Here is a 56,727-nt window from a genome sequence, read left to right on the forward strand (position 1 = left end):
TGGCTGACACGGAATTACCGCAGCATGGATGGCCACGTGGTGATCCGCGTCCAGCCTGGCGGCGGAGCATATGACGTCTATATTCTCGATGATCGCAGTACCGACCGAAAGGTGAAGGCGCACTTTGGCCCTTATCAAAGTCGACAGTGACGCTTGGTTGCCGGTGGCGAGCTGAGCAGCAGGCGCATCATTTTCTTTCGTAGGTCGCGTTGAGCGCTCAGGGCGCGCCAAGCGCGGTGGAGATTTCCCGCCCGGCAGCAAGCAGGGCTGTTCGGGCTTCCTTCATATGAACCGAATCATCCTTGTGAAGGCGGTGCAGGAACGGGATGATGAGGGCGGCGGCGACCTCGCCATTATGATCGTAAACCGGCGTGCCGATATCGGTGATGCCCTCCACTTGTTCACTGGCGACTTCGAGACAGCCCTTGGCTTTGATGTCTGCTGCGAGAGCCGCGACCTGTTTGGCACAAGAAATGTCATCGCCATCAAGCGCGATGTTCGAGAGCAGCGTTTCACGCGTAAAGTCGTCGGCAAGGGCAAAGAATATCCGCCCCGAACATGATGTCAGGATTGGAGACTCGGCGCCGATCCGCATGCTGAAATTCCGATCTCGAAAGCTATCGTGCTTGGCAAGCACCACTGCCTGGGACCCCGATAGCATCGTCAGGTGACAGGATTGGCCGCATGCAAGAGCAAGCCGTCGCATCGGCCCGCTCGCGGCGCTGGTGAGGCGATTCACCGGCAGATGCCAGTGTGCGAGCCGAAAGAGCCGCATGCTGAGCCGATAGCGTTCCGACCCCGCTTCAAGCCGGACGAATCCGCGCTGTTCCAGCACCGCCAGCATGCGGAAAATCTCTCCGACCGACCGGCCCAACCGGTCGGCAATGCCCTTCAGGCCGATGCTTTCCGGCTCGCGCGCGAGCAATTCAAGAATATCCAGCCCTTTTTCGAGGGCTGGAGCGCTGTAAGCCTTGCGATGAGCAACCTTTCCCTGAGCCACTTCGCGTGCGCCTTTTGCTGTCATGCTACTCTCACTTCAATCAAAATCCTGCCGTAGGCGTGTGGCGGTCTTAGCAGGCTTCGCATGCATTGCCGTGAGCAAATTTGCTGTTGCATATATAAAAGATAATTTTATATACATAGAAATGAAAGAGGGAGGAGGATCATGAAAGCGTACGCTGACAGTCTGTCCACGCGCCCTCTGGGCCTTGGCTGTGCCTCGCTTGGAAACCTATACCGTGCGATCAGCGACGATCTCGCCCGGGAAACAGTCGAAGCGGCCTGGGATGCCGGCATTCGCTATTTCGATACCGCGCCTTATTACGGGCTTGGCCTGTCGGAGCGCCGCCTTGGCGACGCGTTGCGTGGCCGGGCGCGGGCGAACTATCGGCTTTCGACGAAGGTGGGACGGTTGCTTGATCCGGACGGACGGCCCGACTTGCCTTCTGAGCGGCACGGCTTTCACACGTCGATGCCGTTCAGCGTGCGCTACGACTATAGTTATGATGGCATCATGCGTTCGCATGAAGCGAGCCTTCAGCGGTTGGGTCTTGCCGGCGTTGATATTCTGCTGGTCCACGACATCGGGCGTACCACGCATGGCGATGGCCACGCCGCGCACTTTCGCGCTCTCGCAGAAAGCGGTTATCGCGCGCTCGATGAGCTGCGTTCCGCCGGCGACGTGTCGGGCATTGGCCTTGGTGTCAATGAATGGGAAGTCTGCGGCGAGGCTATGGCCATCGGCCAGTTCGACTATTTCCTGCTGGCCGGCCGATATACGCTACTTGAGCAGGAGCCGCTGCACGGATTTCTTGATGACTGTGCCGCGCATGGTGCGAAGATTATCCTGGGGGGCGCATATAATAGCGGCATCCTCGCCACCGGGACGCGGCGATCGCCGACGCCGTTCTACAACTACGAACCCGCCCCGAAGTCGATCATAGATCGCGTGGTACGTATAGAACGGTTGGCGGACACGCATGGGGTCACGCTTGCCGCCGCGGCGCTGCAATTTCCGTTGGCCCATCCGGTCATCGATATCGTGATCCCCGGTCTCGGCGATCCGGCGCGAGTCAAGCAGACGATAGCGCTTCATTCCGAACGCATTCCAGCCCAGTTCTGGGCCGACATGAAGGCAGAGGGCCTCATCGATCCACAGGCGCCGGTCCCTTGGGCGGTCGAACGATGATTCTCGATTGCCATCAGCATTTCTGGTCGATCGAGCGGGGCGATTATGGGTGGCTGACACCGCAAGACAGTGCGCTTTATCGTGATTTCAGCCCGGACGATTTCCGACAGGCAGCGCATCGGAGCGACGTAGCCGCGACCATCCTCGTGCAGGCCGCGGCGAGTGTGGCGGAAAGCCATTACCTGCTTCAGATCGCTGAAGCGGAGGCCTTTGTGCGGGGCGTTGTCGGCTGGATCGACTTCGAAGCGGCCGACGTGCTGGATCAACTGGAGCAATTGGCGCGTAGCCCCTGGCTCAAGGGTTTACGCCCGATGGTGCAGGACATCGAGGACCCGGAGTGGTTATTGCGCCCTGAATTCGCGCCGATCTTCGAGGCTATGCTGGCCCGCCAGTTGCGTCTGGATGGTCTGATGCGTTCTGGTCAGCTTTCTCAACTGATCGCGCTTGCGCGTCGCTATCCCACGCTGCCGATCGTGCTCGACCATGCGGGCAAACCGCCGATCGAGAGCGGTGACTCCGGCGCGTGGGCAATAGCCATTGCCGCGCTCGCAGCCTGCCCTTCGGTGTATTGCAAGCTTTCGGGCCTCTGGTCGGAAGCAGGCGATGACCGGTCCCTCGCGCGCCTCCAGCCCTATGTCGATCATCTCGTCACCTGCTTCGGGACCAGCCGGCTGATGTGGGGGAGTGACTGGCCGGTTCTGACGGCGGTGGGTGGCTATGGGGGCTGGCTCGATCAGTCCCGTCAACTTGTCTCGCGGTTATCCGGTCTGGAGCAGCGGGCAATTTTCTTTGGTACGGGGTTTCGATTTTATGGTGTTGAGTGACGGGCGGAAGACGGCAGGCGCGTATACACCTGCAAGTTCATTTCTACTGCTGCATCCCAGCGATAATGTCCTAATCTGCGCCAATGGTAGCGGCGCTGGGCAAGTCGTCGTGATCGACGGCAAGCAGCACCGGCTGAAGACCGACATTGCCCTGGGTCACAAGATCGCTCGCATCGCCATGAAGCCGGGCGACAAGGTGCTTCGCTATGGCGTGCCGATCGGTTCGACAACGCGGAGCGTCGCGGCGGCGGAGCACGTCCACACCCAAAATCTGCAAAGCGACTATATTTCCGCCCACGGTCGGGACGCCGCGCGATCCCAAGAGATCCGGTCATGACCTCCGGCGGCCCGAAATTCGAAGGCTTTCTGCGTCCAGACGGTCGCAAGGGCATCCGGAACGCAATCCTTGTCATCTACCTGGTCGAATGCGCCCACCATGTTGCACGGACGATCGTGACGAAAGTCGATCATGCCGTCGTCCAGTTGGTGGGTTTCCCCGGCTGCTATCCGAACAGCTATGCGCTCAACATGATGAAGCGGCTGGCGACCCATCCCAATGTGGGTGGCGCCTTGATCGTGTCGCTGGGTTGCGAGGGGTTTGACCGTGAGGGTCTGACCACGGCGATCGCCGCCAGCGGCCGCCCGGTGGAGACGTTGATCATCCAGGAGGCGGGCGGAACCCGATCGACGATCGAAGCCGGAATCGCCGCGTCGATTCGCCTTCTGGAAGAAGTGGAACGATCGGCGTGCCGGGTGCCCATGGGCATCTATGACCTTGTAGTCGGTACGATCTGCGGCGGCAGCGACGGGACGAGCGGCATCACCGCGAACCCGGCGGTCGGCCGTTGTTTCGACCGTCTGACCGCCCGGGGCGCGACCTGCATCTTCGAGGAGACAGGCGAACTGATCGGCTGCGAGGGCGTCATGGCCGAACGTGCCGCCACCCCTGAACTGGGCGAGGCGATCAGGGCGGCCGTCGCCAAGGCGGAGCATTATTACGCCACTTTGGGCTATGGCTCCTTCGCGCCCGGCAATGCCGATGGCGGGCTGACGACGCAGGAGGAAAAATCCTTCGGCGCCTATGCCAAATCCGGAGACTCCACCATTTCAGGCCTGATCAAGCCCGGCGACATCCCGCCAGGGCCCGGCCTCTATCTGATGGATGTCATTCCCGATGGCGAGGTGCGCTTCGGCTTTCCCAATATCTCGGACAATGCCGAAATCGTCGAGATGATCGCATCGGGATGTCATTTGATCCTGTTCACCACCGGCCGGGGATCGGTCGTCGGCTCCGCGATCTCGCCGGTGATCAAGGTCTGCGCGAATCCGGAAACCTATGCGCGCATGGCCGGAGACATGGACATCGATGCCGGCCGTATTCTTTCGGGCGCCGCAACCTTCGATGAGGTTGGAGAAGAGATATTCGCGGCGGTTTGCAAGGTCGCCTCGGGCGAGCAGAGCATTTCGGAAGCGCTCGGCCATCAGGAATTCATTCTGACCTACAAGCAGTTCGAGGCGACCGGCCCGGCCTGCCTGCCACATCCGCAGCGGACGCATCAATCATGACGACTTCCTTCATGCTTTCAGACAAGCGCGTCCTGATAACAGGCGCCGGGCAGGGCATCGGCCGCGCCAGTGCGGAGGCGTTTCGAGACGCCGGCGCCTGGGTGCTGGCGACGGATATCAATGCCAAAGCATTGGCCAGCCTGTCGGGATGCGAGACTATGATACTCGACGTCACGGCCCCTGGGGCGCTTGCGCAGCTTGCCGCGGAAGAGGGTTTCGACGTGTTGTTCAATTGTGCCGGCTATGTCCACCATGGATCCATATTGGAGTGCGAGGAGCGGGACTGGGCTTCGTCGTTCGAACTCAACGTGACGGCCATGTACCGGACGATCCGGGTACTGCTGCCGGCGATGATCGCGCGCGGCGGCGGTTCGATCATCAACATGGCCTCGGTTGCAAGCTCGATCATCGGGGTTCCCAACCGGTGCGTCTATGGTGCCAGCAAGGCGGCTGTGATCGGCCTGACCAAGGCGATTGCCGCCGACTTTGTCCAGCAGGGCATCCGATGCAACGCGATCTGCCCGGGGACTGTATCTTCCCCGTCGCTCGAGCAGCGATTGGCGGCGACGGGAGATTTCGACGCGGCGATGGCAGCATTCACGGCGCGGCAGCCGATGGGCCGGATCGGCACGCCGGCGGAGGTCGCGGCGCTGGCGCTCTATCTGGCCAGCGATGCTTCCGCATTCACGACCGGACAAACGCATATCATCGACGGAGGCTGGTCAAACAGCTGAGCATAAAAAGGGGGAGGGGATTTTATGGCGCTGGCGCCGCAATGGACGGACGAACTGTCCGGCTCTGGTCAGGAACTGCTTGTTGCGAGGCGCTATCTTATCGCCTTTGCACTGGTGACGAGCCTGTTTTTCATGTGGGCTGTTGCAAACAATTTCAATGATATCCTCATCAAGCAGTTTCAGAAGGCGCTGGACCTGACCCGGATGCATTCCGGGCTGGTGCAAACGGCCTTCTACCTGGGCTATTTTACGATCGCCCTGCCGGCCGGCTGGGTCATGCTCAGGGTCGGTTACAAAAATGGCATATTGATCGGGCTGCTGCTCTATGCTCTCGGCGCCCTGTTGTTTTTCCCGGCGGCGGAAAGCCGAACCTTCGGCTTTTTTCTGATCGCGCTTTATGTGATCGCCGCGGGCCTGGCCTTTCTGGAGACGGCGGCCAATCCCTTCATCATCGCGATGGGGCCGGCGAGGACTGCCGCCCAGCGCCTGAACCTTGCGCAGAGCTTTAATGGCTTCGGCGGGTTCATCGCGCCTTTCATCGGCGGAGCGCTGATATTTTCCGGCGTGGAACACAGTTCTGCCGAACTCGCCGCGATGTCACCCGCTGCGCTGGATGCTTACCGGGCCAGTGAAGCGCAAGCGGTGCAAATGCCGTATCTGGGCCTCGCCGCGATCGTGCTGACGCTCGCATTCGTTACCTGGCGGGTACGTTTTCCGCAAATCGCCGAAGACGCAGCCCCGACCGCCGACGTGCAGGGGCGCTCGATATGGGCGTTTCGCCATCTGCGCTGGGCCGTGGTCGCGCAATTCTTCTATGTGGGCGCGCAGGTTTCCATCTGGAGCTATTTCATCAACTTCGCCCAGGAAATTGCCGGGGTCGGAGAAAAGAGCGCGGCCCATTATCTGGGCTTCAGCCTGATGGCTTTCATGATCGGCCGTTTCGCGGGAACAGCGTTGATGCGCCTGATCGCGCCGGCGCGGATGCTTGCGATCTACGGCGCGGTCGCGGCGGCGCTCTGCGCGGTGAGTATCGGCGCGGAGGGGTGGAGTGCGCTTATCGCGCTGGGCGTGACCAGCTTCTTCATGTCGATCATGTTCCCGACGATCTTCGCGCTGGGCGTCGCGGATCTGGGGAGCAAGACCAAGCTGGGCTCTTCCCTCATCATCATGGCCATTATCGGCGGCGCGCTGTTTCCGCCGCTCGCCGGGCTGATCGCGGATCGGGCTGACTCTATTCAGGCCGGCATGGTCGTGCCGCTGACCAGCTTCCTTGTTGTCATGCTGTTCGGGCTTCGCATGAGCAGGGGGGCGCGAATGGTATGAATACTGTGCGCGAGTTGTTTTTCCTCGATCTGCGCGAAGGCGCGGCTGCCGATTATGAAAGGTGGCACCTCCCGGGTGCGATCCCATCCGCGGTGATCGCCGATATCCGGGCTTCGGGAGTCCAAAGGATGGAGATATTCAGAAGTAGAAACCGGCTCGCCATGAGCACGGAAAGGATGGCGGCGATCTGCCGGGATCGCATCCACAGCCCGGAGAGCACCGCCTGGGAAAGCCGGATGGAAGCCTTTCAACAGCCGCTGCCATGGGCTGTGCCCGGGACGAAGTGGCAACCGGCGAAGCGGATTTTCGATCTCTGCGAGCATTCCGAGGAAGGACTGACCGAATGAAGCTGCTGCGTTTTGGCCCAAAAGGGGCGGAACGGCCTGGAATGCTGGATGCGGATGGCGCAATCCGCGATCTTTCAGCGCACGTTGCCGACATCGCCGACGATGTGCTGACCCCGGCCGGGCTTGCGCGTCTGGCGACGATCGATCCGGCCTGTTTGCCGTTGGTTGAAGGGGGCGTCCGCTACGGCCCCTGTGTCGGTCATGTCGGCAAGTTCATCTGCATCGGCCTCAATTACAGCGATCACGCCGAAGAAACGGGCGCGTCGGTTCCTTCGGAGCCGGTGATGTTCATGAAGGCGACCAGCGCGCTGAGCGGACCCAACGATCCGATCATCCAGCCGCGCGGAAGCACCAAACTGGACTGGGAGGTCGAGCTGGCTGTCGTCATCGGCAACCGGGTCGCCTATGCGGATGAAAAGGAAGCCGCCGCAGCGATTGCCGGCTATTGTATCTGCAATGACGTCTCAGAGCGTGCGTTCCAGTTGGAGCGGCAAGGGCAATGGGCGAAAGGTAAGGGCTGTGACAGTTTCGGCCCGATCGGGCCCTGGCTGGTCACCGCGGACGAAGTGGGCGACGCATCCGACCTGGCGATGTGGCTGGAGGTGAACGGCCGACGATTCCAGGACGGAAGCACGCGCACGATGATCTACAAGCCGGCGTTTCTCGTCAGTTACATCTCCCAATTCATGAGCCTGCAACCCGGGGATATTATCTCCACCGGCACGCCGGCAGGCGTTGGGCTGGGGCAGAGTCCGCCTCTTTATCTCAATCCGGGCGATACGGTGGAACTGGGCATTGCGGGTCTGGGCACGCAACGCCAGGCCGTCGTGGCGGCACGCTGACCATGGCGCTGAAGCGATGCCATAATGTCACCGATGTGCGGCTGCAGGCGAAACGCCGCCTGCCCGCGCCGATGTTTCACTATATCGACGGCGGAGCGGATGATGAGTGGACGCTCGCCCGGAATACGAACGCCTTTGCCGATTACCAGCTTCTGCCCGAGTGCCTGAAGGACGTCAGCAATGTCGATCTGACGACCGAACTCTTCGGCGTGAAAATCGATCTCCCCCTGTTTCTGGCGCCGACGGGCATGTCGCGGTTGTTTCATCACGGACGCGAACTGGCGGTCGCGCGGGCTGCCGAGGCGTTCGGAACCCTCTATTCCCTGTCTACGCTGGGTACCACGTCTCTGGAGGTGATCTCAGAGGCCATAGCGACACCGAAGATGTTCCAGATTTACATTTTGAAGGATCGGGAACTCACTCGCGAATTCGTCATGCGCTGCAAGGCGGCCGGCTATGACGCGCTTTGCTTGACCGTGGACATGGCGATGGCCGGCAATCGGGAGCGCGATCTTCGCACCGGCATGACGATGCCGCCGCGGTTCGGGCTAGGCAGCCTGTGGAGCTTTGCGACCCATCCCTATTGGAGCCTCCACATGCTGCTCCATCCGGGTTTCAAACTGGCCAATGTCGCGCATCGGGTCGATGCGCTGGGCACGGGGGCGATGGGCCTGATCGATTATGTCAACAGCCAGTTCGATCGCTCCGTCACCTGGGATGATGTGGAATGGCTGCGCGCCCAGTGGGACGGTCCCCTGGTTCTGAAGGGCATACTGTCGCCGGCCGATGCCAGGCGCGCGCACGCGGTAGGCGCCGATGCGCTGATGATTTCCAATCATGGCGGGCGACAACTGGATGGGGCGCCGGCGCCGGCGGATCTCCTCCGGCCGATCCGCGATCAGGTCGGTTCTTCGATGCAGCTCGTCATGGATGGCGGGATCAGGCGCGGCCGAGACGTGGTCAAGGCGATCGCTCTGGGCGCCGACGCGTGCTCGATTGGGAAGGCCTATCTCTATGGCCTGGCCGCAGGCGGACAGGCGGGGGTCGAGCATGTTCTTGGCCTGCTGCGGGCCGAGATCTGGCGCACGATGACCCTGCTCGGCTGCGCGTCTGTTGATGCGGTTGGCGAACATCATATTTCACGACTGGGGCGCGGTTTATGATCCTTGCTACAACTTCCCGCATTCTTGCGATGTCGTTGCTGCTGCTCGCGTCAAGCGGATGCGCGAGGGCGACGACGCCGGCTTCTTCCGTGACCGCATCACCCGCCCCGCGCGCGCCAGCGAAAAACGTGATCCTGTTCATCGGCGACGGGATGAGCATTGCAACGGTAACGGCGGCACGGATCTATGACGGTCAGTCGCGCGGCGAGACGGGTGAGGAGAATCTGCTCTCGTTCGAGCATTTCCCAAGCACGGCCCTGGTCAAAACCTATAATAGCGATCAGCAGGTTCCGGATAGCGCCGGCACCGCGACAGCGATGAACACCGGCGTCAAGACCCGTGCGGGCGTGATCGGCATCGGCCCTTCGGCGTACCGTGGCGACTGCACGGAATCGCGGGGTGCAATCCTGCCGAACCTGGCCGGGCTGGCGCATGCACGCGGCAAGAGTGTCGGCTTTGTTTCCACGATGCGCTTGACCCATGCCACGCCTGCCGCCGTCTATGCCCACGTAGCAGACCGCAATTGGGAAAGCGATGCGGACATCCCCGTAGTTGAGCGGGCTAAGGGCTGCCCAGATATTGCGGCGCAGATGCTGGCCTTTCCTTTCGACGTCGCTCTAGGTGGTGGCGAAGCGCGGTTTCGCGTGAAGGGCCAGGGCGGCCGCCGCCTTACCACTGACGCGGATATCCTGGCGCAGTGGCAAGGCCGGACGGGCGGAACGTTGGTGCGTACCCGGGCGGAGCTGGCGGGGGTAGGAGCCGCGAAAGGGCCATTGCTCGGCCTCTTCGCCGGCAGCCACCTGCAATATATGCTCGAACGCAAGCCGGATACGACCGAACCGACGCTGAGCGAGATGACGGTCGCTGCAATCGCCAAGGCTGCGCAGAACTCCAACGGCTATTTCCTGATGATTGAGGGCGGCAATATCGACCATGGCCATCACGAGGGGCGCGCGAATATTGCCCTGTCCGAAACCCAGGAGCTTTCCCGGGCGGTTCAGCTGGCGATCGATACAGTCGATCTTTCGGAAACCATGATCCTGGTCACGGCCGATCACAGCCATGTCTTTACGATCGGCGGCTATCCAAGCCGGGGCAATCCAATTCTGGGGTTGGTGAAGGGTAACGACCATCGCGGCGATCCGCTCGACACGCCGACGCTGGCGGCGGACGGACAACCGTACACCACATTGGGCTATTATAACGGGCCCGGTGCTGTTTCCGCCACGCCCCGGCCGGCGCCCGAGCTAGGGCCCGATGCGCGACAGCAAGCACTGGTACCGACGGGCAGTTTCTTCAGCACCAGCTCGTCGTTGTCCGAAAGTCACGGGGGTGACGATGTGGCGCTCTACGCCACCGGCCCGGGCGCCGAGCAGGTTCGCGGCGTCATAGAGCAAAGCCGTATTTTCAATATCATAGAGCAGGCCTTCGGCTGGCGATGAAACGGGCCGCGATTGAAGCTTGCGATCGCGGTATTGTTGCTCGGACGGCGTGCATGGTCGTGGCGCTCACGTGACGTACCTGTCTCATAAGGCTTCTTCCATTCCAACGAATGGATCGCACCATCAAACCATGGGATCAAACAATTGCAGAGTATCGAAAATCGTAGCCATTCAGAGCAACACCAAATAACGTTCGCTATAGGCAGGCGCTGCCGTTCGACGGACGACCAGCGAACGACGGCTAAGTCCCACCTGTGTCGGGACAGCGCGGATGGACCGCGATTTCTGAAATGCTATGACAGATGGGCGCTTAACTGGTTGAAATGAAACTGGAAAAGCTCCCATCTGTCACGGCGAAAATGCGGCAAAACATCAAAACATGGCAAGCTGATCCGGGTTTTTTCGCTGCTGCTGACGGCGCTGGCTCGAAAATCGGATGATGTTTTCATACTGTTTGTCGGTGAAGTTGAGCACATGAATCTCTCCGCGTTCGGGCAGATGAGCCTCGATTCTCCGAAGGTAAGTCTCATAGTGTTCTTTGCCATTACAGAACCGAGTATAGATCGAAAAATGGCTCATTTCAAAGCCTTCATCAAGCAGAAATTCCCGGGAATTCGTCGCTTCGCGCGCGTGTTCCTTGGTGTCTACCGGCAGGTCAAACATTACGAATATCCACATCAGCCGGTATCCGCTTAGGCGGCGTGGACAAATTTGATCCAGTATCGAGCGGTGGCGATTTGGACCATGCCGAGGACGCTGTTGGCCAGTTGGTCATAACGGGTGGCGATGGCGCGGTTGATCTTGAGGTAGCCAAACATGCGCTCGATGCGATTGCGCTGCTTGTAGAGTGCCCGGTCATGCTCGATCTTCACACGGCGGTTTGATCGTCCGGGGATGACGGCTTTGATTTTCCGTTCAGCAAGGTCGGCACGGATAGCGTCTGCACGTAACCCTTGTCGGCAAGCAGCGCGATCGGTGCCCGCTCGGGCAGGTCGATCAGGAGATCATAGGCTTTGCAGTTTGCCGCCTCGCCATATGTTAGGTGGAAGGCGAGCGGTCGTCCGAGGACATCAGCCAGGCAGTGAAGCTTACTGGTGAACCCGCCCCGCGAGCGGCCAAGAGCGCGTCGATGACTCCCCCTTTTCCGCCCGCTGCCGAAACGTGGGCGCGAACGGTGGTGCTATCAATACTGTAGTGGCCGGTGTCCGCCATGATCTCGGCCAGCGTCACGGCAACTGCCTCCCAGACCCCGGCTTCGCTCCAACGTCGAAACCGTCGATAGATGGTGTTCCAACTACCATATTTGGGCGGCACGTCGCGCCACGGAGCGCCGCAACGAAGCCGCCCGTTGATGATCGACCTGTTTTGCTCGGGGCGCCTGCCTCGACCCCGGTTTTTAGGATCGATCAGGAGTAAGCCCTTCAGCACACGCCATTCCGCTTCGGTGAGATCGCCCCTGCTCAAGCCTGCCTCCAAAAAGCAGCCTTGAATCAATCCTCTCGCGCAACGTCAATCACGTCTTGTCACGATTTGCCGGGCCCCCTTCGCCAGCGGCCGCGCAGTTGCCTTTGAATCAAATGTAAAATGACCCAGAAGACGGCAGTGGATAGCCCGTATAGCCCGCCCCAAGCAAAATTATCTGCTTGTCCCGGAGGGAGAAAACCAAGCATCAAAGCGCCACAGGCGCCGCCGGACACAACCAGCAGCCCATAGTTTAAGCCAATCGGTAACCCTCGTTCCTGCAAAGCAGCATAACACGGCGCAAGCAGCAGCAATGAACCGGGCAGCGCAAAAATCATCGGTATGAATGTGAAGCCGCTTACAGTGCCATCCAGCGCCAGAGAAACGACAAGACAGGACAAAACCGGCGCCAGAACGCTCACCAGAAATATACGAGCCAAGCTCATAGCCGCAGTCTAGCAGGACGATTCCAGATAGAAAACCGTAAACCCAATTTGCCCACGCCGCCTAGGATTGGATCCGCTTTTCCAATTTTCCAAGCCAAGCTGCCGTGAGGGCTGTCGGTCCGACGGTTACACTGAGATTGTGCTCCTCGCGTTCTTATAATGCTTTGGGGATACGCCAAACTTCAATCGGAAGGCCCGTGAGAAATGGGACGCGTCGGAGAAGCCGGAATTATAACCCACGTTACTGATGCGATCGCGCGACGAGGCGGTGGTCAATGCACGCGCTGCGGCCTGCAGGCGCGTATCCATCAGCAAGCGACCAAAGGTCGTCGCATTGCTGTTACATGTTTTATGAACATAGCGCACCGAACAGCCGAGCGCCTGCGCCGCCATTACGGGTGTAACCGTTTCGTCCCGAAAATTCTCGCCTACGAACTGGCGCAGTCGGGCGAAAAAAGCCTGTTCCGTCGGTTTTACGGGCTGGCGCTGCTCGGTCTGCGCGGTCATGCGCAATATCCGCGCCATCGCGTCGCCGAACAATTCGACGAGTTCGAAGCCGGCGCCGGCTTCGTCGCCAGGCAGGTCGATGATCGCTTCAAGCGCGGCGCGCAGCACGGCGCCGCCCTCGCGCTGCATGCTGATCGGTATCCCTATGACCTGCGCTGGCGCCATGCGCAGCCGTTCGCGCAACCACCAGTCGGGTAACTGGATGCAAAGCTGACGAAAACGGGATTCGAATTCCAGCACATAGGATTCGTTCGGATCGACCAGAACGCATTCGCCCACCGATATCCGGGTCTCGCCCCGGTCGCTGTGGACTGCGCCGGTGCCTTCCAGTTGGACGTTCAGGAAAAACCGTTCCAGCGTTTCGGTGTCGCCTTCGACATGGCGAACGCGCTGGGCGTCCGCTGAGATGTGCGACACGAGCAGGTCGCCGCGGTGGATCGTCTCGATCGTGCCGCCGAACGTGTCGGGCTCCATCGCTTCGAACTTCAGATCGGTGAACAGTTCCGAAATGCCGCGACTCCATTCATGGACGCGGTGGTCCGCCCTTGCCGGCGACAGGGCGAGAAGCGTTCCCGGCGTTTGCGGCGCGACGACCGGTGCGCTGTCAGACGAGGATTTGTGCACGGGCAGCCAGGACCCCGGCAGCGGTTCCCTATATGCCTGATCCCTGACGATCATTGCGGCAAATCCCACGCTTGTGCCACGGAACACCGCGGTATCGGTGAAACATCATGCGCTGAATATCGCAGGCGTTTCCAGCGAAATTTGGCCGTAAATAGAGTTTTCGTATTCCCCGGCCGACCAACATCGATCGGTGAATGCCTTTAGGAGATGGTAGAAAAGCCGATGCGCGAGGCGAATTCAACGAACAAGCAAGTGTTTACCGCCGCGGCTGTGCAGGCGGCACCGGAATATCTCGATCTCGGCAAGGGTGTCGACAAGGCGATTGCCCTGATCGAGGAGGCGGCGCGAAAGGGCGCGCAGCTGATCGGCTTCCCCGAATGCTGGATACCGGGATATCCGTTCTGGGCCTGGCTGGATTCCCCGGCCGCTACGATGCGCTATGTCGGCATCCACGCCAGCAACTGCATGACCGTCGACGGGCCGGAAGTGCAGCGGATTGCCGCTGCGGCGCGCGCGAACCGGATCTGGGTGGTACTCGGCTTCAGCGAGCGAAGCGGCGGGTCGCTCTATATTGCTCAGCTTATCATCGCTGACGACGGCACCGTTGTCGCCGCGCGCCGCAAGCTGAAGGCGACGCTGATCGAACGCACGATATTCGGCGAAGGCGACGGCAGCGACATCAAGGTGCATGACACCGCGCTCGGCAAGCTCGGCGCGTTGTGTTGCTGGGAACATGTCAACCCGCTGACCAAATATGCGATGTTCGCGCAGCACGAACAGGTGCATGTCGGCTCATGGCCCAGCTTCTCGCTTTACCCCGACAAGGCGTATGCCCTCGGTCCGGAAGTCAACGGCGCGCTCAGTCGGGTCTACGCGGTCGAGGGCCAGTGCTTCGTGATCGCGCCGTGCGCCGTTATCTCGCCCGCCATGATCGAACAACTCTGCGACACGCCGGTCAAGGCCGAGCTGCTCCACGCCGGTGGTGGGCATGCGATGATCTGGGGGCCGGACGGCCGGCCGCTCGCCACGCCGCTGGCGCCCGACGAGGAGGGGCTGGTGCTGGCGGAAATCGACCTGGGCATGATCCCGTTCGCTAAGGCCGGCGGCGATCCGGTTGGGCATTATTCGCGCCCCGACGTGATGCGGCTGCTGTTCAACCCGGCGCCCACCGTCTGCGTGGAATGGGGCGAGACGGCGGGAAGGGCGGGGCGGATGCCGAACCGGCCGGCCGATACCGGCGCCACCGAACAGTCGGCATCCCCGGCGCCCGAAATGCAGGAAGGGAGCGAATAGCGCGATGAAATCTGCCATCCCTCTCGAACTGCAGGCGCCGCGGTCCTGTCCGCGCCGCTGCCCCGAAGGGTTTACGCCGCCTTATGGCGCCTGGGTGGCGAGGGACCATGCCGCGCGGACGCAACTCGTCATGGCCTATTTCGGTGTCCAGTATGATGGTCCGGCGATGCGGGCGCCCGCCGAGGCCGCGTTCGACAAGATCGTCGCGCTGCTGGGCGGTGAACACGCCGCCGGCCATGTCGATCAGGCGGGGTTCCGCGATGACGCCGGCTACGACACGCTGGTTGCGATCGCCTATTGGGACGACCCGAACGGGTTCGACCGTTGGCGCCAGCGCGCCGATGTTGCCGGCTGGTGGGAAAGCGACGCGCGCCTTGCCGACGGGCCGGGGTATTTCCGTGAAGTGTTCCTGCCGACTAACGATCGGTTCGAAACCCTGTTTTCCAGCCTCGATCAGCCGGAAGGTGTGGCGATCGTCATGGGCGGGCTGGACCCGGAAGATGTTCAGGAGCACTCCTACTGGGGGTCGATGCGCGACCGGATCGCCGCCGCGCAGGGCGATCCGCTTGCCGGCGCAGACGCCCGGCCCGCACCGCCAGCCGAAACCCTCGGCCGGCGCGTTCGCGTGGGCGGCGTCCCGAACCTTGCGGTAATCCGTTCGGGGCAGGACTGGGGTGCCACCCGAGACGCGGAACGCGACATGTACCTGAACGATATCGAACCCGTGCTGGATGCCGGCATGCGTTTCCTGACCACCGAAGGCCAAAGCATCGGCTGCTGGACAAACCGCTATATGCGGATCCGGGGCAAGCAGAAGAGCTTCGGCCTCGGCTACTGGCGGTCGCTGGGTGACATGGAGGCGTGGGCCGAGAGCCACTCGACGCATATCGCGATTTTCGACGGTTTTCTTCAAATGGCCGCGAAGCTGAATTTCCAGTTGGCGCTTCGGTTGTATCACGAAGTATCCGTTATGACGCCGGATCAGCAGTTTCTGGAATATATAAACTGCCACAAGAATACCGGGCTTATTCCGCGATGAAATAGCTCATAATATCCGATGTAATATTCATAAGAAAATTGAACGCACAATTCGTATTGAGCGCATGCGCGATAACGCGTGCGTCACAGGGAGAAAAAATGGCACAGCATCTTGGAATCCTGAAATTGTCTACCGCGCTTTTGGCGATCCTTGCTGCGCCGGCGGCAATGGCGCAGGTTTCCGCCGCGCCGGCCGAGGGGCCTGGCGCCGCGCAGCCGGACAGCGGTGACGGGAGTGACATTGTCGTCACGGCGACCCGTACCAATCGCACCGGCTATACCGCGCCGACGCCGACGACGGTGCTGTCGCTGGAGCAGATGAACCTTGCCGCACCGGCCAATCTGGCGGATTTCGTCAACCAGCTTCCCGCCCTGTCCGGCTCGGTCAATCCGCGCAACAATAACGGGACAACCAACGGCGGCACCGCCGGCGCCAATCTGCTCAACCTGCGCAATCTTGGCGTCAACCGCACGCTGGCGCTGCTCGACGGCCGCCGCGTCGTCGCATCGACGCTGACCGGCGCGGTCGACGTCAACCTGCTGCCGACCGCGTTGGTCCAGCGGGTCGACGTGGTCACCGGCGGCGCATCCGCCGCATGGGGGTCGGACGCTGTTGCGGGCGTGGTCAACTTCGTCCTCGACGACCGCTACCGGGGCCTGAAGGGCAAGATTGTCCGCGGCACCACTCAGGAAGGCGATGGCGACACATTCCAGGCCGAGCTGAGCGGTGGTGTGGCGTTCGCCGGTGGGCGCGGGCACATCGTCGTGTCCGGGCAGTACAGCGATTCCGGGCGCACCCGCGCGCAACAGCGCAACTGGTATGACGGATCGAAACTGATCCTCAACCCGGATTACACGGCCGCCAACGGCGCGCCTCAGTATATCGTGGCGAAGCATGTCGGCCTGGCCAGCGCGACCGATAATGGTCTGATCACCGCCGGGCCGCTGCGGGGTACGCAATTCGGTGCTAACGGCCTTGCCCTGCCGACGCCGTTCAATTTTGGCTATGTCGCCGGCCTGCAGTCGCTCGGCGGGGCCGCCGAGGATCAGGGCGGCCGCATCGAGGTGTCGATACCGACGAAGAATTACAGCCTGTTCGGTCGTATCTCCTACGACCTGGCCGATGCGCTGCAACTCTTCGCCGAAGCCGGCTATGGCCGGTCGCAAGCCGATTATCTGTCGGTTTCGTATAACCGCTTCGGTAATCTCGTGCTGTCCGCGGAAAATGCCTATCTGGACCCGTCGGTACGCAGCGCGCTGAACGCCGCCGGCGAAACCAGCTTCCGCTACGGCACCAGCAACATCAAATTCGGCCAGCTCGCCGCGCGTAACATCCGAGAAATGCAGCGTTACCTTGCCGGGCTGAAGGGCGACATTGGCGGGTGGACGCTGAATGCCTATTATCAGCACGGTGTGTCGCGCATTGTTTCGGAAGTCGGCAACAACCCGGTAGCGGCGCGTTACGAAAAGGCGGCCAACGCCACCAAGCTCGTCGACGGGACAATCGTCTGCTCGGTCAATGCCGATGCGGACCCGGCGAACGACGATGCCGCCTGTTCCCCGCTTAATCCGTTCGGAGCGGTTCCGGCGTCCGACCAGGCCCGCGCCTATGTATTCGGTACGGCCCGGCAGGTCATCGATATCAAGCAGGATGTTGTTGCCGCCACAATCGCGGGTGAGCCCGGTTCCACCTGGGCGGGACCGATTTCGTTCGTTGCCGGCGCCGAATACCGGCGTGAGACTTTCAAGGCGGTGGCCGACGCCGTGTCGCTGACCAACGGCTTCTTCACCGGCAATTTCAAGCCGTCGGCGGGAAGCATATCGGTCAAGGAAGCCTTCGGCGAAATCGTCGTGCCGCTGCTGAACGACGCACCTTTTGCCAAAGACGTCAGTTTCAACGGCGCGCTGCGCTACACCGACTACAGCATGAGCGGCAGCGTCACGACCTGGAAAGCGGGCCTGACGTGGGAAGCGAGCCACGAATGGCGTCTGCGCGGCGTCCGTTCGCGCGATATTCGCGCGCCTAACCTGAACGACTTGTACCAGGGTGGCCAGGCGTTCCCGCTGGCAGTGGCGGATCCGGTGACCAACTCGTCGTACACCACCTTCGTGACTGTGGTCGGCAACAGAGCCCTTCGTCCCGAGCGCGCGGACACATTGTCGGTCGGGATCGGCTACCGCCCGGACTGGCTGCCCGGTCTCGCTCTGTCGGTGGACTATTATGACATCAAGATTAAGCAGGCCATCGTCAGCCTGCCGGCGCAGAATCTGATCGACGGCTGCAACGGCGCCAGCCCGGGGCTGTGCCAGTATATCACCCGCTCGCCGACCACGAACCTGATCACCGAAGTGCTCACGCCGGGGATCAATTTCAGCCGCGAACGCGCGACCGGGATCGATGTCGAAGCCAATTACCGCACCCGTGTCGGCGCTGGCACGCTAGACCTTTCGGCGCTGGCCAACCATGTCCGCCGCCGCACGGTCGATACCGGCTTCAGGGTCTACGAATATGCTGGAACGATGTCGGAAAACACGGCGGTGCCGAAATGGCGCGGTGTGGTCAATCTCAGCTACCGTCAGGGCGGTACGACGCTGAACCTGCGCGAACGCTTCATCAGCGCCGGCAAATATACCAAGGAAGTCACGGTTAAGGACAATCACGTCAAGGCGGCCTATTATACCGACCTGACGCTGACCCAGGATTTCCATGATTTCACGGGCAAGCCGTCGCTGTTCTTCGCAGTCGACAATCTGTTCAACCAGGCGCCGCGCGTCAGTCCGCTCATCCTTGGCCCGGTGCATATCAACGTCGGGACAAACGGGTCGCTGTACGACGTCCTCGGCCGCACGTTCCGCGTCGGGCTCCGTTTCAATCTGTGACCTGCGCCGGTCCGCCCCGCGCGCCCGGCTGGCGTGCGGGGCGGTGGGGCGGGGCATATCCGCGCCGCTGTTACCTGTCGGCGTCGCGGACGATGCAACGAAACCCGATATGCGATGTCGACGTGTCTATCGTCTGAGGGTGCCGGGCAGCGGGGCGATAGCGCTGGCAGTAGTTTTCCGCGCACAGGTGGGAACCGCCCTTGAGCACTTTGCGCCCGATCGGGATGTCCGGCATCAGCGGGTCGAAGCTGCCACGCAGGGTGCCACCGCGCGGATCCGGCAACGCGCAGCAGGCCCCCGGCTTCTTCTTGCGGCTGTGCCCCGGCCGGCCCTTGGCAAGAGACCACCAGTCGTCGGTCCATTCCCAGACATTGCCGATCATGTCGAACAGGTCATAGTCGTTGGCCGGATAGCTGCGCACCGGCGAGGTTCCTTCCCAGCCGTCCTCGCGGGTGTTCGAAAATGGAAATATGCCCTGCCAGTAATTCGCGAGCATCGCGCCGTCTGGGTTTAGGCTGTCGCCCCAGGCATAGGCGCGGCCGTCATGCCCACCACGGGCGGCGAATTCCCATTCCGCTTCCGACGGAAGCCGCTTGCCAGCCCAGTTGGCATAGGCGGCCGCATCAAAATGGCTGACATGGACGACGGGGTGCTCGTCCAGATCCGCCAGGTCGCTGTCCGGGCCTGACGGGTGCCGCCAGTCGGCGCCGTGGCAGAAGGTCCACCATTCCGCCGGATTGTCGAGATCGACCGGCCCGCGCGCCTTGCGAAAAACCAGGGATCCGGGCTGAAGCAGCGCGGCGTCGGCGCCCGGATAATCCCGCGCGTCCGGCTGCTGCTCGGCGGTGGTGCGGTATCCCGTGGCGGCAACGAAGCGCGCGAATTCGCCGTTGGTGACGGGTGTCGCGTCGATCCAGAACGCGCCGACCCGGACCCGGCGCGCCGGTGCTTCTTCCGGGTAGAAGGTGTCCGCCCCCATCAGGAAGGCGTCGCCTTCGACCCGCACCATGCCGGTCAGATCGGCAGGGCGGGCACCGGGGAGAGCGCTGCTCACGCCGGCCGATCGGGGTGACGCGCGACAAGCGCGTCGATAATGCGGTTGATATCAGCGATCAGGGCGTCCTGTTCCGCGCCGCTCAGCGGAAAGGTCTGGCGCAATCGCGTTGTCACCATGTCGATCGCCTCGGTCAGCCTGGCCAGCCCGTCCGCCGTGATCAAAATGTGAAGGTGGCGCCGGTCGCTGGCGAAACGTTCGATCGAAACCAGGCCCATCCGGCCCAGCTTCGCAACCGATCGGCTGAGTGTCGATGGCTGAAGCACCGTGAACGTAGCGATCGAACTGAGGTCGCTTGGCCCCAATTGGGTCAGGCAGTGCAGGACCCGCCAGTGCGCGATGGTCAGGCCCAGATCGTGTAGCGCCCCGGCCAGCACATCCTGGGTCAGATCGTTCAGGCGCGCGATGCGGTGCGGCAGGAATTGCTCGAGATTGAATTGTGACGGGTCCGGCGATTCACGAATCATGGCGCCTGCTTACCCCCGATCGACATCGCGAAGCATGTAAATTGGTACGGTACGCTGCCGTCCGGCGGGACGGCGGCGCATTAACGCATCCGTCTATTCGCCGGACCGGGTGGTCCGCGCCGCCTTTGCCTTGGGCGCCGGATACTGGTTCATATCGGCCCAGTCGGGCGGCGGCAGCGTGGCGTTCCACGTCGCATATCGCGCCTGCAGGTCAGATTTCACCTGCGGGAATTGATCGCTCAGGTCGCGCGTTTCCGCCACGTCCGCATCAAGGTCGTAAAGGGCGCTTTCGCCGGTGGCGTTGTTCAGCCACAGCTTCCATTTGCCCATCCGCACCGCGGATTCGCCGACCAGCTTCCAGAACAGCACTTCGTGCGGCGCGCCCGCATTCTGTGTTTCTATATAGGGCAGCAGGTTGACGCCATCGAGCGGCTGGGCCGCCCTGGTTGCGACCCCTGCGGCGGCGGCGACGGTCGGCAGGATGTCGAGGCTGATGACCGGGTTGTCGTAGACCGAGCCGGCCGGGATGCGGCCGGGCCAGCGCATCATGAACGGAACGCGGATTCCGCCTTCATATGTCGAATTCTTGCCGCCGGAATACGGCGCGTTGCTTGCCGGGCGGCTCATCGCGCCGCCATTGTCGCTGAGGAAAACGACGATCGTATTCTTGTCCAGCCCCGTGCTCTTCAGCTTGTCCAGCACCGCGCCGACCGCCTGGTCTTGCGCCAGCAGCAGCGCGTTATAGGCGCGGGCGTTGATGTTCGGCACGGTTTTGCGCAACGCCTCGAAATAGCCGATCGGCACCTGCAGCGGCGGCACCGGCGCATTCATCGGCAGATAGAGCATGAACGGCCGGTCCTTGTTCCGTTCGATGAAATCGACCGCACGATCGCGAAAATACTCCAGCAGATATTCGTCGACATGGATCAGCCGGCCGTTCTCACGCACGCCATTGAGGCCACCGCGAGTCCAGGCGGTCAGCGGGGATTCGTCGTGGAAGTCGATTTTCTGACTGATGTAGTCCGGGTTGGACAGGTCCGCATACTGGATGCTGGTGTTCCCGTAGAACACGTTCGAATAATCGAAGCCGCGGTTATGCGGGGTGAATTGCGCTCCGTGCCCCAGATGCCATTTGCCGACGACGCCAGTGGTATAGCCCGCCGCCTTGAACAGTTCGCCGATGTTGCGTTCGCTGGTCGGTACGCCCCGACGAACGAATTCGGCCTCACCCTGCAACTTGGCCAGGCTGCCGTCCGGCATGCGGGCTTCGCTCAATTCCGGAAAGGCGCCGGTCGAGACCTGATATTCGAACCCGAAGCGTTGCTGATACCGGCCGGTCACCAGCCCGGCGCGTGACGGGCTGCACAGCGGCGCGCTGACATAGCCGTTGGTGAATTTCACCCCGTCATGGCCGATGCTGTCGATATTCTTCGTTTCGATCCACGGGTTGCCGTTGGCCGAAAGATCACGATTGCCCATGTCGTCGGCCAGGATGACGATGACATTGGGCCGGGCATTGGCCTGCGTCCGTGCCGCCGCCGCCCGGTCCGTTGCGGGTTGCGCCGCCGAGAAGGCTGGCAGCATCGCTGAAATGGCCAGAGCCGATGTCAGATGAAGCGCGGACCGGCGCAGCATTTTCCTCATGAATTTTCTCCTCCCGAACATGGCTCGTCCGCCCGCCACCCATTGCCGCGTTTTTGTCCGATTCAGGGTGTTCGGGGCTATACAAGGCAAATTATATGCACACGCAATTGCATGTGCAATTGATAAATTGGAGCAGGCGCCTTCGCGGACGCCAGGCGTCATTGCTGGCGTACGTGACAAATGCCGTAGGCGACTATCGGATGCTCGACAGCGTTGTAGCTTGAGCGCGTCCACAGGCGGCGGCGACGCTGGCCGCACCTATGTCTCGCTGGGGTTGTGTCATTGGGTGTTTGCTGGGCTGGTTGATCAGCCGGAGGCAGGCGTTCGCTCCGTCAGAAACATCGCGGTTGCCAGCAGCATCGCCGCTGTCAGCACATAGGGCAGGCCAGGGTCCGCAGTGTGGATGACCGTGCCGGCAATCGGGCCGCAGATGGTGCCCAGCCCCTGCGCCGCGCCGACGATACCGGCAGCCGCACCCTGTTCATGCGGTTTGACCGCATTGGCCGCGAGGGCCGAAACCGAGGGGTAGACCCATCCCATCCCGAATGCGGCCACGGTGAAACCGATCCACAGCGCCTGTGGACTGGTCGCGATCACCACGCTCGCGAAACCCGCCGCGCCGATAACGCTGCCCACGCGGATCATCCGGGCTGGAGTCCAATCGAGCCGGCGCAGAACGGTTTGGGCGCAGACGAGCGCCAGGCCGACCAGTGCCAGCGCGACGCCGGCGGTGCGGGCGGCATCGCCGGTTGCCAGGTTGAGGCGGTCGAGCGCGAAAAAGCCAACGGTGATCTGCGCTACCGCCACGCTGAACATTGCCACAAAGGCGGTGACTGTCGCCCCGCGCAGGCGGTGGTCGGAAAAGGCGAGGGGCGCCTTGTTCGCGGCGCCGCGTGGCGCGTCATGCGGCAGCACGCGCCATAGGATCAGAAAGGCGCATAGCGGCAGGGCGGCCGTCGCATAGAGCGGGATCGCCATGCCATAAGGGGCGACGAGGCCTGCAAATCCCGGGCCTACAACCATGCCTGCGGCGCTGGCTGCGCCTACGGTCGCCATCGCCGCCGCACGCCGTTGGGCCGGGACATGATCGGCCACCAGCGCCATGGTGGCGGCAGGAACCGCGGCGTAGAACAGGCCGACCAGCGTCCTGCCGATCAACAGGCCCGCCAGTGCCGCCAGCGGGGCGAGACTTATGCGCAGGGCGACGTCGATGAAAATGGACAGGCAAAGATAGAGAACCGCGAATGCCCCGACGCCGGTCAACAGGATTGGCCGGCGCCCACGGCGATCGCTGGCCGCCCCCCAGACGCGGGACATGATCATCCACGCGATGCCGGAAACCGTCATCGTCATGCCAAGATGCCAGGGCTCGAGCCGCAAGACGCGCGCGATCGGACCAGCCAGTGCGACGAAGGACATCATCGCCATCGAACACGCAAAAGCCTGCAACATATAGGGAAGGAGGCTGATCGAGCGCGACGCGGCAGAATCGCTGGCGGCGGACGTCATGTCGGCAGGAACTCGCGATAAGTGTGATAGTGCAAATGAATCGCGGTAAGCGATGCCAACATCCATTGTGTTTTTCAAACGCCATTGTGGAAGGGCGTTTGGGTCTGCCACTGCGTGGGATTGGGGCCGTCAAGCGCGGACGGTTCGGTGCGCCCAATATCCTGTAATAGGATAACCCTTATACGGTTATCGTTTCTCCCCTTGCAGCCGGATTGCGGATAACGGGCTAATTGAGAAGTGTTCGCAACAGCGCGCAGTTCGCCGCGCGGTCAGGAGTGTGTTTCAGTGTTCGTGATCGGGTTTGACGGGGGGCTGTTCGTCACGTCGGGCGGCGGCGCCGGCCTGCGCTGTCAGGGCATTGACCGGCTTGGCGAACGGCTGGCGACATATTTTTCCGGATCCGATGTTCCCGCCGGGCAAATTCTGGTGGGAGCGATTCCATTCGATCGGTCCGAAGAAACCGTCCTTGTCGCGCCGCAGCGTGTGTGCCGGGTCGGTCGGTCCGAAGGCGCTGCTATCCTCGGGCAGATGCGGCGCGCCGGCGCGCCGGCGCAGCCCGTTCACGTGACGGAAACTCCGCCCGCGCCGGTTTATGCCGACATGGTCAACGCGGCTCTGGCGCGGATCGACGGTGCGGGTGCGGCGGGGCTGAGCAAGGTGGTGCTGTCACGCGCCCTGCGCATCGAAATGGATGGCCCTGCCGATCCGGTGGCAATCGCGCAGCGGCTGCTGAACGATACTAGCGTGACGGTTTTCCTTGCTACATTACAGGACGACAAGGCGATTGTCGGGGCGACGCCGGAATTGCTGCTGTCGCGGCGCGGGCTGGATATCGTATCGCACCCGTTGGCTGGGTCGATGCCGCGGTCGCCTGACCCGGTCGCGGACCGGGCTGCCGCCGACGCGCTGCTGCGCTCTGACAAGGATCGTCGCGAACATGAACTGGTGGTGGAGGCCGTGTTCGACACGCTGGCGCCCTATTGTGCTGAACTGTCTGCGCGGCAGGGTACGGGGCTGCGTTCGACGGCCACGGTCTGGCACCTTGGCACGCGGATCGAAGGGCGCTTGAAGAGCGAGGATGCGCCCTCCGCCGCCGTTCTGGCGGCCTTGCTGCATCCGACCCCTGCGGTCGGCGGCTATCCGCGGCAAGACGCGTTGGCCACCATTCGGGAACTCGAAACGTATAGCCGGGGATACTATGCCGGGGCCGTCGGCTGGGTCGACGAGAAGGGGGACGGCGAGTGGCATGTGAGCCTTCGTTGCGCCCAGATCGACGGACGGACGGTCACGCTCCACGCGGGCGCGGGCATCGTGGCCGGGTCCGATCCCGCCGCCGAGCTGGCTGAAACCGCAGCGAAGTTTCGGGCTATGCTGGGTGCACTGGGGCTGGACGATGGCGGGCGTCTGTTCGAGGACGCGGCGTGACTGCCGCGATTGCCCAGATCTGGCCGCCAGCCTTTGCCGCGCGATATCGCGAAAAGGGGTATTGGACCGATGAGACGTTCCGCACCTTGCTGTCGTCGCGGGCGCAGGCCTGTGGCGACGCTGTGGCGATCGTGGGCGGAGAGCATCGCTGGACATATAATGAGTTGGCGGCGCGCGCAGAGACCGCTGCCGCCGGCTTCCTGGCGTTGGGATTGCGGCCAGGCGATCGGGTTGTAGTCCAGCTGCCCAACATCGCCGAGTTTTTCGCGGTGGTGTTTGGTCTTTTTCGTGCCGGGTTGATCCCGGTATTCGCATTGCCCGCGCATCGGCTGACCGAGATCGCGCATTTCGCGGACCGGGCGGACGCGGCAGCGCTGGTGATTGTCGATCGCCACGAAGGGTTCGATTATCGCCCCATGGCCGATGCGGTTCGGGAAAAAGTAACTGGCCTTCGCCATGTCGTCGTGGTTGGCGATAGCGGGGAAGGGGCGGGGCACCATGTGGGGTTCGGCAGCTTCACCGCCAATACCGGCCTGTTGCCGGATACGGACGTGAACCCGTCCGACGTCGCGTTGATCCAGATTTCGGGTGGCAGCACGGGCCTTTCCAAGCTGATCCCGCGTACGCATGCAGACTATCTGTACAGCATTCGGGCAAGCAACGCGATTTGCGGCATGACGCGCGCTAGCGTCTATCTGGCCAGCTTGCCCGTGGCGCATAATTTTCCGATGAGTTCGCCCGGCGTGTTCGGGGCGATCCATGCCGGGGCGCGGATCGTTATGGCCCCGCAACCGACGCCAGCCGTGGCCTTTCCGCTGATCGAGCGGGAGGGGGTGACGATTACCGGACTGGTGCCGCCGCTGGCGCTGTTGTGGTTGCAGGCGGCACCGAAAAGCGCGCATGATTTGTCCAGCCTGCAGGTGATGCAGGTGGGCGGCGCGAAATTCATGCCGGAAGCGGCGCGGCGGGTGCGTCCCGAACTGGGCTGCACCTTGCAGCAGGTTTTCGGCATGGCGGAAGGGTTGGTGAATTACACCCGCCTTGACGATCCGGATGACATCATCACCGATACACAGGGCCGCGCCATTTCCCCCGACGATGAGGTGCGGGTCGTGAATGACGCGGGGGAGCCGGTGCCGGACGGCGAGGTGGGGTATCTGTTGACGCGCGGGCCCTATACTATCCGCGCCTATCATAATGACCCGGGCGCCAACGCCCGGTCGTTCACCGACGACGGATTCTATCGCACCGGCGATATGGTGAGGCGGTTGCCCGGCGGCTATCTGGTGGTGCAGGGGCGCGCGACCGATCATATCAACCGCGCGGGCGAGAAAATCTCCGCCGAGGAAATCGAGGATCATTTGCAGGCTCATCCCCGGATTTTCGACGCCGCCGTGGTGTCGGTCCCGGACGTTTTTCTGGGCGAGAGAAGCTGCGCATTTGTCATCGTCGATGGCGAGCGGCCAAAGGCGGCCGAAATCAAGGCGTGGATGCGCGGGCGCGATATCGCCGCCTTCAAGATTCCTGACCAGATCGTTTTCGTGGACGGTTTCGGGACGACGGCAGTGGGCAAGGTCAGCCGCAAGGAATTGCGGGCGATGCTGCGTGGCGAATTGCTTGCCGCGGAGCAAAAGCCATGACCATGGTCCGGCGCCTGCCGTCCATCGCCCCTTATGACCTGCCCCGGGAAGAGGCGTTGCCGCCGTCGCGGGCAGACTGGAGACTGGACCCGGTGCGCGCCGCGCTGCTGGTCCACGACATGCAGGCCTATTTCGTCGATGCCTTCGCGCCCGACAGCGCGCCGATCGCACCGGCGACGGATGCCATCGCTTCGTTGATCGCGGCCGCGCGGTCCAGCGATGTGCCGATCTTCTATACTGCCCAGAATGGCGATCAGGATCGCCGCGACCGGGGGCTTCAGGCTGATCTGTGGGGGCCGGGAATGCGCCAGGTGCCCGAACATCAGGTCGTTGTCGCGCCGCTGGCGCCCCGCGACGGGGATTTTGTGCTGGTCAAGCATCGTTACAGCGCCTTTCAGCGCAGCAATCTTGAAACGCTGATGCGCGCGCGGGGGCGGGACCAGATCATTATCTGCGGCGTCTATGCCCATATCGGTTGTCTGCTGACCGCAGGGGAAGCGTTCCAGCGCGATATCCAGCCCTTTTTCGTCGGTGATGCGCTCGCCGATTTTTCGCGGGACTGGCACGACGCCGCGTTGGCGCTCGTTGCCGACTGCTGTGGTGTCGTGCTGTCCGTCCGCCAGACCGTGAAGGCCCTGACATGACCGAGCAAACCCTGACTCTCGACCGCCTGCGCGCCGATGTTGCCGCGATGCTGGGAACGGACCCGTCGGAGGTAGGCGATGACGATAATCTGATGGACATCGGCCTCGATTCCATGCGGACAATGAACCTTGTGATGCAGTGGGAAGAGGCTGGGCTGCCCATCGAATTTCCGGATCTTGCCGAAACGATGACGCTGGCGGGGCTGTGGGGAATCGTGAGCGAACGGCTTTGATTGAGGCGGACTGCGCCGTTCCGCTGACGGAAGCGCAATTGGGCCTGTGGTATGCGCAGCGGCTCGATCCCAACAATCCGATCTTCAACACCGGCCAGTATATCGATCTGCGCGGGCCGATGGATGTCGACGATTTCCGCGCCGCGTTCGATCAGGCGATCGGCGAGGCGGAAGCTCTGTCGCTGCGGATTGTTGAAGGCGCCGGCGGGCCGGTCCAATATCATGATCCCGCGCTGTACCCGCAGATGCAATGGAACGACCTGTCTGGCGATGCGTCCCCCGAACGATCGGCGCTGGCGGCCATCCAGCGTGATATGGACGTTGCGGTCGACCCGGCGGTCGGGCCGCTGGCGGGATCGAGCCTCTATCGCCTGTCGGCGGACCGGCACCTGTGGGCGCTGCGGATACATCACCTGGCGAATGATGGTTATGCAATGGTTCTGCTGACCAGCCGGGTCGCGGAAATCTATGCCGCGCTGCGGACCAGAAAAGATGGGCGGGGCCGTCCGCTGGCACCGCTGGCCGGCGTGCTGGCAGAAGACGCCGCCTATCGGAGCAGCGATCAGCGCGCGGCCGATGCGGCATGGTGGCGCGGCGCGTTGCAGGGCATGGCCGATATCGTCGGCATGGCCCCCGGTCGCGCGGTGTCCGCCGCCCGTTTTCATCGGTTCGAACGGGGGCTGCCCGACGATGTTCGTGCCGGCCTGATCAGGCTGGCAAAGGGCGCTGGACTGGGCTGGCCCGATGTGTTGACGGCGTTGGTGGCGGGATATTGCCGCCGTTTCACCGGAACCGAAGAGATCGTCGTCGGTGTGCCGCACATGGGGCGCATGGGCAGCGCGTCGGCGCGCGTGCCGGCGATGGTCATGAATGTGTTGCCGTTGCGGCTGACCCCGGATGATGCCGCGCCGATCGGTGATTATCTGGCGGCCGTGGCGGCCGCGACGGCAGAGGCGCGACGGCATGGTCGCTACCGCAGCGAGCAGATGCGGCGTGACCTAGGCCTGATCGGTGGACATCGGCGGATTTACGGCCCGCTGATCAATGTCCAGCCTTATGACCGGCCACCGCGCTTTCACGGGCTGGAGGCCGTGCTGCACGTCACCGGAACCGGGCCGGTAGAGGACATCAGCTTTACCTTTCGCGGCGACGGGCTGACCGGCCTGTCGATAGAGGTGGACGCAAACCCCGAATTATATGATGCCCAGGACGTCGTCGCGCACGGCGAGCGGCTGGCGCTGTTCCTGGCCGGGGCGCTGGAGGCCGCGACATTGGGTGAGGTGCCGACCGCCACCCCCGATGAGATACGGCGCGAACTGACCGCCTGTCATGGACAGACACACCCCCTACCACCCGCGACGCTCGCCGAGCTGATCGAACGGGCGATGGTCGCGACGCCGGATGCGCCCGCGCTGCGGTTCGGCGACGAAACGCTGAGCTATGCCGAACTGGACCGACGCACGCAGCAACTGGCTGGAATTTTGCGCGCGCGGGGCGTCAACGAAGACTCGATCGTCGCCGTCGCCCTGCCGCGATCTGTCGAACTGGTCGTCGCACTTGTCGCGGTGCTGCGCGCGGGTGGTGCCTATTTGCCGCTGGATCTTGACCACCCGGCGGCACGGATTGCGGCGATCCTGACCCGGGCGCGGCCGCTGGTGGTGCTGGCGGCCGGCGATCCGCATTCGCTTTACGGCGATACGCTACTGGCGCCCGAACACTGGGCGGGCGACCTGCCGGACACCCTGCCGCTGCCGCAGATCGATAACGCCGCCTATGTCATTTTTACATCGGGGTCGACCGGCGAGCCGAAAGGAGTGGTCGTCACGCACCGCGCCATCGTCAACCGCCTGCTGTGGATGCGGGAGCACTACGGCACCGACGCGTCCGATCGCATTCTGCAGAAAACGCCCGCAACCTTCGACGTATCGGTGTGGGAATTTTTCCTGCCGCTGATTGCGGGGGCGACACTGGTGGTCGCGCCGCCGGATGCGCACCGCGACCCGCGCGCCATCGCCGCGCTTATCGGCAGGGAAGGCATCACAACGCTGCATTTCGTGCCGTCGATGCTGGCGGCGTTTCTCGATGCACCGGAATCGCTGGGGCTGAAGGTCGCGCGCGTGTTTTGCAGCGGCGAGGAACTGCCCGCCGACCTGCGCGACCGTTTCCACAGGCGCATGCAGGGAGGTTTGCACAATCTGTACGGGCCGACCGAAGCGGCTGTTGATGTAAGCTATTGGGATGCGGGGCCGGGCGATACCAGCCGTCCCGTGCCGATCGGCCATGCGGTGTGGAACACGCGGCTGCTGATCCTCGATGAATGGCGGCGGCCTGTTCCGCCGGGCATGGCGGGGCAATTGTATCTCGGCGGCGTGCAACTGGCGCGCGGTTATCTGGGGCGGCCCGATCTGACCGCCGAACGCTTTATCGACGATCCCTTCCACGCGGGTGAGCGACTGTATCTGACCGGGGATCTGGCGCGTCGGAGCGCGGACGGGGCGGTGGTGTTTCTGGGCCGCGCCGATCATCAGGTGAAGCTCCGTGGCCTGCGGATCGAACTGGGCGAGATAGAGGCGGCGATGGCGGCCAGCGGACAGACCCGCGGCGCCGTCGCGATCGTTCGGGACGACCGCATCATTGCCTATGTCGTGCCGGGTGAAGATTTTTCCGCCGAAAGCCTGCGCGCTGCGCTGACCGCGTGCCTTCCTGGCTATATGGTGCCCGCCGCCATCGTGGCGCTCGACACGTTGCCGGTGACGGGAAACGGCAAGCTCGATCGCAGGGCGCTGCCGGCCCCGACCTTTATCGGCACAGGCGGCGATATGCCGGCGACCGACAGCGAGCGGCGGCTCGCCGCGCTGTACGCCGAACTGCTGAGCGTGTCGCATGTTGGCGCGAAGGATGATTTCTTCGCGCTGGGGGGCGATTCGCTGAAGGCCGTGCAACTGATGTTGCGGGTCAGCGAGATCTGGGGCCGCGATCCTGGCCTGTCGACGCTGTTCGAACATCCCGATGTGACGAGCCTTGCCGCGCGGATCGACGCAGCTGGTGGCGACGGCGGTATGGGCGAGGACGGCGTCGGCGACAGAGGCCTCGGTCCACTGATCACGCTGGCGGGCGGCGACGCGGCTCTGCCGCCGCTGTTCGTCGTGCACCCGGCCGGGGGGCTTTGCTGGGGCTATCGAACGCTGGCGCGGGCGTTGAGCCCGGCGCGCGCGGTCCATGGATTGCAGTCACCGGCGCTGGCCCCCGACAGGCCCTTGCCCGACAGCATCGATGCGCTGGCCGCCGATTATGCCCGGCGAATGATCGCGGTACAGCCGGAGGGGCCGTGGCATGTCATGGGCTGGTCGGTCGGCGGGATCATCGCGCAGGCGGTCGCTGTCCATATGGCCGATGCGGGGCGCGAGATGGGGTTGGTCGCCATGCTCGATTCCTATCCGGCGGAATGCTGGCGCGCCGAACCGGAACCGACACAGATACAGGCGCTGCGTGCCCTGCTTGCCATCGCGGGTTACGATCCGGAATCCTATCCGCACCTTACCAGCCGGGACCAGATACTGGCGTTCCTGCGCGACGGCGATAGCGCGCTCGGTAATTTGCCGCCCGACGCGCTCGATGGCGTGGTGCGGGTCGTTCTTGACACCAACCGCCTGGTGCGCGGGCATCATCATCGGTGGTATCCGGGGCGGCTGACGCATGTCCGGGCGGGAGCGGATCATGGCGAACGGCCGCAGCTGATGCCGAGTTTATGGACGCCCTATGCGGGTACGCTGGACCTTGTCAGCGTGCCGTTCCTGCATCCGCAATTGACGGGCGCGGAGGCGAGCGCCCTGATCGCGCCGCTGTTGTCGGAGCGTATGAACGCGAAAGGGCTGGTGTGGGCATGACGAGGGACGGCGGCATCGCGGGGCGCATCGCCTTCGTAACCGGGGCGGCTGGTGGCATCGGCGCAGCGGTCGTGCAGGCTCTGCGCGCAGAGGGCGCCCGCGTCGTTGCCAGCGACCTTGAGGCACCGGCGCTGAGCGGCGGCGATGTCCGGGGCGAGGTGCTGGATGTCGCCGACAGCGGGGCAGTCGATGCGCTGGTGGACCGGGTGGAGCGCGAGTGGGGTGCGATCGATCTGGGGGTGAATGTTGCCGGCATCCTGTCGACCGACACCGTGCTGGACATGACGGACGGTACCTGGCGGCGCGTGTTCGATGTCAACGCGCACGGCGTCTTTCACGTCGGCCGCGCGCTGGCCCGTTACATGGCGCCGCGCCGTCGGGGCAGCATCGTAACCGTCGGGTCCAACGCGGCGGGTGTGCCGCGTCACGCCATGTCGGCCTATGCCGCGTCAAAGGCGGCGGCGACGATGTTCACCCGTTGTCTGGGACTGGAGCTCGCGCCGCTTGGCATACGCTGCAACATCGTTGCGCCGGGATCGACGCTGACCCCGATGCAGACGGGGATGTGGGAAGACGACAGCGGTGCGGCGCGCGTCATCGCCGGACAGCCCGACATGTTCAAAACCGGTATTCCGCTGGGCAAGCTGGCGACGCCGGAGGATGTTGCCGACGCGGTGCTGTTCCTGCTGTCTGACCGCGCGGCCCACATCACCATGACCGACATCTATGTCGACGGCGGCGCGACGCTGCGGGCATGACGGGCCGCTTTCGATCAGCCCAAGCGCCCCTCGCCCAGCCGCTGATGCACGAGTGTGACGAAAATGCTACCTGCGACGGGCAAAAGCGCGTCGTCGAAGTCATAGGCGGGGTTGTGGCACATTGCGCTGTCCTGCCCGAGGAACAGATATGCGCCGGGCGCGGCCTGAAGCAGCAGGGCGAAATCATCGGTGAAGGGGAAAGGGGCATGATCGCGAATGACCTGCTCTGCCCCGAGTACCTCTGTTGCCGCAGCGACGGCGCGGTTGGCGCCTTCTTCCGCGTTCACGCAGGGCGGCACTTCGGCCAGCCGCGAGCAGGAAATCGTGCACCCGGTCATCGCCGCAACGCCCGCACAGGCGGCCTCCAGCCGTGTATAGAGCAGTTCCATGACTTCCGGCTTCAGGGCGCGCAGCGTGCCGCTGAGCGTCGCGCTGGCCGGGATGATGTTGTGCGAGCTTCCGGCATTGAGGGCGCAGACGGTGATGAGGCCGGATTCAGCCGGATCGAGATAGCGCCCGACGATGGAGGATATTTCAGTGGCAAGGCGGGCGGCGGCCTGCAGCGGATCGGTCGCCTTGAAAAAAGCCGCGCCATGGCCCCCGACGCCTGCGATGGCGATTTCCCAGATCACATAGCCGTTGAGCGTGGACCCGGTGCGGATGCCCGCAGTGCCGGGCGCAAGCAACGGCATGTTGTGAAAGGCGTAAACCTCGTCGAACGGAAAGCGGGTCAGCAATCCGTCGTCGATCATCGCCCGCGCGCCCAGGCCATTTTCCTCCGCCGGCTGAAAGATCAGGACGACGCGGCCCCGCGCGGGCGGATTTTGCGACAGGTGCTGCGCCACGCCCAACAAGGCGGCGGTATGCCCGTCATGGCCGCAGGCATGGGCGACGCCGCCGGTGTGCGAATGCCAGTCGCGACCGCTTTCGTCGGACATCGGCAGCGCATCCATGTCGGCGCGCAGCGCGATCGCCGGGCCGGCTTCTTTGCCTTCGATTACCGCGACGACACCGGTTCCGCCGATGCCCGTTACCGGGGCCAACCCAAAGGCGCGCAGCCGTTCGGCAACAAGACCCGCGGTACGCGCTTCTTCAAAGGCCAGCTCAGGATGGCGGTGAAAGTCACGGCGCCATTCGGTCATTTCGCGGGTGAGGGCGACAAGCGGCTCGATCAGTTTCAACGGGGAGACCTTTCCATTCGCAGTGCGCTCAGCCATGGCGAAGCGGTGATGAGGGCGCAAGCAGCATGACCGCCGAGGCCGTTTCCGATCGCGGAGCAGGCCCCGGCCGCGCCGCGGCCCTGCTTGCCTATCGCCGCGCCATGATGCGCCGTTCGCTGATCGTCGCCGGGCTGGGCCTGCTGTGCCTGCTCGCCTTTGCCCTCGACATTTCCACCGGGCCGTCGGCGTTGCCACTGCGCGATGTGTGGGCGGGGCTGTTCTCGCCGGAGCGACTGACCACCCCGCAGGTGACGATCATCCGCGATGTCCGCTTACCCTATGCGCTGATGGCGATCCTGGTCGGTGCCGCGCTGTCGCTGGCGGGGGCGGAGATGCAGACGATCCTCAACAACCCGCTTGCCAGCCCGTTCACGCTCGGCGTTTCGTCGGCCGCTTCTTTCGGCGCGGCGCTGGCAATCGTGCTTGGGCTCAGTCTGCCGTTCGTGAGCGCCGACTGGATGGTTCCGATCAATGCGTTTCTCTGCGCCTTTCTTTCAGTATTGCTGCTCGAAGCGCTGGCGCGCAGTCGTGCGGCAGGGGTGGAAGGCGTGGTGCTGTTCGGGATCGCGCTGGTCTTTACCTTCAATGCGCTGGTCGCGCTGATCCAGTTCGTCGCCTCACAGGAGGCGCTGTCGCAGCTCGTTTTCTGGTCGATGGGGTCGCTGGGCCGCGCGACATGGGGCAATCTGGCGGTGCTTGCAGTGGTCGTCGCGCTGGTGCTGCCCTTTTCGATGCGGGCGGCCAATGCGATGACTGCGCTGCGGCTGGGCGAGGACCGGGCCCGTAGTTTCGGGATCGACGTCGCGCGGCTGCGATTGGCGTCGCTGCTACGCATCAGCGCGCTGGCGGCGACCGCGGTCGCTTTCGTGGGAACCATCGGCTTCATTGGTCTGGTGGGGCCGCATATCGCCCGGCTGATGGTGGGCGAGGATCATCGTTTCCTGCTTCCCGCATCGCTGTTGACCGGCGCGCTCATCATGTCGCTGGCGTCGGTCGCCAGCAAGTTGATGGTGCCCGGCATCGTGCTGCCGGTCGGCATCGTCACCTCTATGATCGGTGTGCCGGTGTTTCTGATTCTGATATTGCGCCGGCCCGAACGCGTATGACGGACGCACTGGCAATCAGCGGACTGACCGCCGGATATGGGCGGCGCGTGGTGGTGAACCGGTTGGACCTCGCGCCAGTCAGTCCGGGAACGGTACTGTCGCTGCTCGGCCCAAATGCGGCGGGGAAGACCACATTGCTGCGGGCGCTGGCCGGCCTGCATCCGGCAACGGGTTCGGTGCGGCTCGGCGAGCGGGGTCTGCTGTCGCTGTCGCTTGCCGATCATGCACGCCTTGTCACCTATATGCCGCAAAGCCTGCCGCAGCGCGTGGCGCTGACCGTGCTTGAAGGGGTGATTGGCGCGATGCGCGCGTCTGCGCCGGGCGGTCAGCTGGTGCCGGAACGGGACGTCGCCGACAGGGCGCTGAGTGTGATCGAAAGGGTCGGCATCGGGCATCTGGCCATGACCGAACTCAGCCATTTGTCCGGGGGACAGCGCCAGCTTGCGTCACTCGCGCAGGCGCTGGTGCGCCAGCCCCGTGTGCTGTTGCTGGACGAGCCGATCAGCGCGCTCGATCTGTATTACCAGCTTCGTGTGATGAAGCTGGTGCGCGAACTGGCGGCGGAAAGCAGAATGATCGTTGTCATGGTGTTGCACGACCTTGCCATCGCGGTGCGCTGGTCGGATCGGGTCGTGCTGCTGGCCGATGGCAGGCTGATCGCAGACGGAACGCCGCAGGACGCGATCACTGCGGCGGCGCTAGCCGACGTCTATAAGGTGGCGGCGCGCGTCGATATCACGCCCGACGGCGTACGGATCGCCATAGACGACATATTGTAACGGGCAACGCTTGCCCATGTGGGGTGCGGATGGCGGGGCCGGGAAGGAGCGCCACGACGTGGCGCTAAAACCCGGCCCCGTTCCCGTTATTTCTTGGGACGAATGCGCAAAACCGAATCGAGCCCTCCGTCGGTCGCGCCCGACGATTTGTCGACGACATAGACGACGCCATTTTTGCCCGAAGCCGCATGGTTGGCGAGGGGGGCGGGGCCGAGGTTGGCGACGATCTTGCCATCCTCGTCGGTGACGGCGACGGTGCCCGCACCGCGATTGCTGACGTAGGCGAGGCGCTTCACCGGATCGAACAGTACATTGAGAGCGCCCGCGCCGATCGGCGTGTCGGCGATCACCGTGCCATCCTTGTCGAGAACGACCAGATTGTCGCTCCCCTGCGCGGCGACGAAGATGCGGCCGGTAACCGGGTCATGGGCGACCCCGATGGGGCTTTTCGTGCCGGGAACCGCCAGGACTTTTTCCACCGCGTTGGTGCGGGTGTCGATAACCGCCACCTCGCTGGTGCTCATGCTAACAGTGTAAAGTTTGTGCGCGGCGGCATCGAGCGACAGGCTGGCGGGTGAAAACTCTGCGCCCCGGCGCAGCGAGCGTATCTCCACCGGCTTGTCGATTGCCAATTTCGCCGTGTCGAACACGAAGATCCGCGGCGCGCCGACGGGCGAAGCGTAGGCTTTGCCCAGAGTCTGATCGATGACGATGTCGCGGGCGTGCGGGACCGTTCCGGGCTCGAACTGCTTCACCAGCGACAAATCCGACTGGCGATAGACTGCAACCGCGTTCTGTCGGGTGTTCGTGACCCACACGGTATCCTTGCTGTCGTCCACGCCAACGCCGTATACGGCAAAAACGCCGGGGCGCGGATCAACGGACGCGGGCGCCGGTGATCCGGCCGGTGCGGGGCCGCGCTTCGGCTCGGGCGCCGCCTGCGGCGTCACGCGCGCAAGAACGGCCAGCGTGTCGGCGTTCAGCTTCACGATCTCTGAATCCCGCACGGGGGGGCGGCCGATTGCAGCGGTGACGAACAGGCTGTTGTTCTTTGCGCTGTAGGCGGCCTGATAGAGGCCGCGAACGGGCTGAGCGCGCGTGATCTCGTAATTCTGCTGGCCGGACAGCGGGATGGTCGGCGAAACCTTTAGTTCCGCGATAGTGGCGGCATAAGGCGCCTGTGCGACCACGACGATGGGGTGCACGCCGGGGACGGCGTCTGCCGGAATCGTCAGCTTGCCGGTGATCTTGCCTTCTGCATCCGCCGTCAGAGTCGCGCCGGGAAGCGGCGTTGATCCGTGCAGCAAGGTCACGTGTTGACCAGGGCGGAAACCCTGACCCGAAACATTGGCGTCGCCGCCCGCCTGAATGGGCGTTCCTCGTTCTGCACCGGCGAAACTGACCCGCGTTTCCGACGTGCTGTCGAGCGGACCGAAAGCGGTCTGCCCGCTTGCGGCGCCGGCGGCGAACAGCGAACCCGCGGTCAGAAGCGCGAGGCCGGTCCGACGCAGGACGTGAAAACGGGAAGCCATGGTCAAATTCTCCTGTTGAGCGAAAGCAATGAAGTGACGGCGCCCACGGCGCCGTGGTGTCATTTGGGCAGGTCGACCCAGTAAACGCCCTGATAGGGTATGGAGAGGAAGCGCTGGTTGATCTCCGCCAGTGTAGCGGCGGGGTCGACATCCGCGAAAAGGGCGGGGTGTGTCCATTTCGCGAAGGCTTCGATCGCTACGATGTCGAGCGGGGAGTTAATCAATTGATGCGAAAAGCCGTGGGTGCGGCCGGTTTTTACCGCCGCCAGGCTGGCTATGCCCTGGCGTGACGCGATCTTCCTGAGCGAGGCGGCGGCCTCCGCTTCACTGTAGCCCGCGCCGAGCACCAGCCCGCCCGCCTTGGCCAGATGCGGTCCGCCGGTCGCGATATAGACGGTGGGATCACGCGAGATGACATATTCGAGGTTCAGCTTGCCAAACGGCTGGTTGATGACGTCTGCGCCGATATTATGTCCGCCGACGAACTGCAGATAATCGCCGATATTGCCGCGCCCCGGCGCGTTGCAGCAATCCGCGCTCATCCCGGCATGAGCCTCCAGAAACAGGGAAGGGCGCTTGTCGTCCGGCAGGGTGCGAACGCGGTCGGCAATGCGTTTCATCCGTTCCGCGCGGAAGGCGACGAAGGCTTTCGCCTGATCGTCCCGCCCGGTCAGCTTGCCGAGGATCAACAGGCTTTGTTCGAGATTTTCGAACGGCTTAACGAAGAAGTCGACGATCACCACCGGGACACCCGCTTTTTCGACCTGTTGGATCTGGGCGTCGGTGACGCCGCTTTCCAGCGACAGGACGGCGACGTCGGGATTTGCGGCAAGCAACGCTTCCACGTCGAAGCTGCCTGCCGAACTGGCTATTTTGGTTAATCGCCCCAGTTGCGGGGATTTTGCCAGGAGCTGCTTATAAGTTTCGTCGCCCAGCCGGTTGATGTCCTGTGGCCATGCGCTCAGCAATGACACCGGATCGGGGTGCAGCAGGCCAAGCGCAACGAGATAGCGGCTGTCGTCGATCGCAATGCGCTTTGCCGGTGCGGAGAGAGTGATCGGGCGGCCCCGGACATCCTTGAGCTGCCCGCTGTCTACAACCGCAGGCGTATCCGCCCCCGAGCCGCAGGCTGACAGGCCAAAGGCTGCCGCACACACAAGCAGAATGGCGGCGGCCAGTGTTTTCTGGCGCCCGCGATGCATGAGGCTGTTGCGGAAAATTGCTATGCCCTATCCAGAAGCTTGATTGGTCCAGATTGCATGTCACTAATTGATAATGATTGTAAAGAGCATCAAATATGTCGATTTTGGATAACGACTATGCCGATTGATTATGTTGTTCGGTCGGTGCGGCCTGACTAGGAATCTGTTGATGAGCGAACCGTTCACGCTTCCCGCGACCGAGCGCCTGTATCTCGACCGGGATGGGGTCGGGTATGGCGCTTATCGGCTGGATGTCGCGGCTCCCTCAGGTGTGGCGCCTGCCGCAGGATGGCCGTCCATCTGGTTGCTTGACGCAGCGGGTTGCTTTGGCACCTGCGTCGAGGCGTTGCATCGCATGAGCCGGCGGTCTGACGCCACTGGGGTGTCGCCCATGGCGGTCGTCGGACTATCGATCGTCGGGGATCCTTATGATGCGGTGCGGCGCGGTCGTGATTTCACACCCTCCGCAAAAGGGTCGGGCAAGGTGGATGGAAGTGGCGGCGAGGCCGCAGATTTTCTGTCATTCCTGAATGGCCAGGTGATGAACGCGGTGTGCGATCGCGTCGTGCTCGACCGCGATCGGCGGACATTGTTCGGCCATTCACTGGCGGGCTATTTCGCGCTTTGGACGCTGTTCCATCACCCGGCTGCCTTTCGCGGCTATGTCGCGATCAGTCCTTCGATCTGGTGGGATCGCGACCTTCTGTTCAACGCTGCGTCTGTCCCCGCGCGGCAGGGCCGCCGGTTGTTCATGGCGGTTGGCGAGTGGGAAGAAGCGCTGCCGCCCTGGCAGGTGGGGAAGGCGGGCAGCGAAGAGCTGCGCGCGCGCCGGCAGGCACGGCGGATGATCGCGAATGCGCGCGAACTGGAAGAGATATTGCGCCGGACATCGGAGCCAGACCATGTAGATTTCATGGCGATGGCGCGAGAGGACCATGCATCGATCGTGTCGACGGCAATGCCGCACGCGCTTCGGCTGGCGTCAACTTTCTGATGACTGGTTGAGAGACCGGTCGTTCCAATACGAAACAGGAGCTGGGAATGACGACGAGGGATAGCGCCGATCATTATGGCACCGTAACCCGCTTGCTGCATTGGGCGATGGCTGTCCTGCTTTTGTGGCAAATCGGCGGAATGGTGCTGAAACAGATATTGGGCCGCGTGCCGCTGATGGCATTCTGGGTGGGCACCCACGCGTCGATCGGCCTGCTGTTGCTTGTGCTGCTGCTCATCCGAGCAAGCTGGGCCTTTCGGCAGAGGCGCGCGCGACCGCCCTATCAGCGCGGTCTGATCGGCGCGCTGGCAAAGGCAGGCCATGTCGCGCTTTATACGCTGATGCTGGTGGTTCCGGCTCTTGCGGTTCTGCGCGCTTTCGGAAACGGGAAGCCGGTGCAGTTTTTTGGGATGAGACTGCGCGAAGCAACCGGCGAGGAGATCGCGTGGATGGTTGCTCCGGCCAATATGCTTCATGGTACGTTGGCATGGGGTTTGGCGGCGCTGATCCTTGGCCATGTCGCAATGGCGTTGGTGCACCGTTTCTGGTGGCGAGACGGAATGATGGCGCGCATGATCGGTCGCACAGTTTAGCGGCAGGACCTTAGGGCGTCCGCTGAACTGCCTCCGGCTGCGAGGCGGTGCAGGCGTCGGCAATAACATCGACCAGCCACATGGTGGCCGGATCGCGGCGGCTGCGTTCGTGCCACAGAACCCAATAGTTGAACCGGCCGATCTCAACCGGCGCGGGGATTACCGCAAATCGCTCGTCGGCCGCGAATGTATGGGCCGTCTGGGTCGGTAGGGTGACGACCGCGTCGGAATCCAGCAACATGAAGGGAGAAATCTGGAAATAGGGCAGCCTGGCTCTGACCTTTCGGTAGGCGGCATGGTCGTTCAACATGGCGCTGACGGGATCGGGGCCATACTCGCTGACCGTCACGCTGATGTGTGGCCATTGCAGAAAGTTGTCGATTGCCATCGCGCCGTCATCATGGCCCGCCAAAGCGGGATGGCCCGCGCGCATCACACAGCTGCAGCTTTCCTCGAAAAGATGGCGGCCATAGGTGGCGCTGAAATCGGGTTCGATGCCTGTCACGATCAGGTCCAGTTCGCCTGACGCCAGTTTCGCGTTCATCGTGTCACTGAAGGCGGACACCTCCAATACAGCCTCAGGGGCAAGTTGTTGAAGCTCCCTGAGAGCCGGTGCGATGACCGAAAGGACCCCGTGATCGGTCGATGCGATGCGGAACGTACGTTGCAGCTTGGCCGGATCGAACCGGCTGGATGTGAACAGCAAACTCGTGGTGGCCAGCCAGTTCTGAACCGGCGCGACCAGTTCCTCGCCCCGGCTGGTCAGGTCCATTCCGCGGTTGGTCCGGATCAGAAGAGGGTCCTGAAAGGCGATACGTAGCTGTGTAAGCGATCGGCTGACCGCTGGTTGGCTGACGCCCAGTTTGCGCGCGGTGCCGGTCACGCTGCGGGTTTGCAGCAGGACAGACAGAGTGAGCAGCAAATTGAGATCGAGACCGGCGAGGCGAATGGCCGCGGCTCCTAGGAGGTAAGAACAATTGTCATTGGCTAGTCTGCTTGCGCACTGTCTTCAACTCTCCTCCACGCGCTTCCTGTGGTTGGGCAGGGGTGTTCAGCTTTCTTTTCTCCCGGCGTTTTTGTTTTCGGTGCGGAGATTGTGCACGCGGTCGCCAATGCCGCTGGCGATGGCTCGTTCGACTTCGTCAACGAGTTCAGGTTTGCTGTAGAAAGCGATTTCAAGCCGATACTTGCCGATGTCGCTCGTGCGGGCGCTAACGGTGAGGGCAGGGAGGGGGTTGCTTTGCGTTTCGAGTCCAGTCGACGCGCGAGGTTGTCGTTTTGAATCGCCTGCGGCGATACCGGTGTAAGCTGCGAGGGCGGCTTCCTCGATCTCGCCACGGGCGGCGAACAGGTTGGCGTCCGGCTCGAATGTCATGGTGAAGACATGGCGAACACGCCTGCCGGCGTGCCCTTCCACGCGCACCGGCGTACTGAGCAGCAGGCTGTGCGGAACGATGATCTCCGTTCCGGTGCGGTTGAACGACCCATCCTGTTTCTCGAACTCCCGAAGGCGGGTGACCAGCAGGTTGAAGTCCATCACCTCGCCGCGCTTGCCGCCGATCTCAATATAGTCGCCCACCGAATAGGCGCGTGACAGGGTGCGCAGCGCCGAGCCGGAAAAGCACATGATCAGTTCCTTCATCGCGATGACCGAGGCCACGGCGAAGGCGGTGAGCGACAGCGCAAAGGTGCGGAGTTGCGGCGCCCAGATCATCACCAGGCCCACAATCGCGATAAGGATCAGTACGTTGCGTAGGCTGGCGGTCCAGCGACGCACGACCAGCGGCGGAAAGCCCTCGCCTCGTTTCAAGGCGCGGCCGACCAGAAAACGGATGGTGAAAAGGGCGGCCAGCAGAGCTGCTGACGCCCAAACGCCGGACTGGAGCAGATGTTCTCTTAAGATTTCAGGTATCATGGCTGTAGCTATGCCTCATTCGCGGCCGCATGGCACCTGGCGTCGTTAAGTATGCGCGCGCCCATCCACACCTGGAACCGCCGTCAATGGCTGTGAGTAGCTGTGGCGCCGTGTGTCGCCATTTTGCCGCGCTGCCAGCCGATTCTGGGGGCGACGATAAGATGCTTGTGCGGCGGGTGTGGCGTGGGGATCAGGCGCTGGAAATTGTTGACGCTGCCGCGCGGAGCATCGCCTGGTCGGATGCGGCGGTGAGGAAGCTGTATCCGGCTGCTTCGCGCGCGGGCAATTGGTCTATGCGATCGACATAGGCGCCGAGCGCGCGATTGGCGCTGGAGACGGCGGTCGCCAGATGTGTCACCGCCTTTGGCAGGGCTTCCGGGCCATCGCCGCGATTGGCGAGCGACAGGCTGAGATCCGCCGCGCCGATGAAGAAACCGTCGATCCGCTCAACGCCGAGCAAGGCGTCGATCCCGTCGATCGCGGCGGCGTCCTCCAATTGGGCGACGATGACGACTTCTTCGTCGGCGGCATGGGCATAGGTGGAAAGATCGGGCATTCCGCCATAAGCTCCGGACCGCGCGGACCCGGTCAGTCCTCGCGTACCGCCATGGTAAAGCGCGGCGGCGATGCCGCGTCGGGCGTCGGCGACGGTTGCGACATGGGGCAGGAAAATGCCGGCGGCGCCCATGTCCAACACGGCGCCGATCAGCGGGCTGTCGATCGTCGGCACACGCACCAGCACCGGAAGCGCCCAAGCGCGTGCCGCAAGGACGCAGGCATCGATCGTCTGGATGTCAAAGGCGGCGTGCTCGGCATCCAGCACTATGAAATCAATCGGCGTGCCGCCCAGTATCTCGACCACCTGAGGGTGGGGGATCTTGACGAAGGTGCCGCGCAGGCGCGCCCGCCCTTTCATCCGGGCGCGCAATGTGCCGGGCGATCGGGCGGGCGCGGCGGTCATGCCGCTACCGCCTGCGTGTCGTCGTCACCCTCCGCCCGGCGCGGCGGCCGCATGGCGATGACGACGACCACGAACAGCAGCAGCAACAGCGCGCAGCCGCGGAACACCCAGACGAATCCGCCCAGCGATTCGCTCATCATCCCGGCCAGCGCCGGCCCGATCATCGCGAGCGTGGTGATGAAGTTCATCGCGCCGAGGATTTCCGGGTTCACCTTCGCGCCGAAGTAATTGACCAGCAGCATGGTGGTCGCGAAGTAGCACATGCCGAAGCCGTAGCCGTCACCGATTGCGAACAGCCACAGGCCGATCGGATGATCGGCATAGGACAGCGCCGCCATGCCGACCACGTCGGCGGCCAACGCGGAAACCAGAAGCCATTTGGGGTCGATGTGGTTGGCAAGCGTGCCGCCGATGACTCGGGACAGGGCGTTGACCACTGCCTGCGCGCTCAGCACCGCCGCCGCCATCGTCGTCGTCACGCCCAGCGCCATCATGTGGGTGAAGGCCCAGCTGTTCATCGTTACGCTGCACAGCAGGATCAGCGTCAGCGAGAAGACGATGATGTAATATTGCGGGGTGCGGATGACTTGCTTGAACGTCCACTCTTGCTGCGAGCGGTGCACCCGACCGTCCGACCCGGCATTTTGTTGCGCCTTGGCCATGGCCTGAACGCTGTCGGGAAGGGTGGGCGGTGCCGAGCGAATGGTAATCGCCGCGAGTACGCACAGGCCCAGCATCGCCGCCGCCAGTGCCCACCAGTGGGCGGGCCAGCCTCCCAGCGATCCGATCGCAGTGGTGACGATGAAGGGGGCGGCGATACCGCCCGTCGCGCCGATCGTCATATAGGTGCCGATGATGAGGCCCGCCCGGTCCGGAAACCAGGTGGTGATCAGGTAGATCGCCGGGACCGACGCGCACAGGCCGTAACCAAAGCCCAGGATCGAAGCGCCCAGATAGTATTGCATCAGCGACTGTGTTGTCGCCAGCAGCACCGTGCCAAGAATTACCAGGCCGCCGCCGATCAGATAGGTGCCCTTCGGCCCGATCTTGCGCAGCAGATAGGCCGGCACCGGCGCAGCGATGCCGACCATCAGCGCCAGCAGCGAGAAACCGGTTCCCGCTTCCAGCCGGGTCCAGCCCAGATCGTCGATCATGAAGGGAAGGACGATGCCCAGTGAACTGAACGTCGCCGCCGTGATCAGGAAAAAGAACAGACTGATCACCGCAAACAACGCCCAGCGTTGCCTGAAAAACGCGGGATTTTCCGTGTCGATACTCATGCAATCCTCCCCCATGCACTGGTAAAAGCCAGTCCGGGCATATGAAATCGTTTCGTCTGAAGAAACGCTATTCTAACTAGAGATACGCTATGGGCTTTGCTAAAGGACGTCAATGGCGTTCGCGTAAACGTGCGATCCCCTTCCACGGGCGCATGCGGACGAGGAGAGGATCGGGATGAATATAGCAGTCTTCATGCGTCGAGCGGGTCTTGCCTTTCCCGGAGCGGCGGCTGTCGCCGTCCATGATCGTATTATATACGATTATGCCACGATTGCGCGCCGTGTCGCGACGCTGGCGGGCGCACTGCGCGGGCGCCACGGCCTGGTGCCGGGCGACAGGGTCGGCATTCTGGCCAAGAACTGCGTCGAGTATCTCGAGATCCTTTACGCTTGCTGGCACGCCGGGCTGATTGTGGTTCCGATCAACGCCAAACTGCATCCGGGCGAGGTCCGCTTCATTGCGGAGAACTCGGAAATGAAGCTGTGCTTTGTCAGCGAGGGGTTGGGCGGCGCGGAGGCAGGCGAGGCGGTGCAATGGGTCACGATTGGCGGCGAGGCGTACCTGCCGCTGCTCGACGGGCCGGAAGTGGCGCTGGAACCGCGGTTGCCGGATGACGATGCGTGGATTTTCTATACCAGCGGCACTACCGGCCGGCCGAAGGGCGCGACGCTGACCCACCGTAACCTGTTGGCGATGTGTTTCTGCTATTTCACCGATGTCGATCCGGTTTCCCCCTGGTCCGCTATTCTGCATGCCGCGCCGATGAGCCATGGGTCCGGGCTATATGCGCTGCCCCATGTCATGCAGGCGAGCTGCAATGTCATTCCGGAAAGCGGCGGCTTTGATGTGGACGAGGTCTATCGACTGATCGAAGCGTGGCCCGGCCTGGTGTTCTTCGCCGCGCCAACAATGGTGAAGCGCCTGCTCGATGACGGTGGGGAACGCGACACGCGGAACCTGAAAGCGATCATCTATGGCGGCGGCCCGATGTATCTTGAACACTGTCTTGCCGGGCTGGAGCGGTTCGGGCCGAAGTTGACCCAGCTTTACGGTCAAGGCGAAACGCCGATGACGATCACCGCGTTGAACGCCCGGCATCATGCGCAGAGCGATCACCCACAATGGCGTGCGCGACTGGCCTCTGTAGGCGTAGCGCAAAGTGCGGTCGAGGTGCGGACCGTCGACGAGGCGGGCGCGCCGACGGCGCCGGGCGAAGTGGGCGAGGTGGCGGTACGCGGCGACAGTGTGATGCGCGGATACTGGCGCGACTCCAAGGCGACGGAGGACGCGATTCGGGATGGCTGGCTTCACACCGGCGACTTTGGGGTGTTCGACGAGGACGGTTTCCTGACCTTGAAGGACCGGTCGAAGGACCTGATCATATCAGGCGGCACCAACATCTATCCGCGTGAGATCGAGGAGATCCTGCTCACTCACCCGGCCATATCGGAAGTCGCGGTGATTGGCCGGCAGAACGAGGAATGGGGCGAGGAGGTGGTTGCTTTCGTGGTTGGCGCCGATGTGGACGCCTCCGCGCTCGACGCGTTGTGCCAGCAGCACATCGCCCGCTTCAAGCGGCCGCGCCACTACCACTTTGTCACAAGCCTGCCGAAGAACAGCTACGGCAAGGTGTTGAAGACCGATCTGCGCCGGATCGACGCCGAACTGGTCGCCGCGTCGGCCTGAGCGGCTGCGGTCGACGATAGGCCCGTGCGCTGTCGTCAGTCGTGGACGGCCGGCGGCGCGTCGGCGTGGTTGACGGCCATGGTAATCGGCATCCAGCGCGCCGTTTCCGCCGCCAGCGTGGCCTGCTCGCGACCAGCGTAGAATACGGCGTCCGACCCGAGTAGCAGATGCAGCGGCGGGTGCTCCGCGTCGAGCACGGTCAGGATCGCGCGGGCCGCCAGCGCCGGGTTGCCCGCTTCCTTGCCGGCGGATTGGCTGAGGATGTCCCACGCAAGGCCGGATGTCGGTGCGTAATCGTCAATCACGTTTGCCGCGCGGGACAGGGCGCCGGATCGGTTGAACCCGGTGCGGAACGCACCCGGCTCGACATTGGTGACATGGATGCCGAGGCCCGAAACCTCCTGCGCCAGCGCCTTGCCAATCGCTTCGAGCGCATGTTTGGACGCACAGTAGAAGCCGATCCCCATCCAGGCAGCAAGGCCGCTGACCGAGGTGATGTTGAAGATGTGGCCGGAACGCCGTGCCCGCATATGCGGCAGAACCGCTTGCAAAACGGACACCGCGCCAAAGAAGTTGACGTCCATCTGGGCGCGCAGTTCGTCGACGCCTGCTTCTTCGACCGAGCCGACAAGGCAGTAGCCGGCGTTGTTGACCAGCACGTCGATGCCGCTATCCGCAGCGGCGGCGTCGACCACCTGCCGCACCGCCGCATCGTCGCGCACATCCAGGATCATGCCGGTCGCCCGGCCCGGCGCGATCGCTTCGAACGCAATCCGGTCCGCTTCCTTGCGGACGGTGCCGAACACTCGGTCGCCACGCGCCAGCGCCGCGTCCGCTATCGCCCTACCGAAACCGCTGCTGACACCGGTGATAAACCAGGTTCTGGGCATGCCGATCCTCTCTATTCGGGAAACGCAACGATCCGGCCCCCGCCGGGGAGCCGGATCGCATCGGGTCGTAGGTGTACTGGTTCAGAAGGGCTTGTCGCCCTTCGCCCAGAGCCGATAGGCGACGCGGTAGCTGTTCGCGTCGTCATATTTGGTGCCGGTGTGCAGCGTGCAGCGGTTGTCCCACACCAGCACGTCGCCGACCTCCCATTTGTGGCGATAGACGAACTGTTCCTGGGTCGCGAACTCGATCAGTTCGTCGATCAGGGCGTCGGCCTCGGCCTTTTCCATCCCGACGATGCCGCGCACCGTGCCGGTGCTCACCCACAGCGCCTTGCGGCCGTCGGCCGGGTGGGTGCGGATCAGCGGGTGGAACACGTCCGGATTTTCCGCTTCCAGTTCCGGGGTCAGCTTCATCCGGCCGAATTCGCGGTTTTCCATGAAATACTTGTAGCTGTGGTGCAGCTGCAGCGTGTCGAGTTGCTGCTGCTTTTCCTTCGGCAGCGCGTCGTAGGCGGCGCACAGGTCGGCGAGCAGTGTGTCACCGCCACCGGTCGGCACCTCCACCGCGTAGAGCATCGTGCACTTCACCGGTTCTTCCTTGTAGGAATAGTCGGTGTGCCAGCCCACGCCGTCGTAATGCGAACCCTTGCGACCATTCACCTCGCGGTTCGAAAGGATGTAGATGTTCGGATAATCCGGTAGCGTGTATTCCTTGAGCGTATGCTCCTCGGGCGTGCCGAACTTGCTCAGATAGCGCATCAGATCCGCCGGCTGCAGGTCCTGCCCGCGCAGCAGCAGCGCGCCGTGATGTTCGAACGCATTGACCAGCGCGTCGAGGGTCGCTTCGTCGGCATTCGCCAGATCGACGCCCCGCGCTTCCGCGCCGAAGCCCTTGCCGAGCGTGTGGATGTCGAGCTCGATTACGTTCCCCATGACAGCATCCGTCCCATTGCCTTTGAAGATGCCGTCCGAACTGCGGGGTTGCGCGCGCCAAGTCTTGCACGGGAACGCACGGCCATTTGTTGTTGCAGGCCCGTCGCCCGGCGGCTGTGGGCGGCGATAAGTCGGCGTGCACCTACAAGCAAGCCATCCGCTTTTGGCGAACCTAGCGTTCCGGAGAAAGGCGGGCCGGTTTCGGCTGGCCCGCATTCGGTTGCGAACGAGAGAAACTTCGGGAGAGGAAAGCGGTAATGAGTCGCTCGATCATGAATGATGCCTTCTTCGACGCGATGGCGTCGTCCGCGCTGTCGGTGGAGGAGGCGGTCACGCTGGCCCCGGAATGCTACACCGACGCCGAATTCTACGAATTCGAAAAGGAAGCGCTGTTCAATCACGAATGGCTGTGCGTCGGTCGTGAAGACTGGGTAAAGGCGCCCGGCGACTATTTTACCACGACCATCATCGACGAGCCGATCGTCGTCGCCCGTGGGCTTGACGGTGTGTTGCGGGCGATGTCCTCGGTATGCCAGCACCGTGCGATGCTGGTCGCTGAAGGGGCGGGGAATGCACGCGCTTTCGTTTGCCCCTATCACCACTGGACCTATGGCCTGGACGGTGCGCTGGTGAATGCGCCCGCGATGGGCAAGACCTGCAATTTCAACCGCAAGGATATTGCCCTGCCAACCTTCCAGGTGGAAATCTGGCACGGTTTCATTTTTATCAATTTCGATGCCGATGCGCCGCCGCTCGCGCCGCGCCTGTCCGCCCTGTCGGATATCATCGCCAATTATGACCTTGCCAGTGCGGAGGGGCCGCGCCCGGAACCTGGCGCGCGCCATCCGTGGAACTGGAAGGTCATGCTGGAAAACAACAATGACGGCTATCATGCCAGCCGGCTGCACCAGGGGCCGCTGCATGATTTCGTGCCGAGCGGCCAGGCGGTTTTCCCGGAACTGCCGGAAAACACCGCAGGTTATTACCGGACAAACGGCACACTGCATAAGGACGCCAGCTTCAATGCCACCCAGCGCGCGCTTCTGCCTGTCTTCCCGGAACTGACCGAGGACGAGCGGAACCGGATGACCTTCGTCAACATCCCGCCGACGTTGTCGCTGGTGATGATGAGCGACATGGTGATCTATCTGATCATCCGTGCCGAAGGGCCGGAACATCACACCATGGATACCGGCTTGCTTGTTGCGCCGGGCGCGACCAAGGACCCCGCCTATGAACATAAGCTGCAGATGAACTGGATGGCGTCCGAGACCATCATCGCGCAGGACTTCCACGTTGACGAAATGGTCCAGCTGGGCCTGCGTTCGCGCCATGCGATCCGTGGCCGCTATTCCTGGCAGGAAGGGGCGCAGCAGTCGTTCAACAGCTGGCTGGTCCCGCGCTATCAGGAGACCTGGAAGCGCTGGAAGGCCGGGCGCGGCTGATGACGATCGGCGATTCTCCTGTCGACGCAGCGGCGCGGCGGATGCCCGTGGCCTTTTTCGGTCACGGCAGCCCGACCAATGTGCTTGAGGACAATGACGCAACCCGCACCTGGGCGGCGATGGCGAAGCGCATCGGCAAGCCGAAGGCGATCCTGTGCGTATCGGCGCACTGGTGTACGCCGGGGGTGCGGGTGACGGCGATGGCGTCGCCGCCGACCATCCATGATTTCGGTCGGTCGCTGCCGTCGCCGCTGTTCGACCAGAATTACCCCGCGCCGGGCAGCCCGGAACTGGCCGAGCGGGTGCGCGCGCTGCTGGCGCCGGAACCGGTAACGCTCGATACCCAGTGGGGGCTGGATCATGGCGCCTGGTCGGTGCTGACCAAGGCCTATCCCGATGCCGATGTCCCGGTGGTGCAGCTGAGCCTTGATGCGCGCCGGCCGGAAGCCTGGCACCATGCGCTGGCGCAACGGCTGATCCCGCTGCGCGATGAGGGAGTATTGATCGCCGGCAGCGGCAACATCGTCCATAATCTGGGCGTGCTGCAATGGAACAACGCGGCCCAGCCCTATCCGTGGGCCGTGCGTTTCAACGACTATGTGAAGCAGCAGATCACCGACGACACGCCCGAAGGCCTGTTCGATATTCGGCGGCTGAGCGACGACGCCCGGCTGTCCGTCCCGTCCGAGGATCATTACTGGCCGCTGCTGTACGTGCTGGGCGCCCGCACCGAAAAGGATCGTGTTACGTTTCTTTCCGATTATATCGTCTTTTCATCGCTGGGAATGACCAGCTTGATTCTGGAGGAAGCCGACGCAGCGTAATGGCTGTGGCGGCTTTGCCGGATGATGATGAAGGGATGGGGCGTGCGGAGCTGGACGTTCTCCACCGAGCAGATTGCTCCCGCCGAGCGGCACGCCGCCTGGCAGGCGGCGATGGAACGGCTGAAGCTGCCGGTTTCGTCAGTCACCGACCCCGCCCGGTTCAATGGCCGGGTGTCGTGCCTAGTCTCGCCGCTGGGTATAGAGGTGGCCCGTGTGGAAGCGACACCGCAGGAGATATCGGGCAGCTACCCCGCCCAACAGCCGGGTATCTGGTTGTCGCTTCTGGTGGACGGCAAGGCATCGATGATCGACGGAGAGCGTCGTATCGACCTGGCGCCGGACGACCTGCTGTTCGGGCCAACGGGCATTCCGGCCCGGCTGTTGTTCACGACACCGTTCACGCAGCTTTTCATCAAGGTGCCGCATGTCGCGCTCAGCGCGCGGCTGGTCGCGCCGCTGTCGCTACCACTCGGCTATCTGCCGGGGCAGGGGGGGATCAACCACGTCTTCGCGCGGATGCTGTCGGCATTGGCCGCGTCGATCGACGATCTGGACGCAACCCAATTGCGCCCGATCGAGCTGTCGTTGACGGAGTTCCTGCTCACCTGCCTGACCGGGCGAGGGGCAAGCCCGCTGATTGGCTGCGAAGCGAATGCGCGCGCCGCCAATCTTCATAGCATCTGCCAGACGATCGAAACCATGCTGGCCGACCCGGAACTGACACCGTCCAAAGTCGCGGCGGCGCATGGCACGTCGCTGCGCTATCTGCAGAACCTGTTTGCCCAATCGGGTCAGACATTCAGCAATTATGTGCGGACGCGGCGGCTGGAGCGGTGCCGCGCCGATCTGGTCAGCCCGGTCTATGTCAACATGTCGGTGACGGAAATCTGCTTTCGCTGGGGTTTCAACGGGTCGGCGCACTTCAGCCGGACCTTCAAGGCGCAATACGGCGTGCCGCCCCGCGACTTCCGCCGTCAGGCGCTGAGCGACGCGGTCGATTGACCGCCGGGCGGGGACGTCCCGCCTGATCCTCCACCGTAATCTGCGTTTGGCCGCGATTGGCTGCACAAACCCGTTCGTTGCTTGACCACGGGTGTCAATCTTGGTATTTGTTTCGTTGAAAGATACGATGTTTCGCACAGAGAAACATGAGTTAGGCGAGGACAGGACGATGGCAGGCCCCGGACCCACCGACCAGGTACAGGTTTTCAACTGGGATGAGCTTGAGCGTGAGCATGTTCGCCCCGGTGTGTCGCGTGCGGGTTTTCGCGGCGACAATGTGCTGATGGTGATGAACTGGCTGGAACCGGGCATGGAAACCCGGCCGCACAGTCACCCGTGCGAGCAGTTGGTCTATGTCGTGAAAGGGCGGATGCGCTTTCATATCGAAGGCGAAGCGTTTGACCTGGGGCCTGGCGGGTTGCTCCGCATTCCGCCGGATGCGCTGCATTACGGTGAGCCGCTGGGTGACGAAACGGTGTTCAACCTCGACGTCTTTTCGCCGATCCGCGATGATTACCGGCATCTGGTCGCTTATCAGGCGGCGGCGTTCGAATGATGGCGCGCGCCTTTTGCAACATCCGATGAACCGATAAGCCGGTCCGATCCGCGCATCCCGCGTGGACAAGGACGGAGGCCCCATGTCAGTCACCATCAACGCAGTCGCGACATCCTTTGCCGTCATCGAACACATGGCGGCCGCCGGCACGCCATTGGGGGTGAGCGAAGTGGCGCGGATGTTAAACGCGGGCAAGCCGCTGGTCTTCCGGCATCTGCGCACCCTGGTCGAACTGGGCTATGTCGCGCAGGACCCCGGCACTGACCGGTATTCGCTGACGCCGCGGCTGTTCCATATCGGGCGCGCGATTGCGGACAGCGTCGATTTGCTGAGCGCCGCCCGCCGGGTCATGCCGGAGCTGGCGGAAGCGGTGAAGCTGTCGGTCAGCGTTAGCCAGGTCGAGCAGGACGGCATCCGTATCCTCGACATACTGGAATACCGCTCCGCGATTGAAATCAGCACGCCGCCGGGCAGCCTGTTCGATTTCCTGACCTCCGCGCAGGGCAAGGTGGCGATGGCCTTCTCCCCAGCGCTGCTGGAGGGGCAGGTTGGCGCGCGGACGCAACTGCAAACGGCGGACGGCAAGATGATCGATGCAGCGCGGTTGCGCGCTGAGCTGGATCGGGTTCGCGTTCAGGGCTGGGCGCTGTCCGCGCAGGAAGTTTTGCTGGGCGTCAATGCACTCGCCGCGCCCGTGTTCGACGGGCTGGGCGCGCTCGCCGGCACCATCGCGGTTGTCGGCTCCACCCAGACGCTGCCGGACGATCCGCCGGCGACGATGATCGAGGCGCTGGTTTCCGCGTCGCGCAAGCTTTCGGAACAACTCGGTTACAGGAAAGGCGAAACCAAGACATGAAACACGCTCTGGCTGTCGATATCGGGGGCACGTTCACCGATGTCGTGTTGATTCGAAGTGATGGCAAAGGGTGGACGGACAAGACCCTCACCACCCATCACAATCTTCTTGAAGGTTTTTTTCGCGCTGCCGATTCCGCGTTGGCGCAGGCGGGCATAACCCTTTCCCAGATCGACGACGTCATCGTTCATGCGACTACTGTCGTCACTAATGTACTGATCGAGCGCAAGGGGCCGCCGGTTGCGCTGGTTACCACCGCCGGTTTCGCTGACGTGCTCTACATTCGCGACGAGCATCGCTATGACATGTTCGATCCGCTGATCGAATACGCGCCGCCCCTCATCCCGCGTGAGCACACCTGGAGCGTCGAGGAGCGTACCTTCGCCGACGGCAGCATCGGCGCCGAGGTGAAGGCGGAAGACATCGAGGCGCTCGCCGTCGAATTCCGCAAGGCTGGCATTGAAGCGGTGGCCGTCGCTTTGCTCAACAGCTACGCGAACCCCGCCAACGAGCAGAAGGTGCGGGATTATCTGCAGGCCGCAGCGCCGGATCTGCTGATCACGCTGTCGAGCGACGTCGCGCCGCAGATGCGCGAATATGAACGCTCCAGCACGGCGGCAATCAACGCCTATGCGGTGCCGATCATTACTCCCTACTTCAATTCGCTGGCGGAAAAACTGCGTGAGGGCGGGGCGACGCGCGATCCGTTCATCATGCTGTCCAATGGCGGCGTGCTGGGCATTCGCACCGCGGCCAAATATCCGGTCCGCATGATCGAATCCGGTCCGGCCGCAGGCGCACTGGTTGCCGGGCATATCGCCCGCCGCCACGGCATCGACACGATGATCTCGTTCGACATGGGCGGGACGACGGCCAAGGCCTGTCTGATCCAGGGAGGCCAGCCGCTCGTCGTCGGCGAGTTTGAGGTCGATCGCCAGTATCTGTTCAAGCCAGGCAGTGGCATGCCGGTTGCGGTGCCGTCGATCGACATGATCGAGATCGGCGCCGGTGGCGGATCGATTGCGCGCATCGATGAACTCGGCCTGTTGAAGGTCGGCCCGGACAGCGCCGGTTCCAACCCTGGGCCGGCCTGCTACGACCGGGGCGGCGCCCAGGCTTGCGTGACCGACGCCGATCTGGTGCTCGGCATTCTGGACGCCGACAATTTCCTGGGCGGCGACATGAAGCTGGCGATCGACAAGTCGCGGGCGGCCATCCAGAAACTGGCCGACGGGCTGGGCGTTTCGCTTGAGGAAGCCGCTTACGGCATTTTCAGCGTGGTCGGAGAATCGATGGCGTCGGCTGCGCGCGCGCACGCCACCGATCGCGGCGTCAACTATCGTGGCTTGCCGATGCTCGCCTTCGGTGGCGCCGGTCCGGTGCATGCCTGTTATGTTGCGGAACAGGTCGGTAGCTCGCAGGTGATCTATCCGCCGATGGCGAGCGTGCTGAGTGCCTTCGGCACGCTGGTGACGCCGGTTCGCCTCGACATCGTGCGGTCCAGCCTGATGCGGCTGACCGCGATTGACTGGGCCGCGGTCGATGCCATCGCCGAGGCGATGATCGTCGAGGGGCGGCAGGCGACGCGTGAGGCCGGTGTGCCGGACGAAGCGACCCATTTCACCCTGTCCGCCGATATGCGTTACCTGGGGCAGCAGAACCAGGTCACGGTGCTGTTCAACGAAGATCCGCGCGATACCTGCGATGTCGCCGCGCTGCGTGCCGCTTTCGAGCGGGATTACGAGACGTTGTACGGCGTGCGGCTGGACGACATGGATGTTGAGATCGTCAACTGGAGGGTAACCGCGCAGGGCGGCACGTCCGAGCGTGACGTCGCCGTTACCCTGGCCGAAACGCCGGGCGCGCCCAAGAAGCATCGCAAGGTGTTCATCGGCGATCGCTACATGGACGTCCCCGTCTTCGATCGTCGCGCGCTGGCGCTTAGCCAGGAAGTGGCTGGCCCGGTCATCGTCGAGGAACGCGAAACCACCGCATTCATCCTGCCGGGATGGACTCTCTCGATCGACGCGAGCGGCAGCCTGATCGCGTCCAGAAATTAAGGAAAAGGGTAGTCAGATGGACGGCATTCAACTGGAAATCATGTGGAGCAACATGATCAGCATCGTCAGCGAGCAGGCGCGCGCGCTCCAGCGCACTGCGTTCAGCCCGATCGTCCGCGAGGCGGGCGACCTGGCGACCGCGCTGTTTGACGCCGACGCGCGGATGGTCGCGCAGGCGATCACCGGTACGCCCGGGCACATCAACTCGCTCGGTTCCGCCGCGCGCAACCTGATCAAGGTCATCCCGCCGGAAGATCTGGTGCCGGGTGACGTGCTGATCACCAACGACCCCTGGTTGTCGGCCGGGCACTTCTTCGACATCACCGTGCTCACCCCGATCTTCCGGGGCGAGACGCTGATCGGCTATTGTGGGTCGACCATCCACCATACCGATATCGGCGGCTATGGCGTTGGCGCAGGCGCGCGCGACATCCATGAGGAAGGCCTGTGGATTCCGGTCATGAAGCTCTACGAGGCGGGCCGGCCGAACCAGACGCTCCACGATATCATCCGCCGCAACGTCCGCACGCCCGACGCGATCTTCGGCGATCTGGCCGCGCAGGTCTCCAGCGGCAAGATCGGCGGCGAGCGGCTCAACCTGATGTGCGACCGTTACGGGCTGGACAATATCGACGAGCTTTCCAACGAGGTTATCCAGCGTTCCGAGCAGGCGACCCGCGATGAGATCCGCAAACTTCCGGGCGGGACGTTCCACGGCGAAACCTCGTTCGACGTCCCCGGTGGCGAAGTTATCACGCTGAAGACGGCAGTAACGATCGACACCGATGCGGGCGACATCATCATCGATTTCGAAGGCAGCTCGCCGCCCAGCAAGAGTGGCATCAACGTGGTGACCGCCTACACCCACGCCTATAGCAGTTTCGCGATCCGCAGCGTGTTGAACCCCGACCTGCCGAACAACGCCGGTAGCCTTGCCCCCATTCGGGTGAAGTCGCCGGACAACTGCATCATCAACGCGCAGTACCCGTCGCCGGTCAACGCGCGCCATGTGGTTGGAATGTACGTGCCGTTCCCAATCCTGAAGGCGCTGGCGCCGATCCTGCCGGAACGGGTGATGGCGGAAGGATCCGGCGCGGTGTGGACCGTGCAGGTGCAGGGCAAGGACAAGGAAGGCGTGCCTTTCGTCAGTTCGATGTTCAACTATTCCGGCGGCACCGGCGCGCGCGCCAGCAAGCCGGGTTTGTCGGCCACCTGTTATCCCACCGGCGTCGCCGCCGTGGCGATCGAGGTGTTGGAAGCATCGATCCCGATCGCCTTCACCACCAAGGAACTGGTGCGCGGATCGGGCGGGCGTGGCCAGCAGAACGGTGGCGACGGCCAGCGCATCGGTTTCCGGATGCGGTCGAACCAAGAATGGTTGCTGAATGCCATTCCCAGCCGCCTGCGCCTGTCGGCGGAAGGGCTGAACGGTGGCGAGTCTGGGGCACGAGGATCGTTCCAGATCAACGGCAAGGAAGCCGACGAGGCCCGCAAGATCCTGATGGCAGCCGACGATCAGGTGACGATGATCACGCCGGGCGGCGGCGGTATCGGGGTGCCCGAGGCGGCATAAGCGCAAGCCCATAACCCCGCGAAAACCTGTCGCCGGCTCTTCCCCAAGAGCCGGCGATTTTTTATTCGGTAGCGGCGTGTGCCGCGATCAGACGGTTTCGATAGCGCGGCGCCCCTTGCGGACCGCGAGCCGGTGCGTCCCGGCCAGCGCCAGATTCGGTTGTGTGACCGTCCGAAGGAAGTGCCATTCGCTGACAGCCCGCTTTGGTGTCAGGTCGAGCGTCATATACCCGCGATTGCTGGTGTCGCACCATTCGAGCGTCGGCGATGCGCGCACCAGGCTGTCGGCGATCCTGAGGGGATCATAGCCGGGCGTCGCTTCCTCCATGCCGGGCGAGGTGACGCTATGGGTGGCGAATTCCACGCCGACCTTCGTGCCGCTTTCGACCAGATCATAAGCCCAGGCATTATGCGTATCGCCCGCAATGACGATAAGGTTGGCGTCCGCCGCAAGTGCGCTTTGCAGGAAACGCGTCCGCGCGGCGGGATAGCCGCCCCAGGCGTCGAAATTGACCGGCAGGCCGAGGCTGGTCGCCATGACCGCCGTTTCGACGAACTTGCGATTGCCGTCCGACCCCGATCCGGCGACCCAGTCGACTGCGTCGGCTGGCATGACGTTGCTCGCCATCACCGTGCCGTTACCGACGATCTGCCAATGCTGGCGCCGTGCAACCGATTGCTTCAGCCGGCTGGCGAGCCAGTTTTCCTGCTGGCTGCCCATCACCGTTGCCGCCGGATCGAGCCAGGGGCCATCGCGAAACGCTTTCAGCGCGGCGAGGGGATCGGGCTGCTTCAGCAGTGCGGAGATGCTGGGGGGGCGGCTACGCGCCAGAACGCGGGTTTCCGTGCGGTGGAAGCTGGCGAGATCGCCGATATCGTAGCTTTCCCACGGCATGTCGGAAACCGGCATCCATTCGCGATAGGCCTGAAGTGCCGCCGCCTTGCGCATGGCATATTCGTCGCCGGTCATTCCACTGCCGCCACCGCCTTCCCAACTGTTGTTGGCGATCTCGTGGTCGTCCCACAGCGCGATCATCGCCATTCGTTGATGCAGGCGCTGCAGGTCCGGATCGGCGCGGTAGCTGGCGTGACGGATGCGGTAGTCGACGAGGTGGATCGCCTCCGTATCCGGCAATGTGCGGCCGGGCACTGCGTCCTTCAGCGGGGGATAGGTGCCAGGCCCGTATTCGTAATAATAATCGCCGAGATGGATCGCGAGGTCGATGTCGTCGCGTGCCGCGACATGGCCATAGGCGTTGAAAAAGCCATAGGGCATGTTGGCGCAGGAGAAGATAGCGATCCGATACTGGTCGACCCGTCCCTCTGGCAGAGTCCGTGTCTGGCCGACCACGGATTTCGTCCCGTCCGCAGCGATGAAGCG

At 63.3% G+C, this 56,727-nt stretch carries 52 protein-coding genes (2 of these 52 only partly in view); 32 read left to right on the forward strand and 20 right to left on the reverse strand.

Translation table 11 applies throughout. The annotated features are described in order from the left end of the window. A protein-coding gene (locus ACMT1E_RS03860) for a metallohydrolase (protein WP_414902370.1) crosses the window boundary here: on the forward strand, positions 1 to 150 show its 3' portion. Its footprint begins 1,164 nt before the window's first position; only the last 150 of its 1,314 coding nucleotides appear in the window; its start codon lies off the left edge, out of view; the stop codon is at positions 148 to 150. A gap of 67 nt (positions 151 to 217) precedes the next feature. On the opposite strand, the gene ACMT1E_RS03865 is transcribed toward ACMT1E_RS03860, so the two are convergent. Further along, the gene (locus tag ACMT1E_RS03865; protein ID WP_414902371.1) at positions 218 to 1,024 is read right to left on the reverse strand and encodes an IclR family transcriptional regulator; all 807 of its coding nucleotides are present in this window, start codon (positions 1,022 to 1,024) and stop codon (positions 218 to 220) included. Positions 1,025 to 1,165: 141 nt separating this feature from the next. Between ACMT1E_RS03865 and ACMT1E_RS03870 the strand changes: the two genes are divergently transcribed. The 10 genes from ACMT1E_RS03870 to ACMT1E_RS03915 all read left to right on the forward strand — a co-directional run bounded on the left by ACMT1E_RS03870 (position 1,166) and on the right by ACMT1E_RS03915 (position 10,429). Further along, the gene (locus tag ACMT1E_RS03870; protein WP_414902372.1) at positions 1,166 to 2,188 is read left to right on the forward strand and encodes an aldo/keto reductase; all 1,023 of its coding nucleotides are present in this window, start codon (positions 1,166 to 1,168) and stop codon (positions 2,186 to 2,188) included. After that, entirely contained in the window at positions 2,185 to 3,012 is an 828-nt protein-coding gene (locus tag ACMT1E_RS03875; RefSeq protein WP_414902373.1) for an amidohydrolase family protein, read from the forward strand. Before ACMT1E_RS03870 ends, ACMT1E_RS03875 begins: the two co-directional genes overlap by 4 nt. A gap of 109 nt (positions 3,013 to 3,121) precedes the next feature. After that, positions 3,122 to 3,349 (forward strand): hypothetical protein, encoded by a 228-nt coding sequence (locus ACMT1E_RS03880; RefSeq protein ID WP_414902374.1) that lies wholly within the window; start codon positions 3,122 to 3,124, stop codon positions 3,347 to 3,349. Continuing rightward, complete coding sequence (locus ACMT1E_RS03885; protein WP_414902375.1) at positions 3,346 to 4,578, forward strand: UxaA family hydrolase; 1,233 nt, start codon at positions 3,346 to 3,348, stop codon at positions 4,576 to 4,578. The genes ACMT1E_RS03880 and ACMT1E_RS03885 overlap by 4 nt, the downstream gene beginning before the upstream one ends. Further along, complete coding sequence (locus ACMT1E_RS03890; RefSeq protein WP_414902376.1) at positions 4,575 to 5,312, forward strand: SDR family oxidoreductase; 738 nt, start codon at positions 4,575 to 4,577, stop codon at positions 5,310 to 5,312. The genes ACMT1E_RS03885 and ACMT1E_RS03890 overlap by 4 nt, the downstream gene beginning before the upstream one ends. A 24-nt stretch (positions 5,313 to 5,336) precedes the next feature. Then, positions 5,337 to 6,635: an L-fucose:H+ symporter permease gene (gene fucP, locus ACMT1E_RS03895; protein WP_414902377.1), complete on the forward strand. Its 1,299-nt coding sequence runs from the start codon at positions 5,337 to 5,339 to the stop codon at positions 6,633 to 6,635. Continuing rightward, the gene (locus ACMT1E_RS03900; RefSeq protein ID WP_414902378.1) at positions 6,632 to 6,982 is read left to right on the forward strand and encodes an L-rhamnose mutarotase; all 351 of its coding nucleotides are present in this window, start codon (positions 6,632 to 6,634) and stop codon (positions 6,980 to 6,982) included. Before fucP ends, ACMT1E_RS03900 begins: the two co-directional genes overlap by 4 nt. Then, the gene (locus tag ACMT1E_RS03905) at positions 6,979 to 7,824 is read left to right on the forward strand and encodes a fumarylacetoacetate hydrolase family protein (RefSeq protein ID WP_414902379.1); all 846 of its coding nucleotides are present in this window, start codon (positions 6,979 to 6,981) and stop codon (positions 7,822 to 7,824) included. Before ACMT1E_RS03900 ends, ACMT1E_RS03905 begins: the two co-directional genes overlap by 4 nt. A 2-nt stretch (positions 7,825 to 7,826) precedes the next feature. Continuing rightward, positions 7,827 to 8,987: an alpha-hydroxy acid oxidase gene (locus ACMT1E_RS03910; RefSeq protein ID WP_414902380.1), complete on the forward strand. Its 1,161-nt coding sequence runs from the start codon at positions 7,827 to 7,829 to the stop codon at positions 8,985 to 8,987. Next, on the forward strand, positions 8,984 to 10,429 hold the full coding sequence (locus ACMT1E_RS03915; RefSeq protein WP_414902381.1) for an alkaline phosphatase: 1,446 nt from the start codon (positions 8,984 to 8,986) through the stop codon (positions 10,427 to 10,429). Before ACMT1E_RS03910 ends, ACMT1E_RS03915 begins: the two co-directional genes overlap by 4 nt. A 372-nt stretch (positions 10,430 to 10,801) precedes the next feature. On the opposite strand, the gene cas2 is transcribed toward ACMT1E_RS03915, so the two are convergent. The 5 genes from cas2 to ACMT1E_RS03940 form a co-directional block, all read right to left on the reverse strand. Continuing rightward, positions 10,802 to 11,092, reverse strand: coding sequence for a CRISPR-associated endonuclease Cas2 (cas2, locus tag ACMT1E_RS03920; protein WP_414902382.1), 291 nt, complete (start codon positions 11,090 to 11,092; stop codon positions 10,802 to 10,804). A gap of 29 nt (positions 11,093 to 11,121) precedes the next feature. After that, the gene (locus ACMT1E_RS03925) at positions 11,122 to 11,364 is read right to left on the reverse strand and encodes a transposase (RefSeq protein WP_414903267.1); all 243 of its coding nucleotides are present in this window, start codon (positions 11,362 to 11,364) and stop codon (positions 11,122 to 11,124) included. A gap of 103 nt (positions 11,365 to 11,467) precedes the next feature. Then, entirely contained in the window at positions 11,468 to 11,893 is a 426-nt protein-coding gene (locus ACMT1E_RS03930) for a transposase (RefSeq protein WP_414902383.1), read from the reverse strand. Positions 11,894 to 11,952: 59 nt separating this feature from the next. Then, complete coding sequence (locus tag ACMT1E_RS03935) at positions 11,953 to 12,336, reverse strand: hypothetical protein (RefSeq protein ID WP_414902384.1); 384 nt, start codon at positions 12,334 to 12,336, stop codon at positions 11,953 to 11,955. Positions 12,337 to 12,462: 126 nt separating this feature from the next. Further along, on the reverse strand, positions 12,463 to 13,521 hold the full coding sequence (locus ACMT1E_RS03940) for a helix-turn-helix domain-containing protein (protein ID WP_414902385.1): 1,059 nt from the start codon (positions 13,519 to 13,521) through the stop codon (positions 12,463 to 12,465). A 198-nt stretch (positions 13,522 to 13,719) separates the two neighbouring features. Between ACMT1E_RS03940 and ACMT1E_RS03945 the strand changes: the two genes are divergently transcribed. The 3 genes from ACMT1E_RS03945 to ACMT1E_RS03955 all read left to right on the forward strand — a co-directional run bounded on the left by ACMT1E_RS03945 (position 13,720) and on the right by ACMT1E_RS03955 (position 18,678). Continuing rightward, positions 13,720 to 14,760: a carbon-nitrogen hydrolase family protein gene (locus ACMT1E_RS03945; protein ID WP_414902386.1), complete on the forward strand. Its 1,041-nt coding sequence runs from the start codon at positions 13,720 to 13,722 to the stop codon at positions 14,758 to 14,760. Between the two features lie 4 nt (positions 14,761 to 14,764). Continuing rightward, on the forward strand, positions 14,765 to 15,799 hold the full coding sequence (locus ACMT1E_RS03950) for a phenylacetaldoxime dehydratase family protein (protein ID WP_414902387.1): 1,035 nt from the start codon (positions 14,765 to 14,767) through the stop codon (positions 15,797 to 15,799). A 98-nt stretch (positions 15,800 to 15,897) separates the two neighbouring features. After that, entirely contained in the window at positions 15,898 to 18,678 is a 2,781-nt protein-coding gene (locus ACMT1E_RS03955; RefSeq protein WP_414902388.1) for a TonB-dependent receptor plug domain-containing protein, read from the forward strand. A 70-nt stretch (positions 18,679 to 18,748) separates the two neighbouring features. Here the strand turns inward: ACMT1E_RS03955 and ACMT1E_RS03960 are convergent, their stop codons facing one another. The 4 genes from ACMT1E_RS03960 to ACMT1E_RS03975 form a co-directional block, all read right to left on the reverse strand. After that, on the reverse strand, positions 18,749 to 19,687 hold the full coding sequence (locus ACMT1E_RS03960; RefSeq protein WP_414903269.1) for a formylglycine-generating enzyme family protein: 939 nt from the start codon (positions 19,685 to 19,687) through the stop codon (positions 18,749 to 18,751). Between the two features lie 41 nt (positions 19,688 to 19,728). Beyond that, positions 19,729 to 20,199, reverse strand: coding sequence for a MarR family winged helix-turn-helix transcriptional regulator (locus ACMT1E_RS03965; RefSeq protein WP_414902389.1), 471 nt, complete (start codon positions 20,197 to 20,199; stop codon positions 19,729 to 19,731). 93 nt (positions 20,200 to 20,292) lie between these two features. Beyond that, positions 20,293 to 21,843, reverse strand: a complete 1,551-nt coding sequence (locus ACMT1E_RS03970) for a sulfatase-like hydrolase/transferase (protein WP_414902390.1) — start codon at positions 21,841 to 21,843, stop codon at positions 20,293 to 20,295. Positions 21,844 to 22,149: 306 nt separating this feature from the next. After that, positions 22,150 to 23,352 carry an MFS transporter gene (locus ACMT1E_RS03975; protein ID WP_414902391.1) on the reverse strand — a complete coding sequence of 401 codons (1,203 nt, stop codon included), beginning with the start codon at positions 23,350 to 23,352 and terminating at the stop codon, positions 22,150 to 22,152. Between the two features lie 285 nt (positions 23,353 to 23,637). Here ACMT1E_RS03975 and ACMT1E_RS03980 point away from each other — a divergent pair, with 285 nt between their 5' ends. Genes ACMT1E_RS03980 through ACMT1E_RS04005 form a run of 6 tightly spaced genes read left to right on the forward strand, consistent with a single transcriptional unit; the run spans position 23,638 to position 31,939 of the window. Next, positions 23,638 to 24,777 carry an isochorismate synthase gene (locus ACMT1E_RS03980; RefSeq protein ID WP_414902392.1) on the forward strand — a complete coding sequence of 380 codons (1,140 nt, stop codon included), beginning with the start codon at positions 23,638 to 23,640 and terminating at the stop codon, positions 24,775 to 24,777. Beyond that, a complete protein-coding gene (locus ACMT1E_RS03985; RefSeq protein WP_414902393.1) occupies positions 24,774 to 26,417 on the forward strand; it encodes a (2,3-dihydroxybenzoyl)adenylate synthase in 1,644 nt (547 codons plus the stop codon). The genes ACMT1E_RS03980 and ACMT1E_RS03985 overlap by 4 nt, the downstream gene beginning before the upstream one ends. Then, positions 26,414 to 27,061 carry an isochorismatase family protein gene (locus ACMT1E_RS03990; RefSeq protein ID WP_414902394.1) on the forward strand — a complete coding sequence of 216 codons (648 nt, stop codon included), beginning with the start codon at positions 26,414 to 26,416 and terminating at the stop codon, positions 27,059 to 27,061. The genes ACMT1E_RS03985 and ACMT1E_RS03990 overlap by 4 nt, the downstream gene beginning before the upstream one ends. Beyond that, complete coding sequence (locus ACMT1E_RS03995; RefSeq protein WP_414902395.1) at positions 27,058 to 27,294, forward strand: phosphopantetheine-binding protein; 237 nt, start codon at positions 27,058 to 27,060, stop codon at positions 27,292 to 27,294. Before ACMT1E_RS03990 ends, ACMT1E_RS03995 begins: the two co-directional genes overlap by 4 nt. Further along, on the forward strand, positions 27,291 to 31,181 hold the full coding sequence (locus ACMT1E_RS04000) for an amino acid adenylation domain-containing protein (RefSeq protein WP_414902396.1): 3,891 nt from the start codon (positions 27,291 to 27,293) through the stop codon (positions 31,179 to 31,181). Before ACMT1E_RS03995 ends, ACMT1E_RS04000 begins: the two co-directional genes overlap by 4 nt. After that, positions 31,178 to 31,939, forward strand: a complete 762-nt coding sequence (locus tag ACMT1E_RS04005) for a 2,3-dihydro-2,3-dihydroxybenzoate dehydrogenase (protein WP_414902397.1) — start codon at positions 31,178 to 31,180, stop codon at positions 31,937 to 31,939. The genes ACMT1E_RS04000 and ACMT1E_RS04005 overlap by 4 nt, the downstream gene beginning before the upstream one ends. A gap of 14 nt (positions 31,940 to 31,953) precedes the next feature. Here the strand turns inward: ACMT1E_RS04005 and ACMT1E_RS04010 are convergent, their stop codons facing one another. After that, a complete protein-coding gene (locus tag ACMT1E_RS04010; RefSeq protein WP_414902398.1) occupies positions 31,954 to 33,120 on the reverse strand; it encodes an amidohydrolase in 1,167 nt (388 codons plus the stop codon). A gap of 65 nt (positions 33,121 to 33,185) precedes the next feature. Between ACMT1E_RS04010 and ACMT1E_RS04015 the strand changes: the two genes are divergently transcribed. Together ACMT1E_RS04015 and ACMT1E_RS04020 are read left to right on the forward strand one after the other, a co-directional pair. After that, a complete protein-coding gene (locus ACMT1E_RS04015; RefSeq protein ID WP_414902399.1) occupies positions 33,186 to 34,265 on the forward strand; it encodes a FecCD family ABC transporter permease in 1,080 nt (359 codons plus the stop codon). Further along, positions 34,262 to 35,044 carry an ABC transporter ATP-binding protein gene (locus tag ACMT1E_RS04020; protein WP_414902400.1) on the forward strand — a complete coding sequence of 261 codons (783 nt, stop codon included), beginning with the start codon at positions 34,262 to 34,264 and terminating at the stop codon, positions 35,042 to 35,044. Before ACMT1E_RS04015 ends, ACMT1E_RS04020 begins: the two co-directional genes overlap by 4 nt. 86 nt (positions 35,045 to 35,130) lie before the next feature. On the opposite strand, the gene ACMT1E_RS04025 is transcribed toward ACMT1E_RS04020, so the two are convergent. Beyond that, the gene (locus ACMT1E_RS04025; protein ID WP_414902401.1) at positions 35,131 to 36,576 is read right to left on the reverse strand and encodes a YncE family protein; all 1,446 of its coding nucleotides are present in this window, start codon (positions 36,574 to 36,576) and stop codon (positions 35,131 to 35,133) included. Between the two features lie 59 nt (positions 36,577 to 36,635). Continuing rightward, entirely contained in the window at positions 36,636 to 37,778 is a 1,143-nt protein-coding gene (locus tag ACMT1E_RS04030) for an ABC transporter substrate-binding protein (protein WP_414902402.1), read from the reverse strand. A gap of 169 nt (positions 37,779 to 37,947) precedes the next feature. Here ACMT1E_RS04030 and ACMT1E_RS04035 point away from each other — a divergent pair, with 169 nt between their 5' ends. Both ACMT1E_RS04035 and ACMT1E_RS04040 read left to right on the forward strand, forming a co-directional pair. Then, positions 37,948 to 38,772: an alpha/beta hydrolase gene (locus ACMT1E_RS04035; RefSeq protein WP_414902403.1), complete on the forward strand. Its 825-nt coding sequence runs from the start codon at positions 37,948 to 37,950 to the stop codon at positions 38,770 to 38,772. Positions 38,773 to 38,819: 47 nt separating this feature from the next. Next, positions 38,820 to 39,365, forward strand: coding sequence for a cytochrome b (locus ACMT1E_RS04040; RefSeq protein ID WP_414902404.1), 546 nt, complete (start codon positions 38,820 to 38,822; stop codon positions 39,363 to 39,365). A gap of 10 nt (positions 39,366 to 39,375) precedes the next feature. On the opposite strand, the gene ACMT1E_RS04045 is transcribed toward ACMT1E_RS04040, so the two are convergent. From ACMT1E_RS04045 to ACMT1E_RS04060, 4 genes are all read right to left on the reverse strand, one after another. Then, complete coding sequence (locus tag ACMT1E_RS04045; protein WP_414902405.1) at positions 39,376 to 40,287, reverse strand: LysR family transcriptional regulator; 912 nt, start codon at positions 40,285 to 40,287, stop codon at positions 39,376 to 39,378. A gap of 129 nt (positions 40,288 to 40,416) precedes the next feature. Then, positions 40,417 to 41,280: a mechanosensitive ion channel family protein gene (locus tag ACMT1E_RS04050; RefSeq protein ID WP_414902406.1), complete on the reverse strand. Its 864-nt coding sequence runs from the start codon at positions 41,278 to 41,280 to the stop codon at positions 40,417 to 40,419. 190 nt (positions 41,281 to 41,470) lie between these two features. Continuing rightward, complete coding sequence (locus tag ACMT1E_RS04055) at positions 41,471 to 42,241, reverse strand: HpcH/HpaI aldolase family protein (protein WP_414902407.1); 771 nt, start codon at positions 42,239 to 42,241, stop codon at positions 41,471 to 41,473. Continuing rightward, positions 42,238 to 43,521, reverse strand: a complete 1,284-nt coding sequence (locus ACMT1E_RS04060) for a CynX/NimT family MFS transporter (protein ID WP_414902408.1) — start codon at positions 43,519 to 43,521, stop codon at positions 42,238 to 42,240. The genes ACMT1E_RS04055 and ACMT1E_RS04060 overlap by 4 nt, the downstream gene beginning before the upstream one ends. Positions 43,522 to 43,714: 193 nt before the next feature. On the opposite strand from ACMT1E_RS04060, the gene ACMT1E_RS04065 reads away from it, so the two are divergent. Next, positions 43,715 to 45,208 carry an AMP-binding protein gene (locus ACMT1E_RS04065; RefSeq protein WP_414902409.1) on the forward strand — a complete coding sequence of 498 codons (1,494 nt, stop codon included), beginning with the start codon at positions 43,715 to 43,717 and terminating at the stop codon, positions 45,206 to 45,208. A 35-nt stretch (positions 45,209 to 45,243) separates the two neighbouring features. On the opposite strand, the gene ACMT1E_RS04070 is transcribed toward ACMT1E_RS04065, so the two are convergent. Further along, positions 45,244 to 46,098, reverse strand: coding sequence for an oxidoreductase (locus ACMT1E_RS04070; RefSeq protein ID WP_414902410.1), 855 nt, complete (start codon positions 46,096 to 46,098; stop codon positions 45,244 to 45,246). 81 nt (positions 46,099 to 46,179) lie between these two features. Further along, the gene (locus ACMT1E_RS04075; protein ID WP_414902411.1) at positions 46,180 to 47,031 is read right to left on the reverse strand and encodes a TauD/TfdA dioxygenase family protein; all 852 of its coding nucleotides are present in this window, start codon (positions 47,029 to 47,031) and stop codon (positions 46,180 to 46,182) included. A 257-nt stretch (positions 47,032 to 47,288) separates the two neighbouring features. Here ACMT1E_RS04075 and ACMT1E_RS04080 point away from each other — a divergent pair, with 257 nt between their 5' ends. The 7 genes from ACMT1E_RS04080 (at position 47,289) to ACMT1E_RS04110 (ending at position 55,347) form a co-directional block, all read left to right on the forward strand. After that, positions 47,289 to 48,476 carry an aromatic ring-hydroxylating oxygenase subunit alpha gene (locus ACMT1E_RS04080; RefSeq protein WP_414902412.1) on the forward strand — a complete coding sequence of 396 codons (1,188 nt, stop codon included), beginning with the start codon at positions 47,289 to 47,291 and terminating at the stop codon, positions 48,474 to 48,476. Beyond that, positions 48,476 to 49,300 carry a 4,5-DOPA dioxygenase extradiol gene (gene ygiD, locus ACMT1E_RS04085; RefSeq protein WP_414902413.1) on the forward strand — a complete coding sequence of 275 codons (825 nt, stop codon included), beginning with the start codon at positions 48,476 to 48,478 and terminating at the stop codon, positions 49,298 to 49,300. The genes ACMT1E_RS04080 and ygiD overlap by 1 nt, the downstream gene beginning before the upstream one ends. Positions 49,301 to 49,342: 42 nt before the next feature. After that, positions 49,343 to 50,302 carry a helix-turn-helix domain-containing protein gene (locus ACMT1E_RS04090; protein ID WP_414902414.1) on the forward strand — a complete coding sequence of 320 codons (960 nt, stop codon included), beginning with the start codon at positions 49,343 to 49,345 and terminating at the stop codon, positions 50,300 to 50,302. 169 nt (positions 50,303 to 50,471) lie between these two features. Further along, positions 50,472 to 50,858, forward strand: a complete 387-nt coding sequence (locus ACMT1E_RS04095; RefSeq protein ID WP_414902415.1) for a cupin domain-containing protein — start codon at positions 50,472 to 50,474, stop codon at positions 50,856 to 50,858. Between the two features lie 82 nt (positions 50,859 to 50,940). Next, the gene (locus ACMT1E_RS04100) at positions 50,941 to 51,714 is read left to right on the forward strand and encodes an IclR family transcriptional regulator (protein ID WP_414902416.1); all 774 of its coding nucleotides are present in this window, start codon (positions 50,941 to 50,943) and stop codon (positions 51,712 to 51,714) included. Further along, positions 51,711 to 53,774, forward strand: a complete 2,064-nt coding sequence (locus ACMT1E_RS04105) for a hydantoinase/oxoprolinase family protein (protein WP_414902417.1) — start codon at positions 51,711 to 51,713, stop codon at positions 53,772 to 53,774. Before ACMT1E_RS04100 ends, ACMT1E_RS04105 begins: the two co-directional genes overlap by 4 nt. Before the next feature lie 16 nt (positions 53,775 to 53,790). After that, positions 53,791 to 55,347 carry a hydantoinase B/oxoprolinase family protein gene (locus ACMT1E_RS04110; protein ID WP_414902418.1) on the forward strand — a complete coding sequence of 519 codons (1,557 nt, stop codon included), beginning with the start codon at positions 53,791 to 53,793 and terminating at the stop codon, positions 55,345 to 55,347. Between the two features lie 87 nt (positions 55,348 to 55,434). Here the strand turns inward: ACMT1E_RS04110 and ACMT1E_RS04115 are convergent, their stop codons facing one another. Then, positions 55,435 to 56,727, reverse strand: the 3' portion of a protein-coding gene (locus ACMT1E_RS04115; protein ID WP_414902419.1) for an alkaline phosphatase D family protein. 339 nt of this gene lie beyond the right edge of the window; 1,293 of the gene's 1,632 nt are visible here — the last part of the coding sequence; its start codon lies off the right edge, out of view; the stop codon is at positions 55,435 to 55,437.

It is taken from the genome of Sphingomonas flavalba, assembly GCF_047553045.1.
GTDB lineage: Bacteria > Pseudomonadota > Alphaproteobacteria > Sphingomonadales > Sphingomonadaceae > Sphingomonas_L > Sphingomonas_L flavalba_A.

Bases quoted from the DNA above. Each gene is read 5' to 3' on its own strand.
- ACMT1E_RS03865 (WP_414902371.1), bottom strand. From the start codon at position 1,024: ATGACAGCAAAAGGCGCACGCGAAGTGGCTCAGGGAAAGGTTGCTCAT.
- ACMT1E_RS03870 (WP_414902372.1), top strand. From the start codon at position 1,166: ATGAAAGCGTACGCTGACAGTCTGTCCACGCGCCCTCTGGGCCTTGGC.
- ACMT1E_RS03875 (WP_414902373.1), top strand. From the start codon at position 2,185: ATGATTCTCGATTGCCATCAGCATTTCTGGTCGATCGAGCGGGGCGAT.
- ACMT1E_RS03885 (WP_414902375.1), top strand. From the start codon at position 3,346: ATGACCTCCGGCGGCCCGAAATTCGAAGGCTTTCTGCGTCCAGACGGT.
- ACMT1E_RS03890 (WP_414902376.1), top strand. From the start codon at position 4,575: ATGACGACTTCCTTCATGCTTTCAGACAAGCGCGTCCTGATAACAGGC.
- fucP (WP_414902377.1), top strand. From the start codon at position 5,337: ATGGCGCTGGCGCCGCAATGGACGGACGAACTGTCCGGCTCTGGTCAG.
- ACMT1E_RS03900 (WP_414902378.1), top strand. From the start codon at position 6,632: ATGAATACTGTGCGCGAGTTGTTTTTCCTCGATCTGCGCGAAGGCGCG.
- ACMT1E_RS03905 (WP_414902379.1), top strand. From the start codon at position 6,979: ATGAAGCTGCTGCGTTTTGGCCCAAAAGGGGCGGAACGGCCTGGAATG.
- ACMT1E_RS03910 (WP_414902380.1), top strand. From the start codon at position 7,827: ATGGCGCTGAAGCGATGCCATAATGTCACCGATGTGCGGCTGCAGGCG.
- ACMT1E_RS03915 (WP_414902381.1), top strand. From the start codon at position 8,984: ATGATCCTTGCTACAACTTCCCGCATTCTTGCGATGTCGTTGCTGCTG.
- cas2 (WP_414902382.1), bottom strand. From the start codon at position 11,092: ATGTTTGACCTGCCGGTAGACACCAAGGAACACGCGCGCGAAGCGACG.
- ACMT1E_RS03935 (WP_414902384.1), bottom strand. From the start codon at position 12,336: ATGAGCTTGGCTCGTATATTTCTGGTGAGCGTTCTGGCGCCGGTTTTG.
- ACMT1E_RS03940 (WP_414902385.1), bottom strand. From the start codon at position 13,521: ATGATCGTCAGGGATCAGGCATATAGGGAACCGCTGCCGGGGTCCTGG.
- ACMT1E_RS03950 (WP_414902387.1), top strand. From the start codon at position 14,765: ATGAAATCTGCCATCCCTCTCGAACTGCAGGCGCCGCGGTCCTGTCCG.
- ACMT1E_RS03955 (WP_414902388.1), top strand. From the start codon at position 15,898: ATGGCACAGCATCTTGGAATCCTGAAATTGTCTACCGCGCTTTTGGCG.
- ACMT1E_RS03960 (WP_414903269.1), bottom strand. From the start codon at position 19,687: ATGGTGCGGGTCGAAGGCGACGCCTTCCTGATGGGGGCGGACACCTTC.
- ACMT1E_RS03965 (WP_414902389.1), bottom strand. From the start codon at position 20,199: ATGATTCGTGAATCGCCGGACCCGTCACAATTCAATCTCGAGCAATTC.
- ACMT1E_RS03970 (WP_414902390.1), bottom strand. From the start codon at position 21,843: ATGAGGAAAATGCTGCGCCGGTCCGCGCTTCATCTGACATCGGCTCTG.
- ACMT1E_RS03975 (WP_414902391.1), bottom strand. From the start codon at position 23,352: ATGACGTCCGCCGCCAGCGATTCTGCCGCGTCGCGCTCGATCAGCCTC.
- ACMT1E_RS03990 (WP_414902394.1), top strand. From the start codon at position 26,414: ATGACCATGGTCCGGCGCCTGCCGTCCATCGCCCCTTATGACCTGCCC.
- ACMT1E_RS03995 (WP_414902395.1), top strand. From the start codon at position 27,058: ATGACCGAGCAAACCCTGACTCTCGACCGCCTGCGCGCCGATGTTGCC.
- ACMT1E_RS04005 (WP_414902397.1), top strand. From the start codon at position 31,178: ATGACGAGGGACGGCGGCATCGCGGGGCGCATCGCCTTCGTAACCGGG.
- ACMT1E_RS04015 (WP_414902399.1), top strand. From the start codon at position 33,186: ATGACCGCCGAGGCCGTTTCCGATCGCGGAGCAGGCCCCGGCCGCGCC.
- ACMT1E_RS04020 (WP_414902400.1), top strand. From the start codon at position 34,262: ATGACGGACGCACTGGCAATCAGCGGACTGACCGCCGGATATGGGCGG.
- ACMT1E_RS04025 (WP_414902401.1), bottom strand. From the start codon at position 36,576: ATGGCTTCCCGTTTTCACGTCCTGCGTCGGACCGGCCTCGCGCTTCTG.
- ACMT1E_RS04030 (WP_414902402.1), bottom strand. From the start codon at position 37,778: ATGCATCGCGGGCGCCAGAAAACACTGGCCGCCGCCATTCTGCTTGTG.
- ACMT1E_RS04035 (WP_414902403.1), top strand. From the start codon at position 37,948: ATGAGCGAACCGTTCACGCTTCCCGCGACCGAGCGCCTGTATCTCGAC.
- ACMT1E_RS04040 (WP_414902404.1), top strand. From the start codon at position 38,820: ATGACGACGAGGGATAGCGCCGATCATTATGGCACCGTAACCCGCTTG.
- ACMT1E_RS04050 (WP_414902406.1), bottom strand. From the start codon at position 41,280: ATGATACCTGAAATCTTAAGAGAACATCTGCTCCAGTCCGGCGTTTGG.
- ACMT1E_RS04055 (WP_414902407.1), bottom strand. From the start codon at position 42,241: ATGACCGCCGCGCCCGCCCGATCGCCCGGCACATTGCGCGCCCGGATG.
- ACMT1E_RS04060 (WP_414902408.1), bottom strand. From the start codon at position 43,521: ATGAGTATCGACACGGAAAATCCCGCGTTTTTCAGGCAACGCTGGGCG.
- ACMT1E_RS04065 (WP_414902409.1), top strand. From the start codon at position 43,715: ATGCGTCGAGCGGGTCTTGCCTTTCCCGGAGCGGCGGCTGTCGCCGTC.
- ACMT1E_RS04070 (WP_414902410.1), bottom strand. From the start codon at position 46,098: ATGCCCAGAACCTGGTTTATCACCGGTGTCAGCAGCGGTTTCGGTAGG.
- ACMT1E_RS04075 (WP_414902411.1), bottom strand. From the start codon at position 47,031: ATGGGGAACGTAATCGAGCTCGACATCCACACGCTCGGCAAGGGCTTC.
- ACMT1E_RS04080 (WP_414902412.1), top strand. From the start codon at position 47,289: ATGAGTCGCTCGATCATGAATGATGCCTTCTTCGACGCGATGGCGTCG.
- ygiD (WP_414902413.1), top strand. From the start codon at position 48,476: ATGACGATCGGCGATTCTCCTGTCGACGCAGCGGCGCGGCGGATGCCC.
- ACMT1E_RS04095 (WP_414902415.1), top strand. From the start codon at position 50,472: ATGGCAGGCCCCGGACCCACCGACCAGGTACAGGTTTTCAACTGGGAT.
- ACMT1E_RS04100 (WP_414902416.1), top strand. From the start codon at position 50,941: ATGTCAGTCACCATCAACGCAGTCGCGACATCCTTTGCCGTCATCGAA.
- ACMT1E_RS04105 (WP_414902417.1), top strand. From the start codon at position 51,711: ATGAAACACGCTCTGGCTGTCGATATCGGGGGCACGTTCACCGATGTC.
- ACMT1E_RS04110 (WP_414902418.1), top strand. From the start codon at position 53,791: ATGGACGGCATTCAACTGGAAATCATGTGGAGCAACATGATCAGCATC.